This is a genomic window from Paraburkholderia sejongensis (assembly GCF_020880815.1).
Taxonomy (GTDB): domain Bacteria; phylum Pseudomonadota; class Gammaproteobacteria; order Burkholderiales; family Burkholderiaceae; genus Paraburkholderia; species Paraburkholderia sejongensis.
Window position 1 is genome coordinate 115344 of record NZ_JAJITD010000010.1, and the last position, 56453, is coordinate 171796.

General features: G+C 65.3%; 55 protein-coding genes and 2 tRNA genes (2 of these 57 cut by a window edge). 23 read left to right on the plus strand and 34 right to left on the minus strand.

What is annotated here, in order from left to right; all coding sequences use genetic code 11:
* The 4 genes from earP to LJ656_RS20450 all read left to right on the plus strand — a co-directional run.
* Window positions 1–283 carry the end of an elongation factor P maturation arginine rhamnosyltransferase EarP gene (gene earP / locus LJ656_RS20435; protein WP_230511189.1) on the plus strand. The gene continues 929 nt to the left of window position 1, outside the view, so 283 of the gene's 1212 nt are visible here — the last part of the coding sequence; its start codon lies beyond the left edge, outside the window; the stop codon is at window positions 281–283.
* Between the two features lie 416 nt (window positions 284–699).
* A complete protein-coding gene (gene efp, locus LJ656_RS20440; protein ID WP_062127804.1) occupies window positions 700–1257 on the plus strand; it encodes an elongation factor P in 558 nt (185 codons plus the stop codon).
* Between the two features lie 276 nt (window positions 1258–1533).
* Window positions 1534–1740, plus strand: coding sequence for a CsbD family protein (locus tag LJ656_RS20445; RefSeq protein ID WP_230511190.1), 207 nt, complete (start codon window positions 1534–1536; stop codon window positions 1738–1740).
* A gap of 183 nt (window positions 1741–1923) precedes the next feature.
* Window positions 1924–3306, plus strand: a complete 1383-nt coding sequence (locus tag LJ656_RS20450) for a sigma-54-dependent transcriptional regulator (RefSeq protein WP_230511191.1) — start codon at window positions 1924–1926, stop codon at window positions 3304–3306.
* Window positions 3307–3429: 123 nt separating this feature from the next.
* Here the strand turns inward: LJ656_RS20450 and nagZ are convergent, their stop codons facing one another.
* The 22 genes from nagZ to LJ656_RS20560 form a co-directional block, all read right to left on the minus strand.
* Window positions 3430–4458, minus strand: a complete 1029-nt coding sequence (gene nagZ, locus LJ656_RS20455; protein WP_230511192.1) for a beta-N-acetylhexosaminidase — start codon at window positions 4456–4458, stop codon at window positions 3430–3432.
* Window positions 4459–4524: 66 nt separating this feature from the next.
* On the minus strand, window positions 4525–4992 hold the full coding sequence (gene acpS / locus LJ656_RS20460; protein ID WP_230511193.1) for a holo-ACP synthase: 468 nt from the start codon (window positions 4990–4992) through the stop codon (window positions 4525–4527).
* A 26-nt stretch (window positions 4993–5018) separates the two neighbouring features.
* Complete coding sequence (gene pdxJ, locus LJ656_RS20465; protein ID WP_230511194.1) at window positions 5019–5783, minus strand: pyridoxine 5'-phosphate synthase; 765 nt, start codon at window positions 5781–5783, stop codon at window positions 5019–5021.
* Window positions 5780–6691 (minus strand): DNA repair protein RecO, encoded by a 912-nt coding sequence (gene recO / locus LJ656_RS20470; protein ID WP_230511195.1) that lies wholly within the window; start codon window positions 6689–6691, stop codon window positions 5780–5782. Before recO ends, pdxJ begins: the two co-directional genes overlap by 4 nt.
* Window positions 6678–7577, minus strand: coding sequence for a GTPase Era (gene era, locus LJ656_RS20475; protein ID WP_230511196.1), 900 nt, complete (start codon window positions 7575–7577; stop codon window positions 6678–6680). Before era ends, recO begins: the two co-directional genes overlap by 14 nt.
* Window positions 7578–7631: 54 nt before the next feature.
* Window positions 7632–8891 (minus strand): ribonuclease III, encoded by a 1260-nt coding sequence (gene rnc, locus LJ656_RS20480; RefSeq protein WP_230511197.1) that lies wholly within the window; start codon window positions 8889–8891, stop codon window positions 7632–7634.
* Between the two features lie 195 nt (window positions 8892–9086).
* Entirely contained in the window at window positions 9087–9980 is an 894-nt protein-coding gene (lepB, locus tag LJ656_RS20485; RefSeq protein WP_230511198.1) for a signal peptidase I, read from the minus strand.
* An 18-nt stretch (window positions 9981–9998) separates the two neighbouring features.
* Complete coding sequence (gene lepA, locus LJ656_RS20490) at window positions 9999–11792, minus strand: translation elongation factor 4 (RefSeq protein WP_230511199.1); 1794 nt, start codon at window positions 11790–11792, stop codon at window positions 9999–10001.
* 263 nt (window positions 11793–12055) lie between these two features.
* Window positions 12056–12325 (minus strand): glutaredoxin family protein, encoded by a 270-nt coding sequence (locus LJ656_RS20495; RefSeq protein ID WP_230511200.1) that lies wholly within the window; start codon window positions 12323–12325, stop codon window positions 12056–12058.
* Window positions 12322–13848, minus strand: a complete 1527-nt coding sequence (locus tag LJ656_RS20500; protein ID WP_230511201.1) for a DegQ family serine endoprotease — start codon at window positions 13846–13848, stop codon at window positions 12322–12324. The genes LJ656_RS20495 and LJ656_RS20500 overlap by 4 nt, the downstream gene beginning before the upstream one ends.
* Window positions 13849–13885: 37 nt before the next feature.
* On the minus strand, window positions 13886–14929 hold the full coding sequence (locus tag LJ656_RS20505) for a MucB/RseB C-terminal domain-containing protein (protein WP_230511202.1): 1044 nt from the start codon (window positions 14927–14929) through the stop codon (window positions 13886–13888).
* A gap of 4 nt (window positions 14930–14933) precedes the next feature.
* Window positions 14934–15545 carry a sigma-E factor negative regulatory protein gene (locus tag LJ656_RS20510; protein WP_230511203.1) on the minus strand — a complete coding sequence of 204 codons (612 nt, stop codon included), beginning with the start codon at window positions 15543–15545 and terminating at the stop codon, window positions 14934–14936.
* A gap of 95 nt (window positions 15546–15640) precedes the next feature.
* Window positions 15641–16240, minus strand: a complete 600-nt coding sequence (rpoE, locus tag LJ656_RS20515) for an RNA polymerase sigma factor RpoE (protein ID WP_062127831.1) — start codon at window positions 16238–16240, stop codon at window positions 15641–15643.
* A 101-nt stretch (window positions 16241–16341) separates the two neighbouring features.
* Window positions 16342–16815 carry a hypothetical protein gene (locus LJ656_RS20520; RefSeq protein WP_230511204.1) on the minus strand — a complete coding sequence of 158 codons (474 nt, stop codon included), beginning with the start codon at window positions 16813–16815 and terminating at the stop codon, window positions 16342–16344.
* Window positions 16816–16886: 71 nt separating this feature from the next.
* Window positions 16887–18125 (minus strand): beta-ketoacyl-ACP synthase II, encoded by a 1239-nt coding sequence (gene fabF / locus LJ656_RS20525; protein WP_075301855.1) that lies wholly within the window; start codon window positions 18123–18125, stop codon window positions 16887–16889.
* 256 nt (window positions 18126–18381) lie between these two features.
* Window positions 18382–18621, minus strand: coding sequence for an acyl carrier protein (acpP, locus tag LJ656_RS20530; RefSeq protein WP_004197638.1), 240 nt, complete (start codon window positions 18619–18621; stop codon window positions 18382–18384).
* Window positions 18622–18772: 151 nt separating this feature from the next.
* A complete protein-coding gene (fabG, locus tag LJ656_RS20535; protein ID WP_230511205.1) occupies window positions 18773–19522 on the minus strand; it encodes a 3-oxoacyl-ACP reductase FabG in 750 nt (249 codons plus the stop codon).
* A gap of 119 nt (window positions 19523–19641) precedes the next feature.
* The gene (gene fabD / locus LJ656_RS20540; protein WP_230511206.1) at window positions 19642–20577 is read right to left on the minus strand and encodes an ACP S-malonyltransferase; all 936 of its coding nucleotides are present in this window, start codon (window positions 20575–20577) and stop codon (window positions 19642–19644) included.
* Between the two features lie 118 nt (window positions 20578–20695).
* The gene (locus LJ656_RS20545) at window positions 20696–21685 is read right to left on the minus strand and encodes a beta-ketoacyl-ACP synthase III (RefSeq protein WP_075301861.1); all 990 of its coding nucleotides are present in this window, start codon (window positions 21683–21685) and stop codon (window positions 20696–20698) included.
* Entirely contained in the window at window positions 21685–22791 is a 1107-nt protein-coding gene (plsX, locus tag LJ656_RS20550; RefSeq protein WP_230511207.1) for a phosphate acyltransferase PlsX, read from the minus strand. The genes LJ656_RS20545 and plsX overlap by 1 nt, the downstream gene beginning before the upstream one ends.
* Window positions 22792–22914: 123 nt before the next feature.
* Complete coding sequence (rpmF, locus tag LJ656_RS20555) at window positions 22915–23094, minus strand: 50S ribosomal protein L32 (protein WP_006401275.1); 180 nt, start codon at window positions 23092–23094, stop codon at window positions 22915–22917.
* Between the two features lie 100 nt (window positions 23095–23194).
* Entirely contained in the window at window positions 23195–23839 is a 645-nt protein-coding gene (locus tag LJ656_RS20560; protein ID WP_230511208.1) for a DUF177 domain-containing protein, read from the minus strand.
* Window positions 23840–24125: 286 nt separating this feature from the next.
* Between LJ656_RS20560 and LJ656_RS20565 the strand changes: the two genes are divergently transcribed.
* Entirely contained in the window at window positions 24126–24743 is a 618-nt protein-coding gene (locus LJ656_RS20565) for a Maf-like protein (protein WP_230511209.1), read from the plus strand.
* Complete coding sequence (locus LJ656_RS20570) at window positions 24740–25459, plus strand: SAM-dependent methyltransferase (protein ID WP_230511210.1); 720 nt, start codon at window positions 24740–24742, stop codon at window positions 25457–25459. The genes LJ656_RS20565 and LJ656_RS20570 overlap by 4 nt, the downstream gene beginning before the upstream one ends.
* Window positions 25460–25579: 120 nt before the next feature.
* Here the strand turns inward: LJ656_RS20570 and LJ656_RS20575 are convergent, their stop codons facing one another.
* Genes LJ656_RS20575 through LJ656_RS20590 form a run of 4 tightly spaced genes read right to left on the minus strand, consistent with a single transcriptional unit; the run spans window position 25580 to window position 28717 of the window.
* Window positions 25580–26581 carry a S49 family peptidase gene (locus LJ656_RS20575; protein WP_230511211.1) on the minus strand — a complete coding sequence of 334 codons (1002 nt, stop codon included), beginning with the start codon at window positions 26579–26581 and terminating at the stop codon, window positions 25580–25582.
* Between the two features lie 30 nt (window positions 26582–26611).
* Window positions 26612–27031 (minus strand): Rieske (2Fe-2S) protein, encoded by a 420-nt coding sequence (locus LJ656_RS20580; RefSeq protein WP_230511212.1) that lies wholly within the window; start codon window positions 27029–27031, stop codon window positions 26612–26614.
* Complete coding sequence (locus LJ656_RS20585) at window positions 27028–27687, minus strand: HAD-IA family hydrolase (RefSeq protein WP_230511213.1); 660 nt, start codon at window positions 27685–27687, stop codon at window positions 27028–27030. The genes LJ656_RS20580 and LJ656_RS20585 overlap by 4 nt, the downstream gene beginning before the upstream one ends.
* Window positions 27680–28717 carry an RluA family pseudouridine synthase gene (locus LJ656_RS20590; protein ID WP_230511214.1) on the minus strand — a complete coding sequence of 346 codons (1038 nt, stop codon included), beginning with the start codon at window positions 28715–28717 and terminating at the stop codon, window positions 27680–27682. Before LJ656_RS20590 ends, LJ656_RS20585 begins: the two co-directional genes overlap by 8 nt.
* A 742-nt stretch (window positions 28718–29459) precedes the next feature.
* On the opposite strand from LJ656_RS20590, the gene LJ656_RS20595 reads away from it, so the two are divergent.
* From LJ656_RS20595 to LJ656_RS20615, 5 genes are all read left to right on the plus strand, one after another.
* Window positions 29460–32750, plus strand: a complete 3291-nt coding sequence (locus tag LJ656_RS20595; RefSeq protein WP_230511215.1) for an Rne/Rng family ribonuclease — start codon at window positions 29460–29462, stop codon at window positions 32748–32750.
* A 178-nt stretch (window positions 32751–32928) separates the two neighbouring features.
* Window positions 32929–34035: a GTP 3',8-cyclase MoaA gene (gene moaA / locus LJ656_RS20600; RefSeq protein ID WP_230511216.1), complete on the plus strand. Its 1107-nt coding sequence runs from the start codon at window positions 32929–32931 to the stop codon at window positions 34033–34035.
* Window positions 34036–34046: 11 nt separating this feature from the next.
* Window positions 34047–34673: a molybdenum cofactor guanylyltransferase MobA gene (mobA, locus tag LJ656_RS20605; protein WP_230511217.1), complete on the plus strand. Its 627-nt coding sequence runs from the start codon at window positions 34047–34049 to the stop codon at window positions 34671–34673.
* A 61-nt stretch (window positions 34674–34734) separates the two neighbouring features.
* Window positions 34735–36042 carry a molybdopterin molybdotransferase MoeA gene (gene moeA, locus LJ656_RS20610; protein WP_230511218.1) on the plus strand — a complete coding sequence of 436 codons (1308 nt, stop codon included), beginning with the start codon at window positions 34735–34737 and terminating at the stop codon, window positions 36040–36042.
* A 78-nt stretch (window positions 36043–36120) separates the two neighbouring features.
* Window positions 36121–36396, plus strand: coding sequence for a hypothetical protein (locus LJ656_RS20615; protein ID WP_075301887.1), 276 nt, complete (start codon window positions 36121–36123; stop codon window positions 36394–36396).
* Window positions 36397–36524: 128 nt separating this feature from the next.
* On the opposite strand, the gene LJ656_RS20620 is transcribed toward LJ656_RS20615, so the two are convergent.
* The 5 genes from LJ656_RS20620 to pncB form a co-directional block, all read right to left on the minus strand.
* Window positions 36525–37994, minus strand: a complete 1470-nt coding sequence (locus tag LJ656_RS20620; RefSeq protein ID WP_230511219.1) for a DNA recombination protein RmuC — start codon at window positions 37992–37994, stop codon at window positions 36525–36527.
* Window positions 37991–38980, minus strand: coding sequence for a 2-hydroxyacid dehydrogenase (locus tag LJ656_RS20625; protein ID WP_230511220.1), 990 nt, complete (start codon window positions 38978–38980; stop codon window positions 37991–37993). Before LJ656_RS20625 ends, LJ656_RS20620 begins: the two co-directional genes overlap by 4 nt.
* Window positions 38981–39037: 57 nt before the next feature.
* Window positions 39038–40465 carry a sodium:proton antiporter gene (locus tag LJ656_RS20630; RefSeq protein ID WP_425605974.1) on the minus strand — a complete coding sequence of 476 codons (1428 nt, stop codon included), beginning with the start codon at window positions 40463–40465 and terminating at the stop codon, window positions 39038–39040.
* Window positions 40466–40583: 118 nt separating this feature from the next.
* Window positions 40584–41246 (minus strand): LutC/YkgG family protein, encoded by a 663-nt coding sequence (locus tag LJ656_RS20635; RefSeq protein WP_230511221.1) that lies wholly within the window; start codon window positions 41244–41246, stop codon window positions 40584–40586.
* A gap of 119 nt (window positions 41247–41365) precedes the next feature.
* Window positions 41366–42562, minus strand: a complete 1197-nt coding sequence (gene pncB / locus LJ656_RS20640) for a nicotinate phosphoribosyltransferase (RefSeq protein WP_230511222.1) — start codon at window positions 42560–42562, stop codon at window positions 41366–41368.
* A 283-nt stretch (window positions 42563–42845) separates the two neighbouring features.
* Here pncB and fdxA point away from each other — a divergent pair, with 283 nt between their 5' ends.
* From fdxA to LJ656_RS20680, 8 genes are all read left to right on the plus strand, one after another.
* Window positions 42846–43169 carry a ferredoxin FdxA gene (gene fdxA, locus LJ656_RS20645; protein ID WP_230511223.1) on the plus strand — a complete coding sequence of 108 codons (324 nt, stop codon included), beginning with the start codon at window positions 42846–42848 and terminating at the stop codon, window positions 43167–43169.
* Window positions 43170–43316: 147 nt separating this feature from the next.
* Window positions 43317–43392, plus strand: a tRNA-Asn gene (locus LJ656_RS20650).
* 62 nt (window positions 43393–43454) lie between these two features.
* A tRNA-Asn gene (locus tag LJ656_RS20655) sits at window positions 43455–43530 on the plus strand.
* Window positions 43531–43770: 240 nt separating this feature from the next.
* On the plus strand, window positions 43771–44247 hold the full coding sequence (locus LJ656_RS20660; protein WP_230511224.1) for a CreA family protein: 477 nt from the start codon (window positions 43771–43773) through the stop codon (window positions 44245–44247).
* Window positions 44248–44329: 82 nt separating this feature from the next.
* Window positions 44330–45172, plus strand: coding sequence for a helix-turn-helix transcriptional regulator (locus LJ656_RS20665; RefSeq protein WP_230511225.1), 843 nt, complete (start codon window positions 44330–44332; stop codon window positions 45170–45172).
* 385 nt (window positions 45173–45557) lie between these two features.
* Entirely contained in the window at window positions 45558–46319 is a 762-nt protein-coding gene (locus LJ656_RS20670) for an AzlC family ABC transporter permease (protein ID WP_230511226.1), read from the plus strand.
* Window positions 46316–46639, plus strand: a complete 324-nt coding sequence (locus LJ656_RS20675) for an AzlD domain-containing protein (protein ID WP_230511227.1) — start codon at window positions 46316–46318, stop codon at window positions 46637–46639. The genes LJ656_RS20670 and LJ656_RS20675 overlap by 4 nt, the downstream gene beginning before the upstream one ends.
* Before the next feature lie 234 nt (window positions 46640–46873).
* A complete protein-coding gene (locus tag LJ656_RS20680; RefSeq protein ID WP_230511228.1) occupies window positions 46874–47644 on the plus strand; it encodes a DUF4088 family protein in 771 nt (256 codons plus the stop codon).
* A gap of 29 nt (window positions 47645–47673) precedes the next feature.
* Here the strand turns inward: LJ656_RS20680 and LJ656_RS20685 are convergent, their stop codons facing one another.
* The 3 genes from LJ656_RS20685 to LJ656_RS20695 form a co-directional block, all read right to left on the minus strand.
* Complete coding sequence (locus LJ656_RS20685) at window positions 47674–49821, minus strand: ATP-dependent helicase (protein WP_230511229.1); 2148 nt, start codon at window positions 49819–49821, stop codon at window positions 47674–47676.
* A gap of 238 nt (window positions 49822–50059) precedes the next feature.
* Complete coding sequence (locus LJ656_RS20690) at window positions 50060–50323, minus strand: hypothetical protein (protein WP_230511230.1); 264 nt, start codon at window positions 50321–50323, stop codon at window positions 50060–50062.
* Window positions 50324–50413: 90 nt separating this feature from the next.
* Entirely contained in the window at window positions 50414–50917 is a 504-nt protein-coding gene (locus LJ656_RS20695; RefSeq protein WP_230511231.1) for a hypothetical protein, read from the minus strand.
* 335 nt (window positions 50918–51252) lie between these two features.
* Here LJ656_RS20695 and LJ656_RS20700 point away from each other — a divergent pair, with 335 nt between their 5' ends.
* From LJ656_RS20700 to LJ656_RS20715, 4 genes are all read left to right on the plus strand, one after another.
* Window positions 51253–51471 carry an RNA-binding S4 domain-containing protein gene (locus LJ656_RS20700; protein WP_075301915.1) on the plus strand — a complete coding sequence of 73 codons (219 nt, stop codon included), beginning with the start codon at window positions 51253–51255 and terminating at the stop codon, window positions 51469–51471.
* Between the two features lie 344 nt (window positions 51472–51815).
* Window positions 51816–53228 carry an MATE family efflux transporter gene (locus LJ656_RS20705; RefSeq protein ID WP_230511232.1) on the plus strand — a complete coding sequence of 471 codons (1413 nt, stop codon included), beginning with the start codon at window positions 51816–51818 and terminating at the stop codon, window positions 53226–53228.
* 250 nt (window positions 53229–53478) lie between these two features.
* Complete coding sequence (gene panS / locus LJ656_RS20710) at window positions 53479–54438, plus strand: ketopantoate/pantoate/pantothenate transporter PanS (RefSeq protein WP_230511233.1); 960 nt, start codon at window positions 53479–53481, stop codon at window positions 54436–54438.
* A 377-nt stretch (window positions 54439–54815) separates the two neighbouring features.
* Window positions 54816–56453, plus strand: the 5' portion of a protein-coding gene (locus LJ656_RS20715) for a phospholipase D family protein (protein WP_268998703.1). 84 nt of this gene lie beyond the right edge of the window; only the first 1638 of its 1722 coding nucleotides appear in the window; it begins with the start codon at window positions 54816–54818; the stop codon falls past the right edge of the window.

Consider the following 56453-nt stretch of genomic DNA (forward strand, 5'->3'; position numbering starts at 1 on the left):
GAAGCCGTTCGTCTGGCACATCTATCCGCAAGCCGACGATGCCCATCTGCCGAAACTCGACGCCGCGCTCGCCCACTACACCCGCACGCTGCCGGCCGCCGCACGCGGCGCGCTCGAGCGCTTCTGGCACGCGTGGAACGGCAATGGTCAAGCGGACTGGGCGCAATTCCAGCGCCATTACCCGCTACTGAAGCAACGCGCCGCCGGCTGGGCGGCCGAACTCGCGCAAGTCGGCGATCTCGCTGGAAATCTGACCTCGTTCGCAAAAAGTCAGTTAAAATAAGCGGTTATCCAACGGCCGACGACGCAAGCGCGGCCCGATCCGGCAGCACACTCTTGGTCAGCCAGGCTGGCCCGTCCCCCAGTGGAAAACGTCACGCGCGCCCCAACCTTCGGAGCCGGCACGCGAATGTCAAAAAAGGGACGTAGCGTAGTGGCTTCCCGGATCGGCGCCACTCGTGTACACGCCCGCACAGGGTAAAAATCAGGTAACGGACAGGTGGAATGGCCGGGCACCGGCGGGCTGCGTCAGGCGGTCCCCACCCGGGTTTCCGCCGCGGGCCGACCCCGTTTTGCGCATCCCCGACAGCATCGCCGTTTCGACACGGCGCGCGGCTGGCGGTAAGCGAAACGCCGAAACCGCTTGCGCCGTATGCCGTTGAGCAACATTTAGCTACTTATCTCGTACAGGACAGTTTTATGAAGACCGCACAGGAACTCCGCACCGGCAACGTCGTGATGATCGGCGCTGACGCCATGGTCGTGCAGAAGGCCGAATACAACAAGTCGGGCCGCAACTCGGCCGTCGTCAAGATGAAGTTCAAGAACCTGCTAACCGGCGCAGGCATGGAAACCGTGTACAAGGCGGACGACAAGTTCGACGTCGTCGTGCTCGAGCGCAAGGAAGTGACGTACTCGTACTTCGCCGACCCGATGTACGTGTTCATGGACGCCGACTACAACCAGTACGAAGTCGAAGCCGAAATGATGGGCGACGCGCTGCACTACCTCGAAGACGGCATGGCTTGCGAAGTCGTGTTCTACAACGAGAAGGCGATCTCGGTCGAACTGCCGACCACGCTGGTGCGCGAGATCATCTACACGGAACCGGCCGTCAAGGGCGACACGTCGTCGGGCAAGGTGCTGAAGAACGCCAAGCTGAACACCGGCTTCGAACTGCAGGTGCCGCTGTTCTGCAACATCGGCGACAAGATCGAAATCGACACCCGTACGCACGAGTACCGCAGCCGCGCGTAAGCGCCTACGCGCAACCGCACAGCACCCCGCCAGCGCCGGCACTCCGCCGGCCTGCTTAAGAAAGCGCCCACCTTGGGCGCTTTTTCTTTTCCGTCTCCTTCGCCATGGTTCAGGAAAACTTTACCGGCGTCTGTCTCAAAATTACTATGGCGCAGCGGTGCATTTCGCCCTCTCCAGCAAGCAAGTCATTGATCCGCATCAACAAAGGCTTTTGGCACGGTCTCTGCTTACTTCAGAAGAAGCTAGCATCGCTTATTTCCAAATTCGGGAGGCACCGTGAACCACGACATCGCAGAAGGCAAGTGGAAACAGCTGGTCGGCAAGGCGAAGGCCGCATGGGGCGAACTGACCGATGACGAACTGACCAAGGCCGAAGGCCGCGCCGACCGGCTTGCCGGTCTGATCCAGGAACGTTATGGCAAGACCCGTGAGCAGGCCGAGCTGGAAGTGCGGCGGTTCTTCGATAGCAACCGGGATTTCTGACAGAGCCGGTGCAGGAACTACAGGCAGCGCCGCCGCGACCGCCATGCGCGGCCGGAAGGCGGGCTGTCGTTGCGCCGTTCAGTATCCACTGTACCGTCCTGTCGTCGAGCCCCAGAGCCTGCGCCGCGCCGCTGACCGAGCGGCGTCCCGGGTATTTCATTCATTCATAAAATTGCGCTCGCCATGCCACACGCACTGATTGTTGAAGACGATCCAAACAGCCTGTCCGGCCTGTCCGCGATACTGGCGGCCGACGGCTTTTCCGTCGATACCGCGACCACGCTCGCCGAGGCCCGCACGGCGCTGACGCGCTTCATTCCGGACGTCGTGCTGGTCGACCTGAACCTGCCGGACGGCAGCGGCCTCGATCTGCTGCAGCATCTGCCCGCCCATCCGCCAGGCGGCGCGTTGCCGGTGATCGTGATGACCGGCAACGCGACGGTCGAGAGCGCGATCGAAGGTCTGCGGCACGGCATCTGGGACTATCTGCTCAAGCCGGTCAATATTCCGCGTCTGCGCAGCCTGCTCGCGCGGATCCCGCGACCGTACGAACTGACCGAGGAAGTCCAGACGCTGCGCGCGTCGCTGCGTCAGTTGGGCCGCTTCGGCTCGATGCTCGGCCGCAGCAGCGCGATCCAGCACGTGTACGACACGATCGAGCATCTCGCGCCGACCGAAGCCGCCGTGCTGATCTGGGGCGACGCCGGCACCGGCAAACAGGTCGCCGCACGCACCCTCCACGAGATGAGCCGGCGCCGCAAGGGTCCGTTCGTCACGTTCGACTGCCGCAGCGCCGCGGTTGCCGCGCTGAACCGCTCGCTCGACAGCGTGATGTTCGGCCACGAACGCGGCGCGTTCGGCGGCGCCGAGCAGCGCGAGCCGGGGCTGTTCGAACAGGCGAGCGGCGGCACGCTGTTCATCAACGAGATCTGCGAGCTGCCGCGGGCGCAGCAGGAAGCACTACTGCGCGCACTCGATTCGCAGACCTTCATGCGCGTCGGCGGCACCAACCAGGTCGTCACCGACTTCCGGCTGGTCGCATCGACCCGCAAATCGCCGCGCTCCGCGGTCGAGGACGGCAGTCTGCATCGCGATCTCGCGCAGCGCCTCGAAGCCGCAGCGGTGACGCTGCCGCCGCTGCGCGAGCGCGGGGACGATCCGGTGCTGATCGCCCAGGCGGTCATCGACGAAATGAATCAGGAAGCGAGCGCGCGCGGCACCGCCGAGACCGCGAAACAGGCCGGGCCAAACTTCCTGCGCGAATGCCTCGCGTACGACTGGCCGGGCAACGTGCGCGAATTGCAGGAACGAGTGCGGCGCGCCTATCTGGCCTCGGGCGACGTGATCGAATCGTTGCGCGCCGACGAAGCGGGCACCGCGAACGGCCGCGACCTGAACGGCAGCCGCGTGCAAGTGACGGTCGGCACGCCGCTCGCGGACGTCGAGGAAATGCTGATTCGCGCGACGCTCGATGCGGTCGGCGGCACGCGGCATCGTGCGGCGTCGTTGCTCGGGATCAGTCCTAAGACGCTGTATAACAAGCTGCAGCGGATGCGCTTGAACTGAGTCTGGATCGCGCTGCCTGTGCGCGAGCGGCGAGCGGCGGGCAAACTGCCTGCTGCGGACAACGACGAAAAAATGGCGCCTTGAATTGCTTCAAGGCGCCATTTTCTTTCTCATAGCCGTTCTTCAGCCCAGCGAACTTCGCAGCAGCGCCTGCGCCCGCACATAGCGCGGCTCGGCCATCAGCTTGTCCCACGTGAGCGCCTTGCCGCGCGGCCGCATGCGCTGCAGACGCCGTCGCGATTCGTCCGACGGCGTAAAGCGCAGCGCGTCGAGCACCTTCTCCGCTTCGTGCGGCTGGTTGCAGATCACCACCATGTCGCAGCCGGCCTCCAACGCGGCGGTTGCGCCTTCGGTCAGCGTGCCGCCCTGGCGCGCGGCTTCCATCGACATATCGTCGGTGAAAATCGCGCCGTCGAAGCCGAGCTTGCCGCGCAGGATGTCCTGCAGCCAGACGCGCGAAAAGCCGGCCGGTTTCGCGTCGACCTGCGGATAAACGACGTGCGCCGGCAGCACCGCGCCGAGCGACAGACCGAGCCAGTCGTACGGCGCGGCGTCGTTGCCGAGAATCTCGTCGAGCGGGCGTTCGTCGACCGGTACCGCGACGTGCGAGTCCGCGTGCGCGAAGCCGTGCCCCGGGAAGTGCTTGCCGCAATTGCTCATGCCGGCCAGCGCGAGGCCGTGGTTCAGGCTCTTCGCGAGCAACGCAACGACGCGCGGATCGCGATGGAACGCACGATCGCCGATCACCTGCGAGTGGCCGTAATCGAGATCGAGCACCGGCGTGAAACTCATGTCGATATCGCACGCGCGCAGTTCCGCGGCGAGGATATAACCGACCGCGGTCGCGACCTTGGTCGCGAGCAGCACGTCGCGATCCCACAGCGCGCCGAGCTTGCCCATCGACGGCAGCACCGTGAAGCCGTCGGTGCGAAAGCGCTGCACGCGGCCGCCCTCGTGATCGACGGCGATCAAGAGATCCGGGCGAATTTCGCGGATCGCCCCGGTCAGCGCGACCAGCTGCGCGCGGTTCTCGTAGTGGCGCGCAAACAGGATCACGCCACCGGTCATCGGGTGAGCGAGGCGTCGTTTATCGTCGCGATCGAGCGTTTTGCCGACCACGTCGAACATCACCGGTCCGGTTCTGAATTTCATCGAATTCCGCTGCAAGGGAGTGTGAAGCAAAGACGAACCCGCGCCGCTAGCGGCCGGTTCAAGGTTTTATTCGGTCGCCGATTGCGCGGGCGATGCGTGCGGCGCGCTCGCCTGCGTCACCGGTTTCGAGTCAGGCGCCGCGCCGGTTTCCGCGATCACGAACGACACCGCGTAATCACGCTCGTCGCTGATGGTCACGCGCGCGGTGATGCCGCGCGCGTCGAGCCAGTCGGCCAGCTCGCCAGACGCGACTACCATCGGCTCGCCGCTCGGCTTGTTCAGCGTCTGCAGCGCGCGCCACGTCATCGGCCAATGCATGCCGAGACCGATCGCCTTCGAAAACGCTTCCTTCGCCGAGAAACGCGTGGCCAGAAACGCGAGGCCGCGGGCCGCCGAGCGCGCATGGCGCGCGTGATAGACCCGCAACTCGTCGGGGCCGAGCACCTTTTCCGCGAAGCGGCCGTTGGTGCGGGTCATCACCGCGGCCACGCGGCTGACCTGCACGATGTCGGTACCGATGCCGTAGATCGCCATGCCTGCGCCCCCGCGTTGCGGCTGGATCAGGCGCGCGCGCCGAGACGCGCGGCGACCATGATCGCCTTCATCTCGCGCACCGCGTTGTCCCAGCCTGCGAAGATCGCGTGCGCGACGATCGCGTGACCGATATTCAGTTCGACGATGCCGTCGATCGCCGCGATCTGCTGCACGTTCGTGTAGTGCAGACCGTGGCCCGCGTTGACCTTCAGGCCGAGCGTCGCGCCGAATTCGACCGCGCGCACGATGCGCTCATATTCGCGCTGCTGCTCGGCCCGGTCGTGCGCTTCCGCGTAGCGGCCGGTGTGCAGTTCGACCACCGGCGCGCCCGCTTCGTGCGCGGCGCGAATCTGCGTTTCGTCCGGGTCGATGAACAGCGACACGCGAGAGTTCGCGTCGGCGAGCTGACGGCATGCGGCGCGCACCGCGTCGAACTGGCCGGCGACGTCGAGACCGCCTTCGGTCGTCAGCTCCGCGCGCTTTTCGGGCACGAGGCAGACGTCGTGCGGCTGCACTTCGCAGGCGATATCGAGCATTTCCTGGGTGACCGCGCACTCGAGATTCATACGCGTTTTCAGCAGCGGACGCAGCTTGCGCACGTCCGCATCGACGATATGGCGGCGGTCTTCGCGCAGGTGCAGCGTGATCGCGTCGGCGCCGGCCTCCTCGGCCATCAGCGCGGCGCGGATCGGATCGGGATAGGCGGTGCCGCGCGCATTGCGCAGCGTGGCGACGTGATCGATGTTGACGCCGAGGTCGATCACGGTCGGCGAGGTAAGAAAGAAGCTCATAGATTCTGCAGGTCGATCAGGATCTGGCGGGTCGCAAGCGGCGTACCGCCGAGATAGGTGTTGAGCAGAAAGCGCATCAGCGTTTTGCTTTGCGCGACGGTCTGCGCTCGATGGTAATCGTCCTGTTCCATATCGAGCAAGGTTTGCCCGGATACGACCGGCCACTGCGCGGGCCATTCGTCGGAGGCCTCGCGTACGCCGCGCTCGGGATCGAACACGTAGCGCCCTTGCGCAACGACTGCCTTGCGCGCGACCGTGCGATCCAGCGCCATTGCGTAGCCGGTCTCGCGCAGCAGCACGCGTTCGAACGAGCGCAGTACCTGAACCGGCGGTTCGTCGTGAGCGAGACGGGTGAGTGTGACGAGGTAGTGATGGAACAGTTGCGGATGCGGGTCTTCGCGCGCGCAGAACTTGACCAGCAACTCGTTCACATAGAAGCCGCACAGCAGCGCGTCGCCGGTCAGCGGCAGCATCCCGCCGACCCATTCGGCGCCGGTCAAGGTACGGACTTCGGATTTGCCGGACCACGCGAGCGCCAACGGCTGGAAAGTTTGCAGCACGCCGCGCAGCGCCGAGTGCGGCCGCTTCGCGCCCTTCGCGACGAGCGCGAGACGGCCGTGATCGCGCGACAGCACGTCGATGATCAGGCTGGTCTCGCGATATGGGTAGCTGTGCAGCACGAAAGCGGGCTGCTCGGTGATCCGGTAGTCGGATGCGGAAGTGCGCGGCGCGCGGCGCGGGGGCGCCTTGCGCGGCTCGCCGCTGCCGGTGTCGGCGGGCGACGTGGTGCTGCGGGCTCCTTTTGCGGCGGATTTTTTTGCGCTACGCGCGGGCCGCGACGGTTCCTGCTCCGGGTCGTCCGGAGCAGCGTCGGAATTGAGCGTCATCCACGCGTCATTCGTACCCATACGCACGAAGCCCGGCTTCGTTGTCGGCCCAGCCGCTCTTCACCTTGACGAAGGTTTCCAGGTACACCGGACCGTCGAACAGCTTGGCCATGTCGAGGCGCGCCTCGGTGCTGATCTGCTTGAGCTTCGCGCCCTTCTGGCCGATGATCATCGCCTTGTGGGTATCGCGATCGACGAGGATCGTCGCGAAGATACGGCGCAGCCGGCCTTCGGTTTCGAACTTGTCGATCAGCACGGTGCTCGTGTACGGCAGTTCGTCGCCGGTCCAGCGAAACACTTTTTCGCGCAGGATTTCGGCGGCGAGGAAGCGCTCGCTGCGATCGGTCAGGTCGTCCTCGCCGTAGATCGGCTCGCCTTCCGGCAGGAACGGCTTGATGGTCGCCATCAGACGCTTGATGTCGTCGATATTCTTCGCCGACAGCGGCACGATCTCGTTGAACTCGCGCAACGCGCTCATCTGCTGCATGAACGGGTACAGCGTCGCTTTGTCGTTCACCCGGTCGAGCTTGTTCGCGATCAGCAGCGTCGGCACGTTCGCCGGGATCAGGTCGAGCACCTTCTGATCGTCGGCGCCGAAGCGGCCGGCTTCGATCACGAACAGGATCGCGTCGACCGACGTCAGCGTCGAGGTGACCGCGCGGTTCAGCGAGCGGTTCAGCGCGCCGCTGTGTTTGGTCTGGAAACCGGGCGTGTCGACGAACACGTACTGCGCGTCGTCGATCGTGTTGATACCGGTGATGCGATGGCGGGTGGTCTGCGCCTTGCGCGACGTGATGCTGACTTTCTGGCCGACCAGCGCATTCATCAGCGTGGACTTGCCGACGTTCGGGCGGCCGACGATCGCGACCATGCCGCAGCGAAAACCAGTGGGAGTGGGAGCGTTCATATTCGGACTACGGCAGGTTCGGTTCGGCGCGCCGGAGAGGGGCGCCGCGGGAAATCAATGGCCCGCGTCGGCGACGCGCGTTTGCACCGCGTCGGCAACGCTGGGGTCGTGTTCGGCGGGTGCCGGGGCTACCGCGGCAACCGGCGCGGCTGCGGCGGTTACGCCCGTAGCGGCTGCGTCCGACGTAGCTTCGCGGCTGCGCTGACGGTCCGTGCCGCGGGGTGCGGAGGCGGCTTCGGATTTGGAATCGTGGGCTTTGTCGGCGGGCTTTTCAGCGGACTTGTCGGCTGGATGGGCGGCGCTACGCTCGACCTTGTCGGCGCGCTCCGCCTTGTCGTGCCCGCTGTATTCGACGTGCGCGGCGCGGATCACCGCGAGCGGCGCACCACTGGCGCCCGGCGCGACGCGTTCGGCGGCGGGCTTGTCAGCAGCGGTTTTTTCGGGGGCCGGCTTGTCGGCGTGCGCCTCCGCGGCACCGCTCGCGCGCCCTTCCCCACGCAGCGCGCCGCGCTCATTCTTGCGATCGGGCGTGCGCAGATCCAGCGCGGTCTGCACGCCGGTCACACCCGGCACGATTTCCTGCTCGGTGTTTTTCGCGGCGCGCGCGCCCTTCGAACGCTTCGGCTTCGCGACTACGGCAGGCGCTGCGGCCATCACCTCGTCGAGCGCCTTCTTCGCAGCCGCCTGCTCCGCGGCGCGACGGCTCGCGCCGGACCCGGATACCTTCACGTCCAGTTTCGGAACCGTGCACTCGACTTCGAACTGCTGATTGTGCGCCGCACCATGCGTCGCGACGACGGTGTAGGTCGGCAGCGCGATCTTGTGGCCTTGCAGATACTCCTGCAGCAGCGTCTTCGCGTCCTTGCCGAGCGTGCGCGGGTCGATATGGTCGAGAATCGGTATGTAGAGGCGCTTGATGACCGTCTGGGCGGCTTCGAAGCCGCCGTCGAGGAAGATCGCGCCGAGTACTGCCTCGAGCGTATCGGCGAGGATCGACGGCCGGCGGAAACCGCCGCTGCGCAGTTCGCCCTCGCCCAGCCGCAGCCCCTCGGAGATATTGAGTGCCTGAGCGATTTCGTAAAGCGACTGCTGTTTGACCAGATTCGCGCGCACCCGCGACAAGTCGCCTTCGTCGAGCTTGCCGAAACGTTGGAACAAAAGCGCAGCCACCGCGCAATTCAGAACGGAGTCGCCGAGAAATTCGAGCCGTTCGTTATGCGTGGCGCTATGACTGCGGTGTGTTAAAGCCTGACGCAACAATTCCGCATTGCGAAATTCGTAGCGCAAACGGCTTTCCAACGGAGATAGAGGCATGGGCAGAGTATAACGCGGGCGCCTGACCCGGCGGAAACGCGGGGCGCCGGCGGAAAAAGCGTCGTAAAGCGACGTTACCGCGAGTTCTTAAAGTAGCGTAGCAACACGCCGCGATCGAGATAACCGGATGCCGGTTATTCGCGCGGCGTGTCTGAGGCAATCACGAGATGATCGTCATGCGATCAATCACCTGACTCACTGGAATGTGCCAATCCGTTTCAGATCGCTGAAGTTCATCCAGATGAAAAACGCCCGGCCAACGATATTGCGATCCGGCGCGAAACCCCAGTAACGGCTGTCCGCGCTGTTGTCGCGGTTGTCGCCCATCATGAAGTAATTGCCCGGCGGCACTTTGCAGATCACACCGCGCGCGTTGTACGTGCAGTTGTCGCGATACGGAAAATCTTCCGCGCCGACGATAAACGGCGGCACCGCCGGATTGTTCAGAATCGCGTTCTTGCGGCCGTCGATCTCTTCCATAAACTGCTTCGCGTAGCCGAGCCGTTCTTCGTCGAGATAGTCGGGCAGCGGCGTCTGCGGCACCAGCTTGCCGTTGATCGTGAGCCTCTTGTCCTGATACTCGACCACGTCGCCCGGCAGGCCAATCACGCGCTTGATGTAGTCGACCGATTCATCCTTCGGATAACGGAACACCACCACGTCGCCGCGTCGGACCGGACGGCCTTCGGTGATCCTGGTATTGGTGATCGGCAGACGCAGCCCGTATTCGAACTTGTTCACGAGGATGAAGTCGCCCACCAGCAGCGTCGGCACCATCGAACCCGACGGAATCTTGAACGGCTCGACCACGAACGAGCGCACCACGAACACCACCAGAATCACCGGGAAGAAGCTCGCCGTATATTCGAGCCACCACGGTTGACGCAGCTTGTCGTCGCGCAGACGCGCACGCGTTTGCGTGGCGTTTTCATCGGCGAAACGCTCGCCGACGCGAGCCTGTTGACGATCGAATTCGGCGACTGCGGCTTCCGCCGCGCGGCGTCGTGCCGGTAGGAAAACCAGTTTGTCCGCGACCCATGCGACGCCCGTCAAAACGACGAGCACAAAAAGAATCAGCGCAAAATTCATAGGGTTCCGTTATTCAACTTATTTGTCTTCGACACGCAGAATCGCGAGGAAAGCCTCTTGCGGAATCTCGACCGAGCCCACCTGCTTCATTCGCTTCTTGCCTGCCTTCTGCTTTTCGAGCAGTTTCTTCTTACGCGTAATATCGCCGCCGTAGCATTTTGCCAGCACGTTCTTACGCAACGCTTTAATGTTTTCGCGCGCAATAATATTCGAGCCGATGGTCGCCTGCACCGCTACGTCGTACATCTGACGCGGAATCAGTTCGCGCATTTTCGCCGCCACCTCGCGGCCGCGATACTGGCTTTGCGAACGGTGCACGATCACCGACAGCGCGTCGACTTTGTCGCCGTTGATCAGCATATCGACCTTCACGACGTCTGACGCGCGGTATTCCTTGAACTCGTAGTCCATCGACGCGTAGCCACGCGAGATCGACTTCAGGCGGTCGAAGAAATCGAGCACCACTTCGCCCATCGGAATTTCATACGTGAGCTGAACCTGGCGGCCGTGGTACTGCATGTTGATCTGCGTGCCGCGCTTTTGCGTACACAGCGTGATCACCGCGCCGACGTAGTCTTGCGGCATGTACAGATTCACGGTAACGATCGGCTCGCGCACTTCTTCGATCTTCGACGGCTCCGGCATCTTCGCCGGGTTCTCGACCATCAGCGTGGTGCCGTCGCGCTGCACGACCTCGTAGACCACGGTCGGCGCAGTAGTGATCAGGTCCATGTCGAACTCGCGCTCGAGACGTTCCTGCACGATCTCCATATGCAGCAATCCGAGGAAGCCGCAACGGAAGCCGAAGCCGAGCGCCTGCGACACTTCCGGTTCGTACTGCAGCGACGCATCGTTCAGCTTGAGCTTTTCAAGCGAGTCGCGCAGCGCGTCGTACTGATTCGCCTCGACCGGATAGAGACCCGCAAACACCTGCGGCTTCACTTCCTTGAAACCGGGCAACGGTTCCGACGCCGGCTGACCGACGAGCGTTACCGTGTCGCCGACCTTTGCGGCCGCGAGTTCCTTGATGCCGGCGATAATGAAGCCCACCTGGCCGGCCGACAGCACTTCGAGATTCTTCGACTTCGGCGTGAACACGCCGATGTGTTCGACCGGATACTGCGCGCCGGTCGCCATCAGGCGGATCTTGTCCTTCGGACGCAGCGTGCCGTTGACGATACGCACCAGCATCACGACGCCGACGTAATTGTCGAACCACGAGTCGATGATCAGCGCCTGCAGCGGCGCGTTCGGATCGCCCTTGGGCGGCGGCACCTTGGCGATCAGCGCTTCCAGCACGTCCTCGACGCCGAGACCGGTTTTCGCGCTGCAATGCGTTGCGTCGGTCGCGTCGATACCGATCACGTCCTCGATTTCGGCGATCGCGTTTTCCGGGTTCGCCGCCGGCAGGTCGATCTTGTTGAGCACCGGCACCACTTCGACGCCGAGTTCGATCGCCGTGTAGCAGTTGGCGACGGTTTGCGCTTCCACGCCCTGACTCGCATCGACGACCAGCAGCGCGCCTTCGCACGCGGACAGCGAGCGGCTGACTTCGTACGAGAAGTCGACGTGGCCCGGCGTGTCGATCATGTTCAGGTTGTAGACGCGCCCATCGCGTGCGCGATAGGTCAACGCGGCGGTTTGCGCCTTGATGGTGATGCCGCGCTCGCGCTCGAGATCCATCGAGTCGAGCACCTGTGCTTCCATCTCGCGGTCGGACAGACCGCCGCAAATCTGGATGATGCGATCGGCGAGCGTCGACTTGCCATGGTCGATGTGCGCAATGATCGAGAAGTTACGAATATGATCCATTCAGTGCCGATCAAGCGAAAAGGCGCGCCCGGACAATAGCGGAGCACGCCTTGTAAGTAGGTGAAAACCTATCTATTTTAGCCGAAAAGGCTATCGGCCGGCGTATCTTGCGAAGGCCGGACCGCTAGACAGCGCAGAAGATGCGAGAAATTCAGCGCAAGCACAGGCAAATTCGCGCGTGAATCAATGCGCGCGGCACGTGCAAGCGCGGATGATGAAGCGAAGCCAGACAGAACCAGCGAGCCGCGAGGTACAAAGCCGCATCATGGCGCCGCCGCGCGCCGCGCATAGGCGGTCAATGCGGCCCGCACGCGCGCTTCGTCGAGATGGTAGTGACACAGTTCGACGCCCTCGCACAGCAGAACCGGCACCAGCTCGTTGTAACGCGCTTCGAGTAGCGGATCGGTGTCGACGTCGACGACCGTCACCTGCGCGCCGAATTCGACCAGCAACGGCTCGAGCGCGGCACGCATGTCCTCGCACAAATGGCACCACGCGCGCCCATAGAGCGTGAGCGATGCCATGCCCGTCATTTCTGCGCGCGCGGACGGATCGGCACGAACTGCGTGTTCTCGCCGCGGCGGACCAGCAGCGCAACCATCTTCTGCGGATCCAGATGCGAGGTCAGCTCGTCGAACTGCTTCGCGCTCGTGACGTCCGTGTCGCCGACCCGCAGGATGATGTCGCCCTTCTGCAGCCCGACCCGCACAGCCGGTCCATCGACCGCGTCGATCTGCACGCCGTTGTGAATCTTCAGCGCTTTTTGCTGATCAGCCGGAATGTCGCTGACGGCGATGCCGAGCGCATTGGTCGCGCGCTGCTTCGGCGCCTGTGGCTTCTTCTGATCGGCCTTCGCGACCTTGTCGGCCTGCATTTCGACAATCGTGACCGGCAACTCGTGCGTCTGACCCTTGCGCCAGACGGTCAGCGTGGTCTTCGTGCCCGGCTTCGTATCGCCGACCATGCGCGGCAGATCCGTCGCGGTGTCGACCGAATGGCCGTTGAACTTCAGGATGATGTCGCCCGGCTGCACGCCGGCCTTGTCGGCCGGGCCGCCCGGCTCGACGCTGCTGACCAGCGCGCCCTGCGCCTTCGGCAAACCGAGCGAGTCGGCGACGTCCTTCGTCACTTCGCCGATCGCCACCGCGATGCGGCCGCGCACCACCTTGCCCGAGCTCTTCAGTTGATCGGCGACGCGCATCGCTTCGTCGATCGGAATCGCGAACGAAATACCCATGAAGCCGCCGGTACGGCTGTAGATCTGCGAGTTGATGCCGATCACCTCGCCCTGCATGTTGATTAGCGGACCACCCGAATTGCCCGGATTCACCGCCACGTCGGTCTGGATGAACGGCAGGTAGTCGCCGGTATCGCGCCCCTTGGCGCTGACGATGCCGGCCGTCACCGTATTTTCGAGCCCGAACGGCGAACCGATCGCGACGACCCATTCGCCGACGCGCACCTTGTTCGAATCGCCGATCGTGATGGTCGGCAGGTTCGATGCGTTGATCTTCACGACCGCGACGTCCGTGCGGTCATCGACGCCGATCAGCTTGGCCTTGAATTCGCGCTTGTCGGTCAGCGTCACGTAAATGGTGTCCGCGTCGTCGACGACGTGCGCGTTGGTCATCACGTAGCCGTCCGCCGACAGGATGAAGCCCGAGCCGACCCCGCTATTCTGTTCAGGATCGTTGCTGTCCGGCGTATCCTGGCCACCGCCACCGCCACCGCCGCCACCACCGTTATCGCCTCCCCGCGGCGTACCCGGGGAGCCAGGCGATTGCGGCGACTGCGGCAAAGGAATGCCGAAGAACCGGCGGAAGAACTCCGACATATCACCATCGTCCATTCCGGGCGGCAGGCCGCCACGGGAACTGCCGCTCGACACACGGGTGGTCGTGCGAATGTTGACGACCGCCGGGCCGACCTTGTCGACGAGGTCCGTGAAGTCAGGCAGATTGGCGGCGGGAGCCGCCGACGCCATATGCGGTACGAGCGGCAAACAAGCCGCTACCAGTACGGCCGCGAGGAATTTGCGCACCGAAAAAGTCGTCATATCGTCACAAGCCGAGGGATTTCAGGATTCGGAAGGGTTACTTCGGAGCTTTGTATTCTATGGCAGACGCGAACTGCTGCAATGTGGTTTGGGGCACTTCACCGAGCAGGGTTATCCAGAAGTTCCCCTGGCGCTTGACGAGAACGTGCGTTGCGCCGCTGTTGCCCGTGCCTTCCTTGCGGGTGTTGTTTTCCACCGGCTCGACGAACACCGAAATGGCCGCGAGACCGTCGGAAAATACCGCCTGATCGACCGGAATGGGCGGCTGCCCCGCTTCGCGCGACGCCATCGGCCGACGCAGTTGGCGAATCATATGAAAGCCGGGCACCGACGGCGCGATCTGCCAGCCTTGCGCGGCCAGATCCACGGGCTCGACCGGCGGACGCACGACCGTCCAGCCCGCCAGATTGCGAATGCCGTTGACGATACCGGCTCTGTCCACCGGCACACCGATTCGCACTTGCGTGAACGACAGTTGTTCGAGCACCTGACCGCTCGTGTCGAGCGTTTGCGCGCGCAGCAGCAGACCGGTCTTGCTGTCGGCCCAGAGCTTGTGCGCGAAACGATAACCATCTTTCGGATCGAGCTCCACCACGACGCTGTCGACGCCCGCGACGCGGTCGCCGCCGAGCATTTTCGGCTCGTAGACGGACAGCACCTGTTCGCCATCGACGGCTAGCAGCGCGGGGAACGAGTCCTTGTTCTGCCGCTTTTCGACGACCACCAGACGGCGCTCCGGCACGAACGTGTACATGTCGTCGTTATGCCGCAACATCTTGCGCGGCTTGCCGTCGAGACTTTCGAGCTGCTCGAACTGGCCGTCGGTGTGGGTGAAGTAATGCGCGATACGCGACGTCTGTACGAAATCGCCGCGCTGATAGACGAACGCGCCCTCATAGTTCTGCTGCTGGGCGGCCTGGTGGATGCGATCGAGCAGTTCCGCCGCCGTACGCCGTACGGCAGCCGGATCGGCTGTTTGTGCGAAGACCCGCGGTGTGGCGGACAACAATACGGCTGCGCAGAACAGGAATGCCGGCAACCGCCCCCAGATAGTCGTTTTATTGAACCGCGAAGTCTGCATCAAACTATTGGCCTTGCGTGGAGACTGACGCAGCGCGAATTACCGGCATCGCGCCGGCCATTGCCGGTTGTTGCGCGAACTGCTGGTGGGCTTCGAGGTATTGATCGAGGCTGGCGTCGCGAATGATGTTGGAGTCTTGCGACGACGGCACCGAAGCCATCGCCACGCGCTGCACCGTGTCGCCGCGCGACTGAACCGACGCGAGCTGCGTGCCCGGGCCGCCCGGCACACCCTGCAATTGCGGCACCACGATCCAGGTCAGAGTAGCGGCGGCGGCAGCTACCGCAAAGGCCGGCACTACGCGACGGCGCAAACCCAGCAAACGGCGCGCTACAGGCGCAGCGGCCGGCGCCAGCAGATGCGGCTCACTTTCGAGGCGCGCGGCGAAACCGCTCAGAAAAGCGCTGCTTTTTGCCGGGCTGACCGCCAGATCGTCGGAACGCAACGCGTCGCCGATCAGGTGATAGCTCGACCACGCAGCGCGATCGTCGCCTTCGAGTTCCGCGAAAAACTTGTCCAGATTCAGATGCTCTTCGTCGTACAGCTCACCGTCGACAAAAGCGGACACACGCTCGCCGTGCGAGCCCGCTTGCGATTGCATCGAGACCGACCCCATGATGCTCCCCATCTTACGAATACCCCGTAGTGACACCACTAATCCAGATATTGCACCGCTGCCCCGCCGGGATAAGCTGGACGCTCGATACGCGTTTACCAGCGTTTGCCTTCAGGTGTGTCAAGCAACGGACGCAATTTTGCCGCAATGGCTTCGCGAGCGCGGAAAATTCGCGATCTGACGGTGCCGATCGGGCAATCCATCATCTCGGCAATTTCCTCGTAGCTCAAACCCTCAATTTCTCGAAGAGTAATGGCGGTACGCAGTTCTTCCGGCAAAACCGCCATCGCAGCATTGACCGTTTCGGCGATCTGCTTGCTCATCAACATCGACTCAGGCGTGTTGATATCCCTTAGTTGGTCGGCGTCCGAGAAAGTTTCAGCTTCTTCAGCATCCGCTTCGGTCGAGGTCGGCGCGCGCCGGCCCTGGGTGGCAAGGTAGTTCTTCGCGGTATTTACCGCAATCCGGTACAACCACGTATAGAACGCCGACTCCCCGCGAAACTGCGGCAACGCGCGATACGCCTTGATAAAGGCGTCCTGGGCAACGTCTTCGACTTCGGCGGGGTCCCGCACGAGTCGAGAGATCAAGCGAAGAATCTTGCGGTGGTATTTGGAGACCAGAAGCTCGAAGGCGGCCTTGTCGCCCTTCTGGACGCGCTCGACCAGCACCTGATCAATTTCTTTTTCGCTCACCTGATAAATCCGTTAACTATAGGGCGCATGGCGGGGGACCATTGTAGCGTTCCCCTCGTGAGGGCACGTTACTACGGTAACAGCGGTTACAGTCGTTACAGTCAGGCGCCGGCCGCATGCCGGCCCAGCACGGAAAGCTCCCGAAAGACCGTGGCCGGCAACGCATCGGCAGTGAGCAGCACGGTGCGGGAGCGCCCCTGCGCGCGCCGCGACGGCCAGGCCGCGCGGATACGCGGCGAGCGATCCGCAGGCTCTAGCGCGAGCACCAGCAAACGGCCGCTCCACTGCGCACAGCCGACCACGCGGCCTTGCGCGAGCAGCACACCCGCCCGATTCCACGCGGACAGTTCCCCGGAACCGAACCGCAGCGCGGCCGGCTGCGCCGCGTCATAGCGCGCCGCGCACAGTGCGAGCAGCATCGCGCTCGCGAACGTCAACGGAATGGCCCGCCACGCGCCGAGTTCAGGCGCGAGGCCGGTATAAACAGCCAGGGTCGCAATCAGCACGAACACTCCCAACGCGACGCGCAGCGAGAACGAACGACGCAGCGCAATGCGCTGCGTCGTTCCGCTCAACGTTGCCGGCCCCAGGCAATCCGCCGGCGCAGCCGGCGTCGTGGAATGACGCGTCACCCCTGTTCAGGCGATCAGGCGCGCTTGAACACCAGCGTGCCGTTCGTGCCGCCGAACCCGAACGAGTTCTTCAGCGCGACGTCGATCTTCATCTCCCGCGCGGTGTTCGCGCAGTAGTCGAGATCGCAGGCCGGGTCCTGGTTGAAGATGTTGATGGTCGGAGGCGAGACCTGGTGATGCACGGCGAGCACCGTGAACACCGACTCCAGACCGCCGGCGCCGCCAAGCAGGTGACCCGTCATCGACTTGGTCGAGTTCACGACCATGTTCTTTGCGTGGTCGCCGAACGCGCGCTTAATGCCGGTGGTTTCCGCGAGGTCGCCGAGCGGCGTGGAGGTGCCGTGCGCGTTCAGGTAGTTCACCTGATCGCCGTTGATGCCCGCGTTCTTCATTGCGGCCAGCATGCAGCGGCGTGCGCCGTCGCCGTCTTCGAGCGGGGCGGTCATGTGATACGCGTCGCCGCTCATCCCGTAGCCGCCGACTTCCGCGTAAATCTTCGCGCCGCGCGCCTTCGCGTGTTCGTACTCTTCGAGCACCATCACGCCGGCGCCCTCGCCCAGCACGAAACCGTCGCGATCCTTGTCCCACGGACGGCTCGCGGTGGCCGGATCGTCATTGCGTTGCGACAGCGCGCGCGCCGCCGCAAAGCCGCCGATCCCCAGCGGCGACACGGTCGATTCCGCGCCGCCCGCGATCATCACGTCGGCGTCACCGTATTCGATGAGGCGCGAAGCCTCGCCGATACAGTGCAGACCGGTGGTGCACGCGGTGACGATCGACAGATTCGGACCCTTGATGCCGAACTTGATCGACAGATGGCCGGAGATCATGTTGATGATCGACGCCGGCACGAAGAACGGCGAAATCCGACGCGGGCCGCGATTGAGCAGCTCGGTCTGGGTGATTTCGATCATCGGCAGACCGCCGATGCCCGAACCGACCACCACGCCGATGCGCTCGGAATTCTCGTCGGTGACTTCGAGACCGCTGTCCTGCATCGCCTGGATGCCCGCGGCCACGCCGTAGTGGATGAACGTATCCATGTGGCGCGCTTCCTTACCGGGGATGTAGTCCTCGATATTGAAGCCCTTCACCTCGCCGGCGAAACGAGTCGAGAAGTTCGACGCATCGAACTTCGTGATATTGGCAATCCCAGACTTGCCGGCGACCAGATTGGCCCAGCCATCGGCAACATTATTGCCAACAGGCGAAATCAGCCCCAGGCCTGTAACAACAACACGACGGCGGCTCACGGTAACCCCTTTTTCATAGATGACAAAAGCAAAAGCCACAGCGGCCACAGGAATCCGCCCTGTGTGCCCTGTGGCTGTTTAAGTCGGCAATAACGCGGAAAGTTGCGCTGTCAGCATCGCTGGCTCCTGCATGGCAAGCGGCGTGGCGAATGGTAATCCAACGAACACGCCCAAAAGCGTCATCCCTGCTGATGCGCCGAAGCGGCCCGGCAGGGTGTCATGCGCGGCCAGTGCAGAAACGCAGGCGCGAATGACCTTAGGCCTTGACGTTCGCGCGAGCGTAGTCGATCGCTTGCTGAACGGTGGTGATCTTCTCGGCTTCTTCATCCGGAATTTCCATGCCGAATTCGTCTTCGAGGGCCATCACGAGCTCAACGGTGTCGAGCGAGTCGGCGCCGAGATCGTTCACGAACGACGCTTCGTTCTTGATTTCCGCTTCCGCAACGCCCAGTTGTTCCGCGACGATCTTCTTGACGCGCTGTTCGATATTGTCCATTACCCCTCCAAGGGAAAAGAAGTTCAAAAATACAGGTGCGCGCATTTTATCAGGTTTGACCCGGCAAAAAAGCTGCGCATCGGGTTCCTGTCGACGCTTGCGCCTCGTGCTTTTACTAACGCATCAAGGCGCGGATAGTAACCGAATCCGGTCACTGCATGTACATGCCGCCGTTCACGTGCAGCGTCGTTCCGGTGATGTAGCCGGCTTGCGGCGACGCCAGAAACGCAACCGCGTGCGCGATGTCTTCCGGGCTGCCGAGACGGCCGAGCGGAATCTGCGTCTTCAGCGCGGTCTGCTGCTCTTCGGGCAGCGCCTTCGTCATGTCGGTGTCGATGAAACCCGGCGCGACGCAGTTGACCGTGATGCCGCGGCTGCCGATCTCGCGCGCGAGCGCGCGCGTCATGCCGGCGACGCCGGCCTTCGCGGCCGCGTAGTTGATCTGCCCCGGGTTGCCGGCCGAACCGACCACCGAGGTAATGTTGATGATGCGGCCGCCCTTCGCTTTCATCATCGGGCGCAGCACCGCGCGCGACAGCCGGAACACCGACTTCAGGTTGGTGTCGATCACCGCGTCCCAGTCGTCGTCCTTCATGCGCATCGCCAGTTGGTCCTGGGTGATGCCGGCATTGTTCACTAGCACATTGAGCACGCCGAATTCCTTGACCGTGCCGTCGATCAGCGCTTCCGCCGCGGCGGCGTCGTTGACGTCGAGCACCGCGCCCCGGCCGTTCACGCCGGCCGCCTTGAATGCTTCGGTGATCGCCGCCGCGCCGCTTTCGCTGGTCGCGGTGCCGATTACGGTCGCGCCCTGGCGCGCGAGTTCCAGCGCGATCGCACGGCCGATGCCGCGCGACGCGCCGGTCACGATTGCGATCTGCTTGTCGAGAGTCTTTTCCATCTGTCAGTCCGGATGCCCTTCAAAGGGCTCGTTGATTCTTGTTGGTTCTGGATGCCGAAGCATGCCGCGACGGGTCGCGTCGCGGCACCGGCTCGATCGACGCCTGCGAGACGGCCCGTTCAGCCTGCCGTCACCAGCTTCAGCGTTTCCTCGAGCGACGCCGGATCGAACACCGATGCACCGGTGAGATTGCCGTCGATCCGCTTGGTCAGGCCCGCAAGGACCTTGCCCGGACCGCATTCGATCACGTGCGTGACGCCTTGCGCGGCCATCGCCTGCACGCACTCGACCCAGCGCACCGGACCGGCCGCCTGGCGCACCAGCGCGTCCTTGATCGCGGCCGGCTCGTTGACCACCGCGACGTCGACGTTGTTGATGACGGGAATCGACGGCACCTTTACGTCGATGCTGGCGAGGTACTCGCGCAGTTGATCCGATGCGGGCTTGAGCAGCGACGAGTGGAACGGCGCCGACACCGGCAGCGGCAACGCGCGCTTCGCGCCCTTCTCCTTGGCGACTTCGCAGGCCTTTTCGACCGCGGCCTTGTGGCCGGCGATCACGACTTGCGCCGGCGCGTTGAAGTTGACTGCCTCGACCACGCCCGCCACCGACGCTTGCGCGCACACCGCGCGCACCGTGTCGTCGTCGAGACCGAGAATCGCGGCCATCCCGCCTTCGCCGACCGGCACCGCGGTCTGCATTGCCTGCGCGCGGAAACGCACGAGCGGCACCGCGTCGCGGAACGCAAGCGCGCCGGCAGCGACCAGCGCCGTATATTCGCCGAGGCTATGACCGGCGACGAGCGCCGGCGCCGGGCCGCCTGCCTGCTGCCACGCGCGATAAATCGCGTAAGCGGCGGTCAGCATGACCGGCTGGGTGTTGGTGGTGAGATTGAGATCTTCGGCAGGACCTTCGGCGATCAGTTTGCCGAGATCCTGATTGAGGGCGTCGGAGGCTTCCTGAACCGTCTCGCGCACGATCGGGTGATCGGCGAATGCATTGAGCATACCCACCGTCTGTGAGCCCTGGCCAGGAAAAACGAACGCGAATTTCATATCGTCCCCAAAATCTGTTTAGTCGGATGAGAGGACCGGGAGCCGCTGCCACGGATGGGCGCGGCGCACACCGGTCGCTCGGGCACCGTGACCGGTGCCTTGCGATGCGCGGCTACGCTCAGTAGCGAATAACCGACGCGCCCCACGTGAAGCCGCCGCCCACGCCTTCGATCAGCACGTTCTGGCCGCGCTTGATGCGGCCGTCGCGCACTGCGACGTCGAATGCGAGTGGTATGGACGCCGCCGACGTATTGCCGTGCTCGCCCACCGTGACGACCATGCGCTCCTGCGGCAGACCGAGCTTGCGGCAGGTGCTTTGCATGATGCGGATGTTGGCTTGGTGCGGGATCAGCCAGTCGATCTGGTCCGGCGTCAGATTCGCCTTTTCCAGCGCTTCGATCGCGACCTTTTCGAGCACGTTGACCGCCAGCTTGAATACCGCCTGGCCGTCCATGTGCAGGAACGCGCTACCGGCGACCACGCCGCCGTTCACGTTGCCCGGCGTGCACAGAATGTTCGAGTGACTGCCGTCGGCATGCAGCGCGCTTGCCAGCACGCCCGGTTCGTCCGCCGCCTGCAGGATCACTGCGCCGGCGCCGTCGCCGAACAGCACGCAGGTGGTGCGATCGTTGAAATCGAGAATGCGCGAGAACGTCTCCGCGCCAATCACCAGCGCGGTGCGATGCTGGCCGCTGCGGATCAGCGCGTCCACCGTCGCGACTGCGTACGCGAAGCCGGAGCACACTGCCTGCACGTCGAACGCGGCACCGTGATTCTTGATGCCGAGCTTGTTCTGCAGCAGGCAGGCGGTGCTCGGAAACACGAAGTCGGGCGTGGAGGTGGCGACGACGATCAGGTCGATCGACTGCGGATCGATATCCGCCGCTTCGATCGCGCGTTGCGCGGCGATCAGCGCGAGGTCGCTGGTCGTCATGTCCGGCTCGGCGAAATGACGGGCATGAATGCCGGTGCGCGCGACGATCCATTCGTCACTCGTCTCGACACCCTGCTTCGCGAGACGCTCGGCGAGATCCTGATTGGTGACGCGCTGCGGCGGCAGATAGCTGCCGGTGCCCAGCACGCGGGAATAGATTGTGGATTGAGCCATTATGCCTTCGAGGATTGCGCAGCGTAGGGCTCGGCCGGCTGGCCTGCAATGGGGCTTGCGTTGCCCGCACCGCTTGCGTCGCGCGCCGCCTGTTCGAGGGAACCCGCGTTCTCCTCCATTGCTCGCGCAAGGCGCTCCAGCACGCCGTTTTTGACGGCATCATACCCGCGTTTGATGGCCCACTCAAACGCGTAGGCATCGGCGGAACCGTGGCTTTTGATCACGAGGCCGCGCAAGCCGAGCAGCGCGGCGCCATTGTATTGCCGATGGTCGACGCGCTTCTTGAAACGCATCAATACCGGCAGCGCGAGCACCGCCATCACCTTGGTGAGCCACGAACGGCCGAACTCTTCCTTGATGATATTGGAGAGCATCTGCGCGAGACCTTCCGACGTCTTCAACGCGACGTTACCGACAAAGCCATCGCAGACGATCACGTCCACGGTGCCTTTGTAGATATCGTCGCCTTCAACGTTGCCGTGAAAGTTCAGTGTACTCGCACGCAGCAGTTCGCCGGCGCGTTTGATGATGTCGTTGCCCTTGATGACCTCTTCGCCGATATTGAGCAGGCCGATGGTGGGCCGCTCCTTACCCTCGAGCGCGGACACGAGCGCGTGCCCCATCTCGGCGAACTGCAGCAGATGCTGCGGCTCGCAGTCGACGTTGGCGCCCAGGTCGAGCATCATCGTGTAGCCGGTGGGATTGGGCAATGCGAACGCGATGGCCGGGCGTTCGATGCCCGACAGCGTTTTCAGCACATAGCGGGAGACCGCCATCAGCGCGCCGGTGTTGCCGGCGGAAATGCAGGCTTGCGCCTCGCCTTCCTTGACGCGATTGAGCGCCACGCGCATCGACGAATCTTTTTTCTTGCGCAGCGCGACCTCGACCGGGTCGTCCATTGCGACGACCTCGGACGCAGGCACGACGGTCAACGCCGGCAGATCCTGAGCCTTGAGCTTCTTCAGCTGCGCACGAATCGCACTTTCAATGCCGACGAGCAGTAGTTGCACGTCAGGATGCGAACGAGCGAAGTTGACGGCAGCGGGAACGGTCACGGACGGGCCGTGGTCGCCTCCCATGCAATCGATCGTGAGCTTTACTGTCATGGAGTGCGACGAATTTCAGACACAAAAAAGCGGCAGTTGAATGCCGCCCTTTTGCCGAACCGGGAAAATGTCAAGCGAGCCGATCGCCACGCGAAACGCCAAAGGGCGCAACGCAGTGAACGATTAGTCGTTCTTCGTCTTGACGACTTTCTTGCCGCGATAGTAGCCGTTCGGGCTAATGTGGTGACGCAGATGCACTTCGCCCGTGCTCGGCTCGACGGCCAGCGGCGCTGCCGTCAGGAAATCGTGCGAACGGTGCATGCCGCGCTTGGACGGCGACTTCTTATTTTGTTGAACTGCCATGACTAACTCCTAAAAATTTTCCGAATTCTAACACAGCCCGATACGGTGTCCGCCACTGGCCAGATGGCCAATACGCCCGCATCGCGCACCCTGCAACTGTTTAGTGCTTATTGCCGCCCGGCTCGTCGCGCTTCAGACTTTCGAGCGCCGCGAACGGATTGCGCCGCTCGGGCTCGCCGGCATCGCCAGCTTCGTCCTGCGCGGCTTCGTCGCCCTCGCCTTCGCTGCCGTCCACACCCGAGACAAGACTCTCGTGCACTTTCGGACAGACCTCGTGCTTGGGCACGAGCGGCAAGGAAAGCAGCAACTCTTCTTCGATCAAGTCGATGAGATCGAACTGGCGCGAGCCCACGATCACTTCGACTTCATCCTCGTCGAGCGGAAACTCTTCGGCTTCCGCCTCCGTATTGACGATCCGGTAAGTTGCATCGACGTTGAATGCCTGCGAATACGGCGTCAAGCAGCGCTGACATTCGAGCCACGCGGAACCGTGGATCGCCATCCTCAGATAAGGCTGGGGACCTTCCGTGCCGTCGTCCTGCAATTCCGGCTGGGTCGCCCCTTCGGCCTGCCACGTGAACGCGGTATCGCGATCTGGCGCTTCCGCCGGGACTTCGTTTAACATGCGCGGCAGTTGCGAGACGCGCACGACACCCGCGGCCTGACGCCCGCTCCGCGTAAATTCGAACAGATCGAGTTCATGCGGGTCGGACAGACCTGCAGGTTTGCCAGGATGTTGAGTCATGTGCGCTCCTGCGTCGACAAACATGTTGCCGGGGTGATCCGCGACGGTAAAACCGGCGCGGAGATAAACCGGTGTGCAAAACATGATGGATCAGGCTTTCGCTCAATGCTACCGCGGCTTTCAAGCCGCTGGAATCAGCGAACGCGGCAAGCCCATCTAGCGCAAGCATACCGTGAAGAGCCCGAAATCATATCCGTTTTGTCTTTTCGAGTCAAACACTTAAGCCCGTACGCGCGCGAGCTCCGCGCGACCCCGTACGACCCGCCTCCCTAGCCGCCGGTTATCCATGTCCGATTCCCCCAAACGCCCGCCACGCCTGATTCTGGCGTCGAGTTCGCGCTATCGCCGCGAGCTGCTCGAACGCCTGCGCGTGCCGTTCGACGTCGTCGTTCCCGCGCTCGACGAAACTCCGCTCCCCGGCGAAACGCCCGAAGCGACCGCACTGCGCCTCGCCGAAGCCAAAGCGCGCGCGGTCGCCGCCGGGCTCCCGGCCGGCGAGCCCGCGCTCGTGATCGGCTCCGACCAGGTCGCCACCTACGACGGCTTGCAGATCGGCAAGCCAGGCACGCACGCCAAGGCGCTCGCGCAATTGCAGTCGATGCGCGGCCGCGAAGTGCTGTTCCATAGCGCGCTGTGCCTGTTCGATCGCGCCGCGGACCACGCGCAGACCGTCGACGTAATCACTCGCGTACATTTCCGCAACCTGCCGGACGCCGCGCTCGACGCCTATCTGCGCGCCGAAACCCCGTACGACGCGGCCGGCAGCGCCAAATCCGAAGGCCTCGGGATCGCGCTGCTCGAGGCGATCCATTCCGACGACCCGACCGCGCTGGTCGGCCTGCCGCTGATCGCGCTGACGAGCATGCTGCTCACGGCCGGCTACCCACTTCTGGAGGCGCAATGAGCGGCACCCTGTATCTGATTCCCAATACGCTCGGCGAAGGCGACGCGAGCGCGCTCGAACTCGTTCTGCCCGCGCCGGTGCGCGCCCGCGCGGCGTCGCTGCACTATTACATTGGCGAAAACGCGAAAACCACTCGCGCGTTCCTTAAAAAGGTCGGCACCGAGCGGCCGATCCAGGAAATCGAGATTCGCGAACTGAACGTGAATACGCCGGCCGGCGAGATCGACCGGCTGCTCGCGCCGCTGCTCGCCGGCACCGATGCGGGACTGGTTTCGGAAGCCGGCTGCCCGGCCGTCGCGGATCCGGGCGCGCTGCTGGTAAGGCGCGCACACGAGCGCGGCGTCAAGGTCGTGCCGCTGGTGGGGCCGAGCTCCATTCTGCTGGCCTTGATGGCATCGGGCCTGAACGGCCAGAGCTTCGCGTTCCACGGGTACCTGCCGGTCGACGCGGCCGAGCGCGCGAAACGCCTGCGCGATCTCGAGCAGCAGTCGCGCAAAGCGAAGCAGACGCAGATTTTCATTGAGACGCCGTACCGCAATCGCGCGCTACTCGACACGCTGCTCGCGACCTGCGCGCCATCGACTCTCGTCTGCGTCGCGGTCGACCTCACCCTGCCGTCGGAGACGATTGCCAGCCGCACGGTCAGCGACTGGAAGAAGAAGCCGGAAATCGATCTGCACAAGCGACCGGCGATCTTTCTGATTCTGGGCAACTGATCTGAGCGCTGCCACCGGCCAAGTCCCGCCGGGCGCACGTAAAGTGGAGAGCCGCGCCAACAAAAGAAAAACCCGCGCGATCCGAACAGGATCGCGCGGGCTTCTCTTACAACAGCCAGATCAACGCAGGTTCAGCTTCGAGCCTAAGGCCATCGCACGCATAGCGCCTGCGCCGACCGCGGCCCCGAACTTGCGCGCAACGCGGTCCGAAATGCTCTCTTTCACCGTGTAGTCGACGATATCCGGCGCCTTGAAGATCTCCCGCGCCACGTAGTCCGGATCGCCGAAGCCATCGGCCAGCCCCAGATCGACGCTTTTCTGGCCAGTCCAGAACAAACCCGAGAACATGTCCGGCGTTTCATGCAGCCGCTTGCCCCGGCCTTGGCGCACCGCATCGATGAACTGCGCATGGATCTGGTCGAGCATATCCTGCGCGTGTTCATCCATCTTCGGCGTTTCCGGCGAGAACGGGTCGAAAAAGCCCTTGTTCTCACCCGAAGTGTGCAAACGCCGCTGCACCCCGAGCTTGTCCATCAGCCCCGTAAAGCCGAAGCCTTCCATCAGCACGCCGATCGAACCGACAATGCTCGCCTTGTCCACATAGATTTTGTCGGCCGCCGCGGCAGCGTAATAACCACCCGACGCACACATGTCGCCCACCACCACGTAAAGCGGAATTGATGGATATTTGGCGCGCAATCGCCGAATTTCGCGATTGATGATGCCCGCCTGCACTGGACTGCCACCCGGGCTGTTGCAATACAGGATCACGCCGGCCGTATCGGCATCCTCGAAGGCGCTGCCGAGTGCAGTGTTGATATCTTCCGCATTCGCGCGCGAATCCGACGCGATTTCGCCTTCAATCGACACCATCGAAGTGTGCCGCCCAGTCGTGGCGACGCGCTCGCCGGTCAAGCTGAACACGCCCCAGACGATCAGCAACAGGACCGCCAGAAACAGGAATCGGAAGAAGATTTTCCAGCGGCGCGCGGCCCGCTGCTCGGTGATCGCCGCCAGCGCAATGCGCTCCAGTGCGGCCCGCTCCCAAGTGGGTTCGCCGGCCGTCGACGAGGAACGGCCAGCCGGTGCGGGGTCCTTCTCAGGGGTCAAATTGTCGGACATGCAGGAAATGAGATGAGGGGGAAGGGAAAATTAGGACATTGCCGGCAGCAGCTCACCGTCAGGCAACCAGAATACCGCACGGCCCTCGGGCGTATCGCGTTCCTCGACCTGCAGCGGCCGCAACTTGCCGCCGCGACACGGCCCACCGACGCATTTGCCGGTCTCCGGCGCGTAAATCGCGCCATGTGTCGCGCACATCAAATATAAGCCGGACGACTCGAAGAACTGCCCTTCCGCCCAGTCGAGCTCCATTGGCACATGCGCGCAGCGGTTCAGATAGCCGTACGGATGACCGTCGTAGCGAACGAAAAAAACCACCACGTCATCGCCGCCCAGTCGAGCGTCGCGCCGGATCCCGTCACCGCCGTCGCGCAACTCGTGCGCCGCGCAGATCCGCACCGCCGCCGCACCCGTGCCGTCGGCCCCGCCCCCCACGCCGCCGTCGCTCATGCGAACTCCCGCAGCCAGCCCGACAGATCCCCGACGCTCGACGCAACGAACTTCGGCTCCAACGCGGTCAGCGAATTGGCCGGATGCGCGCCATACGTCACGCCGATGCCCGCCACCCCCGCGTTGATCGCCATCTGCAGATCATGCGTCGTATCGCCGATCATCACGGTGCGCGCATTATCCTGCCCCAATTCGCGGGTCAACTCGTGCAGCATGGCCGGATGCGGTTTCGAAAACGTTTCGTCGGCACAGCGGGTGCCGTCGAACAGGCTGGTCAGGCGCGCCTGGTCGAGCGCGCGATTCAGCCCGACGCGGCTCTTGCCAGTCGCCACGGCGAGCAGGTAACCCAGATCGCGCAGTTCCTGCAGCATGTCGCGCACGCCCGGGAACAGCTCGGTGGTCTGATCTTTCACCAGATAATGGAAGCGGTATCGCTCCGAAAGGCGCGGATAGTCGGCGGGATCGAGCGTCGGAGCGGCCAGTTGCAGCGCGTCGCGCAGCCCGAGGCCGATCACGTAGCTCGCCGCCTCGTCGGCGGGCACCGGTAGGCCAAGGTCGCGGCATGCTGCCTGGATGCTGCGCGTGATGTGCGCGGTCGAATCCATCAACGTGCCATCCCAGTCGAACACGATCAGATCAAATTGCTCTCTAGCCATGCAAGGTCGCCTCCGGGTTGGACCCCGTGCGTAGTTCGTTAAGTTGCTGGATGAAGCCGCGGCACTCCGGGGGCAGCGGCGCCTCCAGTTGCAGCGGCGCGCCGGTGGCCGGATGCGTCAGCTTGAGCCGGTAGGCATGCAGGAACATGCGCTTGATGCCCGGCTTCGCGTTGGCGCGCGCGAGCGCCTTGTTCAGCGCGAAATCGCCGTATTTGGCATCGCCGACGATCGGCAGTTCCAGGTGCTGCAGATGCACGCGAATCTGATGGGTCCGCCCGGTCTTCAACTCCGCCTCCAGCAGCGCGTAGCCCGGCCAGCGGTCGACCAGATTGAAGATCGTATGCGATGCCAGACCGTCCGCCTGCACCCGCACGCGGCGCTCGCCGTCGGGTGTCGAATATTTGTGCAGCGACTCCTTGACCGCGCGGCGGCGGCCCCAGTCGGTCGCCCACTCGCCGTGCACGCATGCGTAATAGCGCTTGTCCATCCGGTTATCGCGGATCTGCTCGTGCAGATTGACGAGCGCCGCGCGCTTTTTCGCCAGCATCAGCACGCCGGAGGTTTCGCGGTCCAGCCGATGCACCAGTTCGAGGAATTTCGCCTGCGGGCGCGCCGCGCGCATCTGCTCGATGACGCCGAACGCCACCCCGCTGCCACCGTGCACGGCGACACCCGCCGGTTTGTCGATCACCAGCAGATGGTCGTCTTCGAACAGAATCGGGAAACCGCCGGCCGGCACTGGCACGGGCGCGGCGGCCTCGTTCTGCTGCGCGACGCGGATCGGCGGCACGCGCACCAGATCGCCGAGCTCGAGCCGGTACTGCGCATCGATCCGTCCCTTGTTCACGCGTACTTCGCCGCTGCGCAAGATCCGATAGATATGGCTTTTCGGCACGCCCTTGCAGACGCGCAACAGGAAGTTGTCGATGCGCTGTCCAGCCGAGCTGTCGTCGATTTCGATCAGCGAGACCTGGTCGCTCGCAACCGCGCCTGCAACCGATCTCTGGGATGTTTTGCCTAACTCTTTCATTCTGAATATAATTTGCCCAGCAGTCCGCGACGGTCGGCGCAGTGTCCGCACAGTGGCCGGAATGTAGGTGGATTGCGCGAGCGCAAGCGATAAACCGTTATTTTACTTGCGCCGGGGTCTGGTTGCTCACCCTGAAAATGAGATGCACCAAGTTGCACGCACGAAGTCGGTACCCGGCAGGGACGGCGCCCACAGGCGCGTTCGGTCAAAGGTCGGCTTCGACGGTAACGGAATTTTGGTAAAAAAGAATTCAGCTTTCAGCTTCCCGATCCGGGCGGAAAGTCGCCCTGCTGGACGAAGCTGCAAGTAGCGAAAATACGGCGTGCGCCCGTGGCGTCTTGTAGAAAGTACAAGACATGGCGACGTCAAAAAATGAAGCGAGACACCCCCAGCAGGAAAAGACGCGCCGCCTGCGCGAACTTCCCGTTGCGGCAGGACCCGGCTTTGCCGTCCGCTCGCGCGCCCAGTTGGCGCGCCGGCTCGACAGGACGAAGATTTGTGATGGTCTGCTGGCAGCACGGGGCGTGTCAGGTCATGATTTGAAGCCGTGTTCGCATGTGCCCTGCGGCACCGCGCCCATTTTTAGCCGGGCCGGGCCCTCCCAGGCAATTCTCCCCGCCATCATTCCCGCTCCAGCGTGCTTGTGAAAACACAATAAGACGCGGCACGCCGCTGCCCTGCCTTGCTCTCGCGACTGACAACCGCGCAGCCTGGGCCGGCGAGGCCGCTCTGGAGCCGTTCAATGAAACGAATGTTGTTCAACGCGACGCAGCAGGAAGAACTGCGCGTCGCCATCGTCGATGGGCAAAAACTCATCGACATCGACATCGAAACCGCCGGCCGCGAACAGCGCAAAGGCAATATTTACAAAGGCATCATCACCCGCATCGAGCCGTCGCTCGAGGCGTGCTTTGTCAATTACGGCGAAGACCGCCACGGCTTCCTGCCGTTCAAGGAAGTCGCGCGCCAGTACTTCCGCGAAGGCGTCGATATGCGTTCCGCACGCATCCAGGACGCGCTCAAGGAAGGCCAGGAGCTGATCGTCCAGGTCGAGAAAGAAGAGCGCGGCAACAAGGGCGCGGCTCTGACCACCTTCATCTCGCTCGCCGGCCGCTACCTCGTGCTGATGCCGAACAACCCGCGCGGCGGCGGCGTGTCGCGCCGGATCGAAGGCGACGACCGCCAGGAACTGCGCGAAACGATGGCCCAGCTGCAACTGCCGGAAGGCATGAGCATCATCGCGCGCACGGCCGGTATCGGTCGCAGCGCCGAAGAGCTGCAGTGGGACCTGAACTACCTGATGCAGCTGTGGCGCGCGATCGAAGCCGCGTCGCAAAGCGGCACCAGCGGTCAGCCGATGCTGATCTATCTCGAGTCGAGCCTCGTGATCCGCGCAATCCGCGATTACTTCCAGCCCGACATCGGCGAAATCCTGATCGACACCACCGAAATCCATGACCAGGCCCGCGCCTTCATGGATATCGTGATGCCGGATAATGTCAGCAAGGTGAAGCGGTACCACGACGACGTGCCGCTGTTCTCCCGTTTCCAGATCGAACACCAGATCGAGACCGCGTACTCGCGCACGGTGCCGCTGCCGTCGGGCGGCGCGATCGTGATCGACCACACCGAAGCGCTGGTCGCGATCGACGTGAACTCGGCCCGCGCCACCAAGGGCGCCGACATCGAGGAAACGGCCGCGCGCACGAACCTCGAAGCCGCCGACGAAGTCGCTCGCCAGTTGCGTCTGCGCGACCTGGGCGGCCTGATCGTGATCGACTTCATCGACATGGAGTCGGCCAAGAGCCAGCGCGAAGTCGAGCAGCGCCTGAAAGACGCGCTCAAGCATGATCGCGCCCGCGTGCAGATGGGCAAGATCTCGCGCTTCGGCCTGATGGAACTGTCGCGCCAGCGTCTGCGTCCGGCCCTGTCGGAAGGCAGCCACGTGACCTGCCCGCGCTGCAACGGCACGGGCCACATCCGCGATACCGAATCGTCCGCACTGCAAGTGCTGCGGATCATTCAGGAAGAAGCGATGAAGGAAAACACCGCGGCGATCCACTGCCAGGTGCCAGTCGAAGTGACCGCCTTCCTGTTGAACGAGAAGCGTGCCGAGATCAACAAGATCGAGTCGCGTTTCAAGGTCAACGTCGTGCTGATCCCGAACAAGCACCTCGACACCCCGCACTACAAGCTCGAGCGTCTGCGTCACGACGATGCGCGCCTCGACGACCCGCGCGCGTCGTGGAAGATGGCCGAGGAAGCGGCTCGCGAACTCGAGTCGGAAACCGGCTACAGCAAGCGTACCGAGGAAGTGAAGCCGAAGCAGGAAGCGGCGGTCAAGGGCATCACGCCCGAGAAGCCGGCGCCGAGCGCGCCGGTTCGCCCGGTGGCTACTCCTGCTCCGGTCGCGGTGACGCCGGCGAGCGGCGGCTTCATCGGCTGGTTGAAGAAGCTGTTCGGCGTGCAGCCGGCGGCTCCGGAACCCGTTGTGCCGGCTGCGGCCGACAAGCAGGCCCGTTCGCAACGCGGCGAACGCACGGAGCGCGGTGAGCGCACCGGCGAACGCGGCGGCGATCGCAACCGCAATCGCCGTGGCGGCGCAGGCAGCCGCGACTCGGCAGCGCGCGGCGAAGGCGTGAGCGGCGGCCGTCAGGGACAAGGTCAGCAGCCGTCGCAGCGTCGCGAGGAACGTGAAGGCCGCGAACCGCGTGAGGCGCGTGAAGGCCGCGAGCCGCGGGCGCCCCGCGAAGCACGTGAGCCGCGTGAGGCCCGCGAGTCCCGTGAAGGCCGCGAGCCGCGCGAGGCCCGCGAGCCGCGTGAAGCGCGCGAAGGCCGTGACGGTCGTGAGCGCGACAACCGTGGCGCCGAGCGTGCGGATGCAGTCGAAGGCGCCGCGCGCGCCGAACGCCAGGAACGCGGCGAGCGCCGTGAGCGTGGCGAACGCGCCGAACGTGGCGAGCGTCGCAAGCCGCAGGTCGAAGCAGCCTCCGCACTGACGCAAACCGACGCCGCGCAGGCCGACGATGAACTGACCCGCAACCGCGCCGCTGTCGCTATCGGCGAAGACGGCGCACCGGTCGATCAGGAAGCGGCAGCACGTGATGGCGAAGAGCGTCGTCGTCGCCGTCGTGGCCGTCGTGGTGGCCGTCGCGAGCGCGAAGAGGACGTCAACGGCAACCTCGCCGCGGATGTGGCCGAAACCGAAGGCGATAACACCGGCGCGAACGACGAAGCTCCGCTGCGTGCGGCCGAGCCGGTCGAGCGCAAGGCGGAAGCCGCCGAAGCGAAAGACGTGACGCCGGTCGAAGTGGTAGTCGCCGCTGTCGCAACGGAAACGGCGGTCGTCACCGAACTGCACGCTGCGGCCGAAACGCCGGCGCTGGCCGCGGAAAGCGCGGCGAAGACGGAAAAGGTCGTGCCGGTCGAACAGGCTCCGGTGGCAGGTGAACCGGCAGCGCAAGCGCCGGTGGCTGTTGAAGCTGCACCGGCCGTCAGCGAGACGGCATTGCCGGTCGAGCCGGTCGCGCGTGTCGAGGCTGCGGCGCCTGTCGAAGCTTCGGCAGCCGCACCGGCCGTCGAGGCACAGCCGGTAGCTCAAACGCAAGCCGAAGCCCAAGCCGAAGCCCAAGCCGCTCCGGCGGCACTCGACACCGCGGCTCCGGCCACGGTCGTCGCGGTCGCTGCCGCCGAGCCCGCGCCGCAAGCCGAGATCGTCGAAGCGCAGCCGGTCGTGGCAGCAGAGCCGGCTGTCGTCGAACCGGCGCCGGTTGCTGCACAGCCTGTCGCACAGCCTGCAGCACAGCCGGCGCCGCAAGCTCCGGCCCGCGCCGCATCGGCCGACGCACTGCAGCCGATCCTCGAGCAGGCTGGCCTGATCTGGGTCAATACCGACGCCGACAAGCTGCGCGCCGCGCAGGAAGCGGCGGCGCAGACCGTCAAGCCGGCGCGCGTGATCCGTGAGCGCAAGGCACTCCCGCCGGCCGACAGCACGCCGATGCAGCAGGTCGAAACGGTCAAGCAGCCGCATTAAGCTGCCTGCCGGTCGCTGACCACGAAAAAGCCCGCCCCTCCCGGCGGGCTTTTTCTTTTTGGCGGATTACCCTCGCCCGATATCCCCACCCGCGTCGCGGGCCGCCAGCCGCTGCAAGCATTTCCGATAAAATGAGATATCCGCGGTTCGTTCAAGCAAGCATCCGACGAAGCACTCCATGTCCCGACGCATCATCCCCGTTGCCGATCTGAGCGCGGCGCCCGTCGTCACCGGCCCGGCGCAAACGCCTAGCGGCGTGCTGCACGACACGCTCGCGCGCGAGCTGCGCGATCTGCGCATCTCGGTGACGGACCGCTGCAACTTCCGCTGTGTCTACTGCATGCCGCGCGCGGTGTTCGACAAGGACTATGCGTTCCTGCCGCACAGCGCGCTGCTGAGCTTCGAGGAGATCGAACGGCTCGCGAAGCTGTTCGTCGCGCATGGCGTCGAGAAGATTCGCCTGACCGGCGGCGAGCCGCTGCTGCGCAAGAATCTCGAATTCCTGATTGAACGTCTGGCGAGCCTCACCACGCCAGCCGGCCGGCCGCTCGATCTCACGCTGACCACCAACGGCTCGCTGCTCGCGCGCAAGGCGCGCAGCCTGAAGGATGCCGGCCTCACGCGCGTAACCGTCAGCCTCGACGCGCTCGACGACAGCCTGTTTCGCCGCATGAACGACGCCGACTTCGCAGTCGCCGACGTGCTCGAGGGCATCGCCGCCGCGCACGCGGTCGGGCTCGCGCCGCTGAAAGTGAACATGGTCGTCAAGCGCGGCACCAACGACGGCGAAATCGTGCCGATGGCGCGCCATTTCAAAGGCACCGGCGCGGTGCTGCGCTTTATCGAATACATGGACGTCGGCACCTCGAACGGCTGGAACATGACCGAAGTGCTGCCGTCGGCCGAGGTGGTGTCGCGCATCGCCGAACACTTCCCGCTCGCGCCGCTGGAAGCGCACAGCGCCGCCGAGACCGCGCAGCGCTGGGGCTACGTCGACGGCTCGGGCGAGATCGGCGTGATCTCGAGCGTCACGCGCGCGTTTTGCGGCAGTTGCACGCGCGCGCGGCTGTCCACCGAAGGCAAGCTGTACCTGTGCCTGTTCGCATCGAGCGGGCACGATCTGCGCGCGTTGCTGCGCGGCGGCGCGAGCGATGCGCAAATCGCCACCGCGCTCGCCGAAATCTGGCAGGGCCGCGGCGACCGCTATTCGCAGCTGCGCGGCAGCCAGCCGGCCGCTACCGAACCGGCGCAGCGCCGGGTCGAAATGTCCTACATCGGCGGCTGAACGGCCGGCCCATGCAAATCACCCGTGAACAGATCACCGGCCTCGTGCTCGCGGGCGGCCGCGGCACGCGGATGGGCGGGGTCGACAAGGGGCTGCAAACGCTGCACGGCGAACCACTCGCCGCGCACGTGCTGCGGCGTCTCGCGCCGCAAACCAGCGCGCTGCTGATCAGCGCGAATCGCCATTCCGATATCTATGCCGCGCTCGGCTCGCCGTATCGCGCGACAGTCGTCGCCGATACCGTTGCCGGCTTTCCCGGCCCGCTCGCCGGTCTGTTGGCCGGCATGCAGGCGGCCGGCAGCGAGTATCTGCTGAGCGCGCCGTGCGATTCCCCGTGGTTGCCCACGGACCTCGCCGCCCGGCTCGCGCAAGCGCTTGACGCGAACCACGCCGACATCGCCACCGTCACCACGCTCGACGCGCACGGCGACGCTTCGCTGCACCCGGTGTTCGCGCTGCTGCGCACCGCGCTCGCGGACGACCTCGGCGCGTTTCTGGCCGCCGGCGAACGCAAGGTCCGCGCGTGGTACGCGCGCCACACGACGGTCGAAGTCGTCTTTGGCGACGAGCGACCGTTCTACAATGCCAACTCGTTACAAGAACTCGCCGACCTCGAACGTGCTCGAGGCCCCGGCTGACATCCGCTTCGTCCGCCCGGCATTCGCGGCGCCCCGCTCCGGGCGCGACGCCCAGCCCTTCATGACCACGCTCAACGACTTTTCCCGCTGCGTCGCGCAGTACGATCCTCACGCGCTACCCGTTGCGGCCGCTCAGGCGATCGTTCGCCAATGGGCGACGCCGCTCGCGGCCGTCGAGCGGGTCGCGCTGCGTGATGCGCTCGACCGCGTGCTCGCCGCCGACATCGTGTCGCCGATCGACGTCCCCGCGCACGATAACTCGGCAATGGACGGCTACGCGTTCAACCGCGCGGCGCTCGTCGATAGCGGCGTCGGACACGTCGAGCTGAGCGTCGCCGGCAACGCGCTGGCCGGCCATCCGTTTGCGGGCCGCGTCGCGACGAATCAGTGCGTGCGCGTGATGACCGGCGCCTGCATGCCGGCCGACTGCGACACCGTGGTGCCGCAAGAACTGGTGGAGCGCGACGGCGCCGCCGCGGCATCGATCCGCTTTGCGGCCGATGCAGTCACGCCGGGCGCGAACCGGCGCCGCGCCGGCGAGGATCTCGCGCGTGGCCACGTCGCATTGCGCGCGGGACGCATCGTGCGCGCGTCCGACCTCGGGCTGCTCGCGTCGCTCGGGATCGGCGAAGTCAGCGTGCGACGCCGCTTGCGCGTCGCGTTCATTTCGACCGGCGACGAACTGCGCTCGCTCGGCGAGCCGCTCGACGCCGGCTCGGTCTACGACAGCAACCGCTACACGCTGTTTGCGATGCTGCGCCGCCTGAACCTCGACGTGCTCGATCTCGGCGTCGTGCGCGACGAACCGGCCGCGCTCGAAGCCGCCCTGCGCAGCGCCGCGGCCGATGCCGACGTGGTGCTGACTTCCGGCGGCGTGTCGGTCGGCGAAGCCGATTTCACCAGGCAGCTGCTGCAGACCTTCGGCGACGTCGCGTTCTGGAGTCTCGCGATGCGCCCCGGCCGCCCGCTCGCGTTCGGCCGCCTGTGGTCCGGCTCGCGGCCGGGCGAGGGCAAACCTGCGCTATTCTTCGGCCTGCCCGGCAATCCGGTGGCGGTGATGGTGACCTTCTACCAGATCGTGCGCGAAGCGCTGCTGCTGATGGCCGGCGCGACGCCGCGACCGCTGCCGGTGATTCACGCGACGAGCCGCGTCGCGCTGAACAAGCGCGCGGGCCGCACGGAATTTCAGCGCGGCATCGCCGAACAGGACGCGCATGGGCACTGGCACGTCACGCCGACCGGTTCGCAAAGCTCGGGCGTGCTGAGTTCGATGAGCGAAGCGAACTGCTTCATCGCGCTCGGCCACGACGAAGGCAACATCGAAGCGGGAGAACGCGTGTCGATCATGCTGTTCGACGGCCTGATCTAGCGGAGAACGCGCGACGCCGGCACCTGCTCGGAACAACGCGGCATTTCAACTATTACTAATACGACTCACGGGCTTTACATGAAAAAACAGATCTCGTTCATCGCTCCGGGACAGACGGCCAAGGCGCTGATCCTCGTGTATCTGACGTTCTCGGTGCCGATCGTGCTGCTCGGCGTGCTGGTCGCGTTCGTGCGCTACGGCTCGGTCGAACTGAGCACCGTGTTCAGTGCGCTGCTGCTGAACGCGATTCTCGGTTTCGTGTTGCTGTGGATTGCGTGTCACGCGTACAACTGGGTCGCCTCGCGCTTCGGCGGCATCGAAATCCATCTGACCGACGCGCCGGAAGAAGCGTAACCCCAGCGACGCTCCGCGCCGCCGCGCCACGGCCGCACCACGTCCGCGCCAGGCGGCGCGCCCGTCGCGGGAGCGGGTTGCGCGGGTGGCGGGGCCGCCCCACGCAACCCGCTTCCACGCAACACCGCTTACTGCTCGTCCGGTCCCAGCTCCGGCTCCAGTCCGGATAGCGCATCGCCGAGCAACCCACTCGCCGCCTCTCCCGGCAACGCCTCGACATCACGCAGCTTGCGGTTCATCACGCGGGTGCGCGTTTCCGCGGCCTCGATCGAACGCGTGACCGTTTCGAGCTGCGCCTTGGTCTTCGCGAGCACGTCGCCGAATTTGCCGAACTCCGTCTTCACCGCGCCGAGCACCTGCCACACCTCGCTCGAGCGCTGTTCGATAGCGAGCGTGCGGAAACCCATCTGCAAACTGTTGAGCAGCGCGGTCAGCGTGGTCGGCCCCGCGATCGTCACCCGATAGTCGCGCTGCAGCAGGTCCGTGAGCCCCGGCCGGCGCAGAACCTCCGCGTACAGGCCTTCGGTCGGCAGGAACAACAGCGCGAAGTCGGTGGTATGCGGCGGCGCCACGTACTTTTCCGCGATCGTGCGGGCTTCCGCGCGAATCCGCGCTTCGAGCGCACGCGACGCATCTTCCACCGCCACCGGATCGGCGCGCTCCTGCGCTTCGATCAGGCGCTCGTAGTCTTCGCGCGGGAATTTGGCGTCGATCGGCAGCCACACCGGCGTGTTCGCGCCGCCCGGGTCCGGGCGCCCCGGCAGCCGGATCGCGAACTCGACGCGCTCCGTGCTCTGCGGCACCGTCGCGACGTTCTTCGCGTATTGATCGGCGGTCAGCAGCTGTTCGAGCAGCGCTTCGAGCTGCACTTCGCCCCACGTGCCGCGCGTCTTCACATTGGTCAGCACACGCTTCAGATCGCCGACGCCGGCCGCCAGCGTCTGCATTTCGCCGAGCCCGCGATGCACCTGCTCGAGCCGGTCGGACACCAGCTTGAACGACTCGCCCAGACGCTGTTCGAGCGTGGCATGCAGCTTTTCGTCGACGGTGCGGCGCATCTCCTCGAGCCGCATCGCGTTGTTCGCCTCGATGTCCTTCAGGCGTTGCTCGATCGTCGCGCGCACTTCTGCGAAGCGCCGGTCGTTCGCTTCGGTCAGCTGGCCGAGCTGCTGGCTCTGCGTGTCGCCGAACTGCTTGAGCGAGCGGGCCTGTTCGTCGCGCGCCTGTTGCGCCTGCACCTGCAGGCTGTGACGCACCGCGTCGAGCTGCTGCGCGAAGCCGTCGATCTTGCCGCCCTGCACCGTCGTCATGCTGCCGAACTGCGCGGCCAGCGTCTGCTGGAAATGCGCGAAGCCACTGCTTTGCTCGGCGCGCGACGCGCGCGCGGTCTCGGCGATGTCGTTGCGCAACTGCCGTTCGAGCCGCTCGTACGCATGCACCTGGGTGTCCGTCACCACATCGAGACGCTGATTGAGCAGCTCGAACTGTTCGAGTTGCTCGTCCTGCCCCGCGCGAGCGTGCGCGCGCAGCAGCAGCGCCAGCGCGACTACCAACGCGACCGCCAGCATCGCGACGGCCGCTACCAGAATCATCGTCATGTACGCGCCTTGCCGATCACATCGGGATTGATCGGATTCGGCGGCTGACCGGCGCGCGGCCCCGCGCCGAGGCCGGCGATCAGGTTGTCGGCGGCGAGATTGGCCATCGCGCGACGGGTCGTTTCGGTCGCGCTCGCGATATGCGGCGTCAACACGACGTTCGGCACCGTCAGCAGCGCCGGATGCAACTTCGGCTCGCCTTCGAACACGTCGAGACCGGCCGCGGCGATGCGTTTATCGCGCAACGCTTCGGCGAGCGCCGCATCGTCGACGATGCCGCCGCGCGCGATATTGGTCAGCGTCGCGGTCGGCTTCATCAGCGCGAGCTCGGCCGCGCCGATCGTGTGATGGCTCTCCTTCGTGTACGGCAGCACCAGTACGACATGATCGGCACGCCGCAGCAGATCCTCTTTCGACAGATACTCGGCATTCAGTTCGCTCTCGATCTGCGGCGCGACGCGGGAGCGGTTGTGATAGACGACCCGCATATTGAAGCCCTGCGCGCGCCGCGCGAGCGCCTGGCCGATCCGGCCCATGCCGATCACGCCGAGCGTCGAGCCGTACAGGTCGCTGCCGAGAAAGCCGTCGTAGCTCCACTTGTTCCAATGCCCGGCGCGCAGCCAGTGCTCGGACTCGGCGATGCGGCGCGCCGCCGCCATCATCAGCGCCCAGCCGAAATCGGCGGTCGATTCGTTGAGCACGTCCGGCGTATTGGTGCCGAGCACGTTCGCCGCGTTGAACGCGGCCATGTCGAAGTTGTTGTAGCCGACCGCCATGTTGGCCACCACCCGCAGGCGCGGCGCCGCGGCGAGCACGTCCGCGCCGATCATGTCGCCGGCTGTCAGCGCGCCGTCCTTGTCGGCGAGGCGGCGCTTCAGTTCGTCGGCGGACAGCACGTCGCCGTCGTTCCAGTCGACCTCGAAATGCTGTTTGAGCCGCTCGATCACGTCGGGAAAGATCGAACGGGCAACGAGGATTTTCTGCATGACAAGTCTCCGTATTGGCGTTATCGCGCGCCGGGCGGAGCCGCCCCGGCGGCGCGATCAGTGTCGAAAAAACAGCCAGCCGGTCAGCGCGAATAGCGGCAGCAGCACCGCGCCGGACCAGCCCAGATAAGCGAAAAAGCTCGGCATGCGCACGCCGCGCGACTGCGCGATCGACTTCACCATGAAGTTCGGCGCATTGCCGATATAAGTGTTCGCGCCCATGAATACCGCGCCGGCCGACATCGCCGCGAGCGTGGTCGCGCCCGTGGTCATCAGGGTCTGCGCGTCGCCGCCGGCGAGATTGAAGAACACGAGATAGGTGGGCGCGTTGTCGAGAAACGACGATAGCAGCCCGGTCGCCCAGAAGTACATCAGGTCGCGCGGCTCGCCGCCCGGCTCGTGGACCAGTTCGACGAGACCGGCGAACGCGCCGTTCTTGCCCGCCTGCAGCATCGCGATGACCGGCACGATCGTCACGAAGATGCCGGCGAACAGCTTGGCGACCTCCTCGATCGGCGCCCAGTTGAAGCCGTTGCCCGCGCGGGCCGCGCGCGGGGTCGCCGCGAGCGAGACCAGCGTGACGCCGATCAACGCGAGATCGCGCACGACGTTCTGCAACTCGACGTGCGTGCCGAACACATCGAGCGTGAGCTGCGGCCGCCATAGACCGCTCATCAAAACCAACGCGACCACCGCGGCGAGCAGCACGAAGTTGAACTTGCCTTCGATGCTGAGGGCCGCGCCTTGCGGCGTCGCTTCAAGCGGGCGCGAAACCGGATCCTCGCGGCGGCCGAAGTAGTACGAATCGAGCGCATAGAAGCCGGCGAGCAGCACGCCGCTGACGAACAGCATCGGCGCGGCGAGATGCGTAGTCGTCCAGAAGAAACTCACGCCCTCGAGAAAGCCCAGGAACAACGGCGGGTCGCCGAGCGGCGACAACGAGCCGCCGACGTTCGCGACCAGAAAGATAAAAAACACCACCATATGCGTGACGTGACGACGGTGCCGGTTCGCGCGCAACAACGGACGAATCAGCAGCATCGACGCACCGGTCGTCCCCATCACGCTCGCGAGCGCGGTGCCGAGCGCAAGCAGGACGGTATTGAGCGCGGGCGTGCCGCGCAGATCGCCGCGCACGCAGATGCCGCCGGCGACCGTGTAGAGCGCGGTCAGCAAAATGATGAACGGGATGTACTCGTCGAGCATTGCATGCACGAGTGCGGCGAATGCTTCGCCGGCGCCGAAGTTCACTGCGAACGGCAGCAGAAAAGCCAGTGCCCACGCGGCCGCGATCTTGCCGAAATGGTGATGCCAGAAGCGTGGCGCGACGAGCGGGAAAATTGCGATCGACAGCAGCATGCCCGCGAACGGCAGCCCCCACAGCACCGACAGCAACGCGCCATCGGGCATCGCGGCCCATGTCGGTTGGGACCACAGCGCGAGCAGCGTTGCAACGGCTAACCACTGGCCGACTCGTGTGTTCATGCCGCTGCCGCGCTGCTGCGGGTCACCGGCAGCAGCGCGTGTGACCTGTACCCAGCCAGGCTCGCGCGCGTGATCGCGACGCCGCCGCGCAAGCTGCCCGGACACCCTGCCTCGCCCCTCAGGCACCCTGCACGACGATTGCATGCACCCGGTAAGGACCGTGTGCGCCCAACACGATAGTCTGCTCGATATCGCCGGTACGCGACGGTCCCGACACGAAGTTGACCGCGCGCGGCAGCTCGCCGCGCTCCTGACGGATCAGCGCGAACGCGTCCTCATGACCGGCGACGATCCGCGACGCCGGCACGATTGCGATATGGGTTTCCGGCAGCAGTCCGGCCGACGCATAGGTCTCGGGGCCGGACAGCAACACCAGCGTGCCGGTCTCCGCGGTCGCGCAGAAGCAGCCGGTGAGACCGACCACGTCGTTGTCGCGCGGCTTGCGAAATTCGACGGTGAGGCCCGCGTCGGCCCATTGCAGATCGCGCAGCGTCTGCCACGCGATCGCCTGCAGCGGCAGGCCGTGTTCGGTCAGATAGCGATGCGCGGCGGCCGGCACCTCGGCAAGGGTTTGAACGGTGTCGACGGTGGTCGCCATCTTGCGCGCTTCTTCGATGAAGCGTGCGCAGAGGTCGGTGGGAAGCTCCGGGCGCGGACCGGCCGGATGGCGTGCGAGATAGTCCGCCACGGCTTCGCGCTCGGCGGCGCTCGGCTCGGGCTCGCGCCGTTGCGCGGCGCGGATGCGCGCCAGGATGTTGCGGCGGGCAATCGATGTGTCCATTGGGCGAAATCCTCGTGTCGACGGCCGGGCGGCGATATGGCGAGGATTATACCGGCGGCCCTGGGCCCGAAACACCCTGGCCGGACCGCCTATGGCGTAGCGCGCGCTGCGCGGCGCGCTTACTTCGCCGCTTCTTCTTCCGGCTGCGCGATGCCGAACACCTGGCGCAGATACGCGAGATACGCCTTGTCGTCGCACATGTTCTTGCCCGGCGAATCCGACAGCTTCGCGACCGGCTGACCATTGCAGCGAACCATCTTGATCACGATCTGCAGCGGGTTGTAGCCGAGGTCGTTGGTCAGATTCGTGCCGACCCCGAACGCGAGTTTGCAGCGACCGCGAAAGCGCTCGTACAGCTGCAGCACCTTCGGGATATCGAGCGCGTCGGAGAACACCAGCACCTTGGTGCGCGGATCGCAGCGATTCGCTTCGTAGTGCTGCAGCAGGCGCTCGCCCCAGTCGAACGGATCGCCGGAGTCGTGGCGCGCGCCGTCGAACAGCTTGCAGAAGTACATGTCGAAGTCGCGCAGGAACGCCTGCATCCCATACACGTCCGACAGCGCGATACCGAGGTCGCCGCGGTACTCCTTCGCCCACATTTCGAAGCCGAAGATCTGCGAGTCGCGCAGCCGCGGGCCGAGCGCCTGACACGCCTGCAGATACTCGTGCGCCATCGTGCCGAGCGGCGTGAGGTTGTGCTTCATCGCGTAGAACACGTTGCTGGTGCCCGCGAACTGTTCGCCAAGACCGTCCTTCAGCGTGAGAATCACTTCCTCGTGCCATTGCTTCGAGAAGCGCCGGCGCGTGCCGTAATCGGCGATCTTGCAGTCGGCGAATTCCGGCCGCGCGCCGAGCAACTGGATCTTGTCGAGCAGGCGGCCGCGCCCTTCGCGGTAATCGGGGGTCTGCTGGGTGTTGCGGAAATAGACTTCGTTGACGATCGCGAGCATCGGGATTTCGAACAGGATCGTGTGCAGCCACGGCCCCTTGATATCGATGTCGATTTCGCCGTTGCCCTTCGGCGACGGCGTGATCGAAATGTACTTCTCGTTCAGATGGAACAGCGCGAGAAACTCGATGAAGTCGCCCTTGATGAACCGCATGCGGCGCAGGTAGTCGAGTTCGTCGTCGGTGAAGCGCAGTTCGCAGAGCTGGCGTACTTCAGCGCGAATCTCGTCGATGTACGGCACCAGATCGACGTTCGGGGTACGGCAGCGGAAACGATATTCCACATTCGCGGCGGGGAAGTGATGCAATACCACCTGCATCATCGTGAACTTGTACAGATCGGTATCGAGCAGCGAAGTAATAATCATGATGGTACGAACAGGACCGCCGGAAAACACCAGGGCTCACATCGCCCTTGCAACGGGCGCGCGCATTTTTAGCCGCGCGCCAACCTGTGACGCATGTTACCCGAATGCGCCTGCATTCAGCGTGCCGCCGGGCACGTCAGCGCATGCCCGCAACACCCCATAAACTAATCACGAAAACATATAAGAGCTGCTGTGCGATGCTTTATGCGGCTCTTGACGTTAAGTTACAATATCGCTTTTGGCGTCCGCGCCTTCCCTGATTCCGCATGCAGGAGCTGCCTGAATGACTCACGTTGTGACCGAAAGCTGCATCAAGTGCCGCTATACCGACTGTGTCGATGTGTGCCCGGTGGACTGCTTTCGCGAAGGTCCCAACTTCCTCGCGATCGACCCCGACGAATGCATCGACTGCGCCGTGTGCGTGGCCGAGTGCCCGGTGAATGCCATCTATGCCGAAGAAGACGTGCCGGGCGACCAGCAGAACTTCATCGAGCTCAATGCCGAGCTGGCCAAGAACTGGCCGAGCATCACGAAGACCAAGGCGCCGCTGCCGGAAGCCGACGAATTCAAGGACGTGAAAGAAAAGCTCGCGCTGCTCGCCCGCTAAGCGACGCACTTTGACTGCGCGGTTCGCCCGCGCGCTCGCCTCGCCTGTCGTCGCGCCGAACGAAATTTGTTCGGATTTAAGCGGACAAGTGTTGACAGGCGTTGAAGCTGCCTCTAAAATTTCGCTTCTCTGCTGTTGTTGTTCTGTTCCTCGATAGCTCAGTCGGTAGAGCGCCGGACTGTTAATCCGTAGGTCCCTGGTTCGAGCCCAGGTCGAGGAGCCAAGAATTTCAAAAGCCCGTTAACCAAGACGGGTTTTTTTATGTAGATCAAGTTGTACTGCTGTTCCTCGATAGCTCAGTCGGTAGAGCGCCGGACTGTTAATCCGTAGGTCCCTGGTTCGAGCCCAGGTCGAGGAGCCAAAATTTTGAAAGGCCCGCATCCGTGCGGGCCTTTTTGTTTTGCGCGGCGGTTTTGCGGCAGCGCGGCGGTGCGCTACGCCGATCGTCGAACATGGCGGTTCGCATCGCGTTGCCCGTGCGCCGTTATACGATGGCGGCTTCGCGGTACACGCGTGGCACACGCGCGACATAAACGCGGCACACGCGCGACCCGTTCGCCCGCCGCCCCGCCGCCCCACTCAACGTTCACCCGGCACGCCCATGAAATCCACCTCGCTACGCATCGCGTTCGCCGCCTTCGGCGCCCTGCTGCTGTCGAGCGCGCACGGCGAAGAAGTCGCCAGCGTCAATACGAATTTCCGCATCACCGGCTCGGACCGGGTGGTCGTCGAGGCCTATGACGATCCGCTCGTGCAAGGCGTCACCTGCTATGTATCGCGCGCGCGGACCGGCGGCGTCAAGGGCACGCTCGGCATCGCCGAAGATCCGACCGAGGCGTCGATCGCGTGCCGCCAGGTCGGGCCGCTGCATTTCGCCGGCCCCGTCAAACAGAAAGACGACGTGTTCTCGGTCAGCATGTCGCTGATCTTCAAGTCGCTGCACGTGGTGCGGGTGGTCGACGCGAAGCGCAACACGCTCGTCTATCTGACCTACAGCGACCGGGTCGTCAGCGGCAGCGCGAAAAACAGCGTCAGTGCGGTGCCGATGCCCGCCGGCACGACGATTCCCGTCAAATAACCCGGCCTGCGTCACGCGCGTCGCGGCCCATGCCCCCGCGCCCGCGACGCGCTACACTGACCGGTCCAGCCGGACTTTCGTCATGACCGCCACATCCCGTTTCCGCGATTCCGCCCGCTACTGGCGCACGCCGCTGCTGCCCGGCGCGGATCTGCTCACCGCCGAATATCACGACCACGAGTTCGCGCCGCATTGGCACGACGCGTACACGATTCCGGTGATCGTCGCGGGCGCGGAAGGCTACCGGTATCGCGGCGAGCACTACGTCGCCGAAGCGGGCGGCATCCCGATCATCAATCCGGGCGAACTGCACACGGGCTCGAAGGCGGTCGACGCGGGCTGGCGGTATCGCGTGATGTATGCGCCGGTCGACTTCATTCGCGAACTCGCCGACGAGGTCGCCGGCAAGCCGCAAGCGTTGCCCTGGTTCGAGCCGGGCGTGATCCGCGATCCCGATCTGGCGACGCGTCTCGCGCATGCGCATCAACTGCTCGAAGCCGGTGCCGACCCGCTCGCCGCCGAAGCCGCGATGCTCGATGCGCTGTCGACGCTGCTGGTCCGTTACGCGCAAACGCGCCCGGCGACCGCGCGGCTCGCCGCCGACGACAGCCGCATCGCGTTGATGCAGGAGCGTCTGGCCGGCGATCTGATCGAGCCGGTCACGCTGGCCGAGGTCGCGCGCACGGCGGGTCTGTCGCCGTTTCATGCGGCGCGGCTGTTCACCCAGTCGACCGGTTTGCCGCCGCATGCGTGGCGCAATCAGGTGCGCTTGCAGCGCGCGCTCGCGCCACTGCGCGCGGGTGTTTCGGTGACGGATGTCGCCGCCGCCAGCGGCTTCACCGACCAGAGCCATTTCACCCGGCATTTCCGCCGCATGTTCGGCGTGCCGCCTGGACAATGGCAGGGCAATAGCCGGGGGTCATGAAGGGCGCCCGCCTGCAGCATCTCCCACCGCTCCCTCCATCGCGCTCCCTCGCTCCCTCGCGCCCCGTCGCCCCCTCGCCCCCTCGTCCCCTCGCCCCCTCGTCCCCTCGCCCCCTCGCCCCATCGCCCCCTCGCCCCCTCGCCCCATCGCCCCATCGCCCCATCGCCCCATCGCCCCATCGCCCCATCGCCCCATCGCCCCATCGCCCCATCGCCCCATCGCCCCATCGCCCCCATCGCCCCCATCGCCCCCATCGCCCCCATCGCCCCCATCGCCCCCATCGCCCCCTTCGCCCCCATCGCCCCCATCGCCCCCTACCGCCGCAAGAACGTACAAGCCCAATCGCCCCCGAGTCGCTAAGCTTGCGCCCATCAAGGAGGCTAGATTGAGTAATTCAACCGAAGGCCAGGCCACCCGCCCGGGCCATCTCAAGGAATTCACCGCCGGCGCGCGCGACATCATCCCGATGATGGTCGGCGCGGCGCCGTTCGGCGTCATTTTCGGCACGCTCGTCGCGTCCGGTCCGCTGCATCTGTGGCACGGTCAACTGATGTCGCTAATCGTGTTCGCCGGCTCCGCGCAATTCATCGCGCTCGGCCTGATCGCCGGGCACGCGAGCTTCGCGGTGATCTGGGCGACCACCTTCGTCGTCAATCTGCGGCACGTGCTGTACAGCGCGACGCTCGCGCCCCACGTCGCGCATCTGCCGGCGCGCTGGCGCTGGGCGCTCGGCGCGCTGCTCACCGACGAAGTGTTCGCGGTCGCGTGGGAACACTACCGGCATCGCGAGCCGGGCACCGTCGGCCCGCACTACTTCTTCGGCGCCGGGCTCGCGATGTATCTGAACTGGCAGGTGTGGACCGTCGCCGGCCTGTTGTTCGGCGCGGCCTTCCCCGGCCTGCAATCGCTCGGGCTCGACTTCGCGATGGTCGCGACGTTCATCGCGATCGTCGTGCCGCAACTGGTCGCGCTGCGCTTTATCGCGGCGGCCGCGACCGCCGGCACGCTGGCGTTTTTCTGGCAGGCGTGGCCGTACAAGCTCGGGCTGCTCGGCGCGGTGTTCGCCGGCGTCGCGGTCGGCGTGCTGCTGTCGGTCTCGCGGCTGAATCTGCGCGGCGCGCGCCGCACCGCGGAGGCCACGCGATGAACTACGTCGTTCTGATTCTCGGCATGGCCGCGATCACCTGGCTGATCCGCGCGGCCGTGTTCGTGCTCGGCGACCGGCTGGTGTTCCCGCCGCTCGTGCGCACCGCGCTCGGCTTCGTGCCGGTCACCGTGCTGACCGCGATCATCGTGCCGATGGCCGTGTCGCCGCACGGCGCCGGCGCCGAACTCACGTGGCGCAATCCGCAGCTGGTCGGCGCGCTGGCCGCCGTCGTCGTGAGCGCGCTCACGCGCCGGCCGCTGCTGACGATCGCGGTCGGCCTGATCGTGTTCTTCGGCTGGCAGTGGCTGGTGCTGAAATAAGCGCCCAGCGCCGCGCGCCGCAGCGTTCCTCGCGGAACGCCGGCACACCCACCCTCAAGTTTCCCGTCCCTGCGCCGATATGCAGTCGAGGTCCGCTCAGCGCGATTCGTCCCGCTCAAGACGCGGCAACAGGCTGGAACACACCGCGTCGGCAGCGGGCGTCGCGCCGCCCCGGTCCATCGGGGCGGCCAATTGCGACGGCGCCGGGCGCGGCGGCATTAAACGGGATAACACATGGGTCAAATCACCCTCAAGCTCAAGGACGAGACCGTCGCGTCGTTGCGCAAGGATTTCGAGGCTTTTCTGCGCGTCTCGCTGAAGCTCGATCCGCAGTTCGCGACGCCGTCGTTTGAGGACTTCCTGCGCGCGAAGCTGCTCGACAACATGGTGCCGCTGACCGAACACGCGGTGCAGCGGATGCTGCAAGGCGGCCAGTACGCGTGGGCCAAGCGCACGCTCGACAAGGAGTTTCCGGACGTCGTATCGATCCTGATGCGGCAGGCGAGCGATTTCGGCTTCGGCTTCGCCGCGCGCTCGGAATGGACCCCCGAGGAACTGGCGAAACAATGTCACGACTGGGCCGCGGCGATCGTCAAGGAAGCGGAAGGCGACGCGACGCTGGTCGATCCGCTCGCGTCGCAGATCAAGGGTTCGGTGCAGGACATCCAGGCGCTCGAGGAAGTGATGCAGACCCCCGCGTGGCGGCTGGTCGAATCGCTGCGCCAGCGCGTCTACGAGGCGAAGGTCGCGTGCGAGACGAGCGTCGGCAGCACCGCGCGCGAAAAACTCGGCGAACTGCGCGGGCTTCTGCGGCTCGGCATTTCGCACGGCACTTTCCAGAAGCAGGAAGCGCAACAGATCATGGAGTATTTGCGCCTGCTCAAGCCGGAGATCTTCGTCGAGGAACCCTACGACGTGTTTTCGCGGCTCGCCGCGTGGCTGCGCAATTTCTTCGTGCCGCCGCGCCCTGCCCCGCAGCCTCAGCAGCGGCAATCGTCGCGATAAGCCCGGCAATCGCGGCGGGCCGTCACTGGTCAATCCCACATCTTCCTGAGCTTCGCGCCGATCTCGAGCTTGGCCCGCGCGGCGGCGGCCAGCCCCGTCGCGCTCGGCGCGCTCGCGACCGGCACGCGCGGCCACGCATACGCATCGAACAACGGCAGCAGCGGCGTCGGGATGAAGCGCGTGCGCGACGCCCATACGTGCCGGTCGCCCAGATGGGTCTGGTTGTGCACGTAAAAACGCTGCGGCACGACGATATGCAGGTCCTCCTTCGCGCGCGTCATCGCTACATAAAGCAGGCGGCGCTCTTCGTCGATTTCCTCGTCGCTGCCGGTGCCCAGATCTGACGGAATGCAGCCGTCGACCCCATTGAGCACGAACACGTTACGCCACTCCTGGCCCTTCGCCGAGTGGATCGTCGACAGGATCAGGTAGTCCTCGTCGAGCAGCGGCACGCCGGATTCGTCGCTGGTCGCGTCGGGCGGATCGAGCGTCAATTCGGTCAGAAAGCGCTCGCGCGACGCATAGGTGCCCGCGATGCTCTCCATTTGCAGCAAGTCCGCGTGCCGCACCACCGCGTCCTCGTGATTGCGCTCCAGGTGCGGCTCGTACCAGCGCCGCACCATCTCGAATTCGGCGGGCCACGGGCTCTGCCGGCCGTACACGCTCGCCATCAGCTTCACGAACGGATGCCAGTCCTCCTGCGCGCGCGCCGGCGCCGCAAACCCGGCCAGCACGCCGCCGGCGCTCGCCACCGGGTCGGCCCCGCCCGCGCGCTCGACGATCTCGTCGAGCAGCTTCGCGGCAGTCGCCGGCCCAACGCCGGGCAGCAGCTGCACGACCCGGAAGCCGGCGACCCGGTCGCGCGGATTCTCGGCCCAGCGCAGCACCGCGAGCACGTCCTTCACGTGCACCGAGTCGAGAAATTTCAGACCGCCGAATTTGACGAAAGGAATGTTGCGGCGGGTCAGTTCGACTTCGAGCGCGGCGCTGTGATGCGCGGCGCGAAACAGCACCGCCTGCGACTTGAGCTTCATCCCCTGCTCGCGCGCCTCCAGCACCTGCTCGACCACGTAGCGGGCCTGCGCGGCATCGTCGGCGACGGTGACGAGGCGCGGGCGCTGCGCGCTCGCTTTATCGGTCCACAGATTCTTCGTGTAGCGCTCGCTCGCCTGTTCGATCACCGCGTTCGATGCCGCCAGAATCGGCTGGGTCGAGCGGTAGTTGCGCTCGAGCGTGACCTGGCGCGCGGGCGGGTCGAACTGCGCGGGAAAGTCGAGGATGTTGCGCACGGTCGCGCCGCGAAACGAGTAGATCGACTGCGCGTCGTCGCCGACCACGGTCAGGCCGCGGCCGTCGGGCTTCAGCGCGAGCAGGATCGACGCCTGCAGCCGGTTGGTGTCCTGATACTCGTCGACCAGCACGTGATCGAAACGCGCCGACAGATCGGCCGCGAGCGCCGGCTCGGCGGCCATATGCGACCAGTACAGCAGCAGATCGTCGTAATCGAGCACGCTCTGCTTCTGCTTCGCGTCGACGTACGCTGCGAACAGCCGGCGCAGATCGTCCTCCCACTCGCGACACCACGGGAACGCGCTATCGAGCACCTGGCCGAGCGATGCGCCGGTGTTCACGACCCGCGAGTAGATCGCGAAACAGGTGCTCTTGGCCGGGAAGCGCCGCTCTTTAGCGGACAGCCCCAGCTCGTGGCGCACGAGGTTCATCAGGTCGGCGGAGTCTTCGCGGTCGTTGATCGTGAAGGTGGGCGCGAGACCGATCAGGTCCGCGTATTCGCGCAAGAGGCGCGCGCCGACGCTATGGAAGGTGCCCGACCACGTCAGCCCCTGGGCGAGCGCCGCGCGTGCGGCGGGTCCGCCGGCGGCGGCGGTCGCGGCCGCGGTGATGCGGGTCACGCGGCGGATCATTTCGAGCGCCGCGCGGCGTGAAAAGGTCAGCAGCAGGATCCGCTGCGGATCGGCGCCGTTCACCACCAGATTGGCGACGCGGTGCGCGAGCGTATTGGTCTTGCCTGAGCCGGCGCCCGCGATCACCAGCAGCGCGCCGGCCGGCGCGTGCGGCGTGGCGGCGCCGGATTCGACGGCTTCGCGTTGCGCGTCGTTGAGCTTGGCGAGCCAGGCGGCGGTATCGAACGACGGGGCGGATTCGGCGACGGTGGACACGGAAGGTATGCGCGAGGATTAATTCAGGATGTGGCGCACACTGTATATCCATACAACTATCGCCGACAAGCGGCCCTTTTTTTCGGGGTCGCTCAAGCGGCGATTGGGTGACCGTCAGGCGGCGATTAACCTGCGATCAAGTGGGGAGTAAGCGAGGAGAAAGCGGCGAGCAAGCGACGCGATTGTGGGCGCGAGACCGGCGACCGGCACGTCCGGCCGCCGGTTCGCGCGGCGCGCATTACTGCTTCTTCGCGTCCTTCAGATTCGCTTCGGCGTTGGCCTTGTCGGCATCGGCCTGCGCGTCGGTCTTGGTCTTGTCCGCCTTGGCCTGCGCGACGGCGGCCTTCTTGTCGGCCTTCGACTGCTCCTTCGCGGCCTTCTTGTCCGCGTGGGTGACCGGCGCCGCGGCGGGCTCGGATGTCTGCGCAAACACCGCCGACGACAGACAGGTCGCGAGCAACGCGGCGTAAAGACGATTCTTCGTGGAACGAGTGATATTCATTTTGAGACCTCCCTGAAACGGTACCTGACGTCATCAGCGCCGCGCGAGCCCGGGGACCGAAGACTCACGCGCCACCAACCTCACGTCGACTTAGTGCTTGACGTCGACGCCATCGGCCTGCGCATTGGCCTGCCCTTGCATGTCCATCTTCATTTCGTTGTTGGCGCTCTGCTTGTCGGCCTTCTGGTTCAGCTTCGCGCCGCGCACTTGTGCCTTGTACTGATCCTTCGCGGCCTTCTGCTGCGCATTCAGTTCTGCCTTCGACGCCTTTTTCGACGCACGATACTCGGCGTTGGCCTTCGCGTCGGCCTCGCGCTTCTGAACCAGCGGGTCGGCCGAGCCGGACGCGGTCAGACGGGTCGGCGGCGGCGGCTCGACGCCTTGCGCGGCAGGCGCCTGGAGCCCCGCTTGCGCGCCGGCCTGCATGCCCTGGCTGCCCGCGGCCGCTGCCGGCGCAGCGTTCACCGCGCCTTGCGTCTGCAGTTGCGTCTGGGCGCCCAGGCCTGCCGCTGGCTGCGCGGTCTGCGCGACCGCGGCGGTCGCGGCAAAAGCTGTCAGGGCGGTACCGATCAGGAGCGAACGAATCTGGGTCATGGCTTTATCCTCTCTAGAATTATGCTGACACGGACGAACTGTCCGGCGTCGCGATGACGGGTTGTCCCGCGCGTCTCGTCCGGTCTATGCATCGCTGGATGTTTGCCGGGGAGCGATCCCGGAATGCAGCGGGCTTTGCTTGCAGAACCGACTTTAAGAGTGAAATCTCGTCGAGGCGACCAGCGTTACGGAACGTTTCACTTTCCGACAGCTGGATAACATCTTCTTTCAATTGCTTGCGACCGGCTCGAAGCCCGCTCGGGCCTGCCACCCGGCGCGTCGCCTGCTTTATGATGCGAACCCCGATCGCGACCCTGCCCGAAGGTGCAAACCCCATGCCCAACCTCAATTTCACGCTGACCGGCGATTACGTCGAACTGCACAACCTGCTGAAGATCACCGGCCTCGCGGACAGCGGCGGCTCCGCGAAGATGATGGTCGCGGACGGCGCGGTGACGGTCGACGGCCGCGTCGAGACGCGTAAAACCTGCAAGATCCGCGCGGGCCAGGTCGTGCTGCTCGGCGATACGCGAATCGCGGTACACGAGGGTTGAGCGGCGCGCGGGCGGTGCGCGTACGGCGTGTTGACGGTGACTCGCACGCGCACCAGAAATGTGCGTTGTCCATCGACATAGGCCGGGCGACACAATAAGCTGTCGGTTTCGACAGTCGAACGACGGATTACGCCAACGGCGCGCAACAGCGGCGACCCGGCCGGGCGACGCGCCGCCGCGACGCGCAGCATGCCGCGCCGCATACTGCGCGAGCCGCGCCCGCCGCGCTAGCCGCTGCGCTGCGCAGCGCAGCCAACGCTGCGCGAGCGCCAGCGCACCGCGCGGCGCCGCCTCCCCGCTGCATTCGTCCCGCGCTGTCGCCACTTTCCGCGCCCAGGCGTTTCATGACCCAATCTGGCTTTGCCCGGGTGGCCACCCGGCCGCCGACTCTTTCCCGCCACGCTGCCGATACCGCGCGGCTCGCCGCGCCGCTCGCGATCGCGCAGCTCTCGCAGATGGCGATGAGCGTCACCGACACGATCCTGCTCGGCTCGCTCGGCCCCGACGCGCTCGCCGCCGGGGGCCTCGGCGCGAACCTGTTTTTTGTCGTCGTCACGCTGTTGCAGGGCGTGCTGACCTCGGTCAGCGTGACCGTCGCGCATGCGCGCGGCGCGCAGGACGACGGCCGCGTCCCGCATATCTACTGGACCGGCTTCGCGTTGTCGGTGCTGCTGTCGGTGCCGGCGTTCGTGCTGCTGTCGTTCGCGTCGCAGATCATGCTCGCCTTTGGCGAACCGGGCCTGTTGTCGCACAACGTCGGCAAATACGCGGAAGTGCTGCGCTGGGCCGCGCCCGCGAGCCTGATCGGGGTCGGCCTGATGCGCTCGTTCCTGCCGGCGATCGGCGCGGCGCGGCGGCTGCTGTGGGTGTCGATCGCGAGCGTCGGCGTGAACGGTTTCCTGAACTACGGCCTGATCCACGGCGCGTGGGGTCTGCCGCGGCTCGGCTTTCTCGGCTCGGCGGCGGCGACCACGATCACCGTGTGGCTGACCGCGCTGGTGCTGATGGCGCTGCTGCACCTGCGGCCGCGCTTCAAACACTTCGTCGTCGTGGCGCGGCCGAAGCTGCCGCTGATGGGCGAACTGTTCGGCATCGGCTGGCCGGTCGCGATCACCTACGGCGTCGAGTCGACGCTGTTTCTCGCCACCGGTCTGATGGTCGGCCTGCTCGGCGAGTCGCAGCTGGCCGCGCATCAGATCGCCCTGAACGTCGCGTCGGTCGCGTTCATGGTGCCGCTGTCGATCGGTCAGGCCGCCAACGTGCGGGTCGGTTACTGGGCCGGCGCCGGCCAGCCGCTCGCCGCGCGTCACGCGGGCTTCGTCGCGCTCGCGCTAGGGGTCGGCTTCATGACGCTGTCGGGGCTCGTGCTGATCGCCGCGCCGCACTGGATCGTCGGGCTGTATCTGCATCTGGACGATCCGGCCAATGCATCGACGGTCGCGCTCGCCAGTTCGCTGCTCGGCGTCGCGGCGATTTTCCAGATCGTCGATGGCATGCAGACGGTCGGTTCGGGCTGTCTGCGCGGGCTGAAAGACGTGCGGGTGCCGATGATCGCCGCCGCGTTCGGCTACTGGGTGATCGGCTTTCCGACCGGCTATACGCTCGCGTTTCATTTCGGGCTCGGCGCGCGCGGCTTGTGGTGGGGTCTTGCGGCCGGCCTCGCGAGCGTCGCGGTGCTGATGACGCTGCGCTTTCACAAGCTGAGCCTGCACCGGGCGCCGCCCGCGGCCGATGCGCCGCCGGCTCACTCCGTTTGAGCGGCAGGCTGGCACGAAGTAGATCGACGGGCGGGCAGGCAGGTAAAGCCCTACTCCTGAAGCATTCCCTGCAAAAGGTAAAATCGCGCCCGGGCATGCGGGCCTCGATCCGTGCCCGGCGCCGCGCGCCGGTCAATCCGCCGCCTTGCCACCCGCTGCGGCCCCGGCCCGGCGCAAGCGCGGCCAAGCGCCGTGCCGGGCCACCGTCATGCCTCTTTCTCGCTATAAAACATAACCAAGGACCACCCCCATGCTTGCCCGCGTCACCCGCTTGTTCCCGCTCTGGGCCGTGCTCGTTTCAGCCGCCGCGTATTTCTCGCCGGCCTCGTTCTCCGGCATCGCGCCGCACGTCACCACGCTGCTGACGATCATCATGCTGGCGATGGGCGTCACGCTGTCCGCGTCCGACTTCATGCGCGTGTTCACGCGCCCGGCGCCGGTGATCGCCGGCATCGTGCTGCACTACCTCGTGATGCCGCTCGCCGCGTGGGTGATCGCCAAGGCGCTGCGCATGCCGCCCGATCTGACCGCCGGCATGGTGCTGGTCGGCAGCGTCGCGAGCGGCACAGCGTCGAACGTGATGATCTATCTGGCGCGCGGCGACGTCGCGCTGTCGGTGACGATCAGCGCGCTGTCGACGCTGGTCGGCGTGTTCGCGACGCCGCTGCTCACGCGTCTGTACGTCGACGCGTCGATCGCCGTCGACGTGCACGGCATGCTGATGAGCATCCTCCAGATCGTCGCGCTGCCGATCGTCGTCGGCCTCGTCGTCAATCATCTGTTCGGCAAGCTGGTGCGCAAGATCGAGCCGATCCTGCCGCTGGTGTCGATGGTCGCGATCCTGCTGATCATCGGCGCGGTGGTCGGCAGCACGCAAAAGAGCATCGCGTCGGTCGGCCTCGTGGTGATGCTCGGCGTGGTGCTGCACAACGGCATCGGCCTGCTCGGCGGCTACTGGGGCGGCCGTCTGCTCGGCTTCGACGAAGCCATCTGCCGCACGCTCGCGATCGAAGTCGGGATGCAGAACTCCGGCCTCGCGGCGACCCTGGGCAAGCTGTACTTCACGCCGCTCGCGGCGCTGCCGGGCGCGCTGTTCTCGGTCTGGCACAACCTGTCCGGCTCGCTGCTCGCGGGCTACTGGGCAGGACGTCCCGCGAAAGGTTCGACGCACGCGGACGGCAAGCGTCTGTTCGGAGCAGAACGCGGCTGATCAAGCTGGCCGCCGGAAAGGGCTCTCGACGGCGGTGCACCGGCGCTGCTGTCGAACGTGCGTGACAAACGCAAGCGGGGCTGGCGCCGTTTCTCACACCCGGTCGCAGTGCCCCGCCGCATCCTCCAAGACAAACGCGCCAGCGTTCGCTCGGGCCAGCAGTAGCCCACAAGGGACCGCCTCCCTACCGCGGATACCCCGGGGAGGCGGCGTACAGATCGCCACCGCGTCGGCAACCGCCCACCCACCGCGTCCGCACTGCGCGCGGCAACCCTCACAGCGCGACCGCTCGCCGGGTGAGCCGCGCGCCCACCTTCGTTAGCAGCGCCGGATAACCCCCGACACGCGCTCAACACGCGCCCCAATTCCCCCTTAGAATGGCTTTCTCGAACGCGTGGACCTGGCCATCGCGCCGCCACGAAAAGCGTGTAAAACAAGGGGAAAACAGCGTGCAGGGGCAATTCGAACAGCAAAGGCGCGCGCTGCGCCGCCAGCCGATATTCAGCACAACGAGACAAATTTTCCTGCTACTCTGCACTGCGGCATTTTTGACCGCCTGCGCGACGCGCCCGCCCGCGACCGCGTACCAGCGTCCCGTCAGCCAGGCGCTGCCCGCCACCACCGACACGCCGCTGCGCGCCGCGCTCGCGCCGCTCGAAGCGAAGCATCCGCAACAATCGGGCTTTCGCGTGCTGGCGAGCGGCACCGACGCGCTGCAGATGCGCATCGCACTCGCGCGCGCGGCGACCAAAACCCTCGACATGCAGTACTACATCGCCAACGAGGACACCACCGGCAAGCTGCTGCTCGGCGCGGCGCTGTACGCGGCCGATCACGGTGTGCGGGTGCGGATGCTGGTCGACGATCTGAACTTCAAGGACATCGACCGCCTGATGGCCGGCCTGAATACGCACGACAACATCGAAATCCGCGTGTTCAATCCGTTCGGCAGCGCGCAGGAAGGAATGTTCGAGCGCACCGCCAACCTGTTCACGCAGATCGGCCACTTCACGCGGCGCATGCACAACAAGGCGATGATCGCGGACAACCAGCTGGCGATCGTCGGCGGCCGCAATCTCGGCGACGAATATTTCAGCGCGAGCGAAACGCTGCAGTTCCGCGACCTCGACGTGCTGGCGGCGGGCCCGATCGTCGCCGACGTGTCGGCCAGTTTCGACGACTACTGGAACAGCGGCCTCGCCTATCCGCTGAGCGTGCTGAACAAGCAGAAGTTCGACGCGCACGAACTCGACCAGACCCGTGACGATCTGCGCCAGCACTGGCGCACCAATGCCGACCCGTACAACGCGAAACCGTTGAACGCGACCCCGCTCGCCGCCCAGATCGCCGGCGAACAGCTCGGCCTCACGTGGGCAAGCGCCGAGTTCAAGGTGGACCGGCCGGAGAAAATCGAACAGCCGTCGCCCGATTACGTGAGTCCGCCGATGCAGCGGCTGCGCGAGTTGCTGCGCGACGCGCGCCACGACTTTCTGATCGTGTCGCCGTACTTCGTGCCGCACGACGCGGGCGTGCAGGCGACGAGCGAACTCACGCAGCGCGGCGTCCGGATCGCAGTACTGACCAACTCTCTGGCCGCCACCGACGCGGTCGCCGTGCAGGCCGGCTACAGCCCGTTCCGGGTGCCACTGCTGAAAGCGGGCGTCGAGCTGTACGAGTTCAAGCCGAACCAGGAGACGCCGCCCGTGGGCGTCGCCGGCTCGCGATCGCGCGCGAGCCTGCATGCGAAGACCTACGTGATCGACCAGCAGATCCTGGTGATCGGCTCGATGAATCTCGACCCGCGCTCGGCGAATCTGAACACCGAACTCGCGCTGGTGATCCACAGCCCGCAACTCGCGCAACAGGTCGCGCAGATTTTCGCTCGCGCGATCGAACCCGGCCAGAGCTATCGCGTGACGCTCGCCGATGCGGACCAGCTCGCGTATCTGCGCTCGATCGGCGCGCCGCTGTCGCCGCTCGTGTGGACGGACGTCGAAAACGGCGAGAAGCGCACC

What these genes read in the sequence shown, in the direction of transcription:
- era (WP_230511196.1), bottom strand. Translation starts at nt 7,577, where the DNA reads ATGAACGCTCCCACTCCCACTGGTTTTCGCTGCGGCATGGTCGCGATC.
- moaA (WP_230511216.1), top strand. Translation starts at nt 32,929, where the DNA reads ATGTCCCGACGCATCATCCCCGTTGCCGATCTGAGCGCGGCGCCCGTC.
- LJ656_RS20690 (WP_230511230.1), bottom strand. Translation starts at nt 50,323, where the DNA reads ATGAATATCACTCGTTCCACGAAGAATCGTCTTTACGCCGCGTTGCTC.
- LJ656_RS20625 (WP_230511220.1), bottom strand. Translation starts at nt 38,980, where the DNA reads ATGCAGAAAATCCTCGTTGCCCGTTCGATCTTTCCCGACGTGATCGAG.
- LJ656_RS20585 (WP_230511213.1), bottom strand. Translation starts at nt 27,687, where the DNA reads ATGGCTAGAGAGCAATTTGATCTGATCGTGTTCGACTGGGATGGCACG.
- LJ656_RS20635 (WP_230511221.1), bottom strand. Translation starts at nt 41,246, where the DNA reads ATGGACACATCGATTGCCCGCCGCAACATCCTGGCGCGCATCCGCGCC.
- fabD (WP_230511206.1), bottom strand. Translation starts at nt 20,577, where the DNA reads ATGAAATTCGCGTTCGTTTTTCCTGGCCAGGGCTCACAGACGGTGGGT.
- LJ656_RS20495 (WP_230511200.1), bottom strand. Translation starts at nt 12,325, where the DNA reads ATGACGGGCATGGCATCGCTCACGCTCTATGGGCGCGCGTGGTGCCAT.
- efp (WP_062127804.1), top strand. Translation starts at nt 700, where the DNA reads ATGAAGACCGCACAGGAACTCCGCACCGGCAACGTCGTGATGATCGGC.
- LJ656_RS20590 (WP_230511214.1), bottom strand. Translation starts at nt 28,717, where the DNA reads ATGAAAGAGTTAGGCAAAACATCCCAGAGATCGGTTGCAGGCGCGGTT.
- LJ656_RS20680 (WP_230511228.1), top strand. Translation starts at nt 46,874, where the DNA reads ATGGGTCAAATCACCCTCAAGCTCAAGGACGAGACCGTCGCGTCGTTG.
- LJ656_RS20505 (WP_230511202.1), bottom strand. Translation starts at nt 14,929, where the DNA reads ATGCAGACTTCGCGGTTCAATAAAACGACTATCTGGGGGCGGTTGCCG.
- LJ656_RS20620 (WP_230511219.1), bottom strand. Translation starts at nt 37,994, where the DNA reads ATGACGATGATTCTGGTAGCGGCCGTCGCGATGCTGGCGGTCGCGTTG.
- LJ656_RS20665 (WP_230511225.1), top strand. Translation starts at nt 44,330, where the DNA reads ATGACCGCCACATCCCGTTTCCGCGATTCCGCCCGCTACTGGCGCACG.
- LJ656_RS20575 (WP_230511211.1), bottom strand. Translation starts at nt 26,581, where the DNA reads ATGTCCGACAATTTGACCCCTGAGAAGGACCCCGCACCGGCTGGCCGT.
- moeA (WP_230511218.1), top strand. Translation starts at nt 34,735, where the DNA reads ATGACCACGCTCAACGACTTTTCCCGCTGCGTCGCGCAGTACGATCCT.
- rnc (WP_230511197.1), bottom strand. Translation starts at nt 8,891, where the DNA reads ATGCCTCTATCTCCGTTGGAAAGCCGTTTGCGCTACGAATTTCGCAAT.
- LJ656_RS20595 (WP_230511215.1), top strand. Translation starts at nt 29,460, where the DNA reads ATGAAACGAATGTTGTTCAACGCGACGCAGCAGGAAGAACTGCGCGTC.
- acpP (WP_004197638.1), bottom strand. Translation starts at nt 18,621, where the DNA reads ATGGACAATATCGAACAGCGCGTCAAGAAGATCGTCGCGGAACAACTG.
- LJ656_RS20450 (WP_230511191.1), top strand. Translation starts at nt 1,924, where the DNA reads ATGCCACACGCACTGATTGTTGAAGACGATCCAAACAGCCTGTCCGGC.
- mobA (WP_230511217.1), top strand. Translation starts at nt 34,047, where the DNA reads ATGCAAATCACCCGTGAACAGATCACCGGCCTCGTGCTCGCGGGCGGC.
- LJ656_RS20675 (WP_230511227.1), top strand. Translation starts at nt 46,316, where the DNA reads ATGAACTACGTCGTTCTGATTCTCGGCATGGCCGCGATCACCTGGCTG.
- recO (WP_230511195.1), bottom strand. Translation starts at nt 6,691, where the DNA reads ATGGGTACGAATGACGCGTGGATGACGCTCAATTCCGACGCTGCTCCG.
- LJ656_RS20630 (WP_425605974.1), bottom strand. Translation starts at nt 40,465, where the DNA reads ATGAACACACGAGTCGGCCAGTGGTTAGCCGTTGCAACGCTGCTCGCG.
- LJ656_RS20700 (WP_075301915.1), top strand. Translation starts at nt 51,253, where the DNA reads ATGCCCAACCTCAATTTCACGCTGACCGGCGATTACGTCGAACTGCAC.
- LJ656_RS20695 (WP_230511231.1), bottom strand. Translation starts at nt 50,917, where the DNA reads ATGACCCAGATTCGTTCGCTCCTGATCGGTACCGCCCTGACAGCTTTT.
- fabG (WP_230511205.1), bottom strand. Translation starts at nt 19,522, where the DNA reads ATGGAAAAGACTCTCGACAAGCAGATCGCAATCGTGACCGGCGCGTCG.
- panS (WP_230511233.1), top strand. Translation starts at nt 53,479, where the DNA reads ATGCTTGCCCGCGTCACCCGCTTGTTCCCGCTCTGGGCCGTGCTCGTT.
- fdxA (WP_230511223.1), top strand. Translation starts at nt 42,846, where the DNA reads ATGACTCACGTTGTGACCGAAAGCTGCATCAAGTGCCGCTATACCGAC.
- nagZ (WP_230511192.1), bottom strand. Translation starts at nt 4,458, where the DNA reads ATGAAATTCAGAACCGGACCGGTGATGTTCGACGTGGTCGGCAAAACG.
- LJ656_RS20660 (WP_230511224.1), top strand. Translation starts at nt 43,771, where the DNA reads ATGAAATCCACCTCGCTACGCATCGCGTTCGCCGCCTTCGGCGCCCTG.
- pdxJ (WP_230511194.1), bottom strand. Translation starts at nt 5,783, where the DNA reads ATGAGCTTCTTTCTTACCTCGCCGACCGTGATCGACCTCGGCGTCAAC.
- rpmF (WP_006401275.1), bottom strand. Translation starts at nt 23,094, where the DNA reads ATGGCAGTTCAACAAAATAAGAAGTCGCCGTCCAAGCGCGGCATGCAC.
- lepA (WP_230511199.1), bottom strand. Translation starts at nt 11,792, where the DNA reads ATGGATCATATTCGTAACTTCTCGATCATTGCGCACATCGACCATGGC.
- LJ656_RS20570 (WP_230511210.1), top strand. Translation starts at nt 24,740, where the DNA reads ATGAGCGGCACCCTGTATCTGATTCCCAATACGCTCGGCGAAGGCGAC.
- LJ656_RS20560 (WP_230511208.1), bottom strand. Translation starts at nt 23,839, where the DNA reads ATGACTCAACATCCTGGCAAACCTGCAGGTCTGTCCGACCCGCATGAA.
- LJ656_RS20615 (WP_075301887.1), top strand. Translation starts at nt 36,121, where the DNA reads ATGAAAAAACAGATCTCGTTCATCGCTCCGGGACAGACGGCCAAGGCG.
- acpS (WP_230511193.1), bottom strand. Translation starts at nt 4,992, where the DNA reads ATGGCGATCTACGGCATCGGTACCGACATCGTGCAGGTCAGCCGCGTG.
- LJ656_RS20500 (WP_230511201.1), bottom strand. Translation starts at nt 13,848, where the DNA reads ATGACGACTTTTTCGGTGCGCAAATTCCTCGCGGCCGTACTGGTAGCG.
- LJ656_RS20545 (WP_075301861.1), bottom strand. Translation starts at nt 21,685, where the DNA reads ATGGCTCAATCCACAATCTATTCCCGCGTGCTGGGCACCGGCAGCTAT.
- lepB (WP_230511198.1), bottom strand. Translation starts at nt 9,980, where the DNA reads ATGAATTTTGCGCTGATTCTTTTTGTGCTCGTCGTTTTGACGGGCGTC.
- pncB (WP_230511222.1), bottom strand. Translation starts at nt 42,562, where the DNA reads ATGATTATTACTTCGCTGCTCGATACCGATCTGTACAAGTTCACGATG.
- LJ656_RS20705 (WP_230511232.1), top strand. Translation starts at nt 51,816, where the DNA reads ATGACCCAATCTGGCTTTGCCCGGGTGGCCACCCGGCCGCCGACTCTT.
- plsX (WP_230511207.1), bottom strand. Translation starts at nt 22,791, where the DNA reads ATGACAGTAAAGCTCACGATCGATTGCATGGGAGGCGACCACGGCCCG.
- LJ656_RS20580 (WP_230511212.1), bottom strand. Translation starts at nt 27,031, where the DNA reads ATGAGCGACGGCGGCGTGGGGGGCGGGGCCGACGGCACGGGTGCGGCG.
- LJ656_RS20510 (WP_230511203.1), bottom strand. Translation starts at nt 15,545, where the DNA reads ATGGGGTCGGTCTCGATGCAATCGCAAGCGGGCTCGCACGGCGAGCGT.
- LJ656_RS20565 (WP_230511209.1), top strand. Translation starts at nt 24,126, where the DNA reads ATGTCCGATTCCCCCAAACGCCCGCCACGCCTGATTCTGGCGTCGAGT.